The 57,671-nt window shown below is 52.0% G+C and carries 51 protein-coding genes and 7 tRNA genes (2 of these 58 only partly in view); 31 read left to right on the top strand and 27 right to left on the bottom strand.

Annotation, left to right across the window (positions count from 1 at the left end):
* On the bottom strand, positions 1-435 hold the 5' portion of the coding sequence (locus HV311_RS07085) for a bile acid:sodium symporter family protein (protein ID WP_016153920.1). 564 nt of this gene lie to the left of the window's left edge; the window shows 435 of its 999 coding nt (coding positions 1-435); the start codon lies at positions 433-435; the stop codon falls past the left edge of the window.
* 89 nt (positions 436-524) lie between these two features.
* Here HV311_RS07085 and HV311_RS07090 point away from each other — a divergent pair, with 89 nt between their 5' ends.
* Complete coding sequence (locus tag HV311_RS07090; protein ID WP_191220902.1) at positions 525-1,451, top strand: LysR family transcriptional regulator; 927 nt, start codon at positions 525-527, stop codon at positions 1,449-1,451.
* Positions 1,452-1,531: 80 nt separating this feature from the next.
* On the opposite strand, the gene HV311_RS07095 is transcribed toward HV311_RS07090, so the two are convergent.
* From HV311_RS07095 to HV311_RS07110, 4 genes are all read right to left on the bottom strand, one after another.
* Positions 1,532-1,607, bottom strand: a tRNA-Lys gene (locus HV311_RS07095).
* A gap of 4 nt (positions 1,608-1,611) precedes the next feature.
* Positions 1,612-1,687 (bottom strand) — tRNA-Val (locus HV311_RS07100).
* Between the two features lie 46 nt (positions 1,688-1,733).
* Positions 1,734-1,809 (bottom strand) — tRNA-Val (locus HV311_RS07105).
* A gap of 45 nt (positions 1,810-1,854) precedes the next feature.
* Positions 1,855-1,930, bottom strand: a tRNA-Val gene (locus HV311_RS07110).
* Positions 1,931-2,188: 258 nt separating this feature from the next.
* Here HV311_RS07110 and gltX point away from each other — a divergent pair.
* A complete protein-coding gene (gltX, locus tag HV311_RS07115) occupies positions 2,189-3,604 on the top strand; it encodes a glutamate--tRNA ligase (RefSeq protein WP_005130009.1) in 1,416 nt (471 codons plus the stop codon).
* Positions 3,605-3,660: 56 nt separating this feature from the next.
* On the opposite strand, the gene HV311_RS07120 is transcribed toward gltX, so the two are convergent.
* Positions 3,661-4,053, bottom strand: coding sequence for a MerR family transcriptional regulator (locus tag HV311_RS07120; protein ID WP_016153914.1), 393 nt, complete (start codon positions 4,051-4,053; stop codon positions 3,661-3,663).
* A gap of 1 nt (position 4,054) precedes the next feature.
* Entirely contained in the window at positions 4,055-4,417 is a 363-nt protein-coding gene (locus tag HV311_RS07125; protein ID WP_016153913.1) for a YfeC-like transcriptional regulator, read from the bottom strand.
* Between the two features lie 221 nt (positions 4,418-4,638).
* On the opposite strand from HV311_RS07125, the gene HV311_RS07130 reads away from it, so the two are divergent.
* Both HV311_RS07130 and HV311_RS07135 read left to right on the top strand, forming a co-directional pair.
* A tRNA-Ala gene (locus HV311_RS07130) sits at positions 4,639-4,714 on the top strand.
* Between the two features lie 42 nt (positions 4,715-4,756).
* Positions 4,757-4,832: transfer RNA gene (locus HV311_RS07135), tRNA-Ala, on the top strand.
* A gap of 153 nt (positions 4,833-4,985) precedes the next feature.
* Here the strand turns inward: HV311_RS07135 and nupC are convergent.
* Positions 4,986-6,188: a nucleoside permease NupC gene (gene nupC / locus HV311_RS07140; RefSeq protein ID WP_016153912.1), complete on the bottom strand. Its 1,203-nt coding sequence runs from the start codon at positions 6,186-6,188 to the stop codon at positions 4,986-4,988.
* Between the two features lie 273 nt (positions 6,189-6,461).
* Here nupC and HV311_RS28210 point away from each other — a divergent pair, with 273 nt between their 5' ends.
* The 3 genes from HV311_RS28210 (at position 6,462) to HV311_RS07150 (ending at position 9,402) form a co-directional block, all read left to right on the top strand.
* Positions 6,462-6,536 (top strand): hypothetical protein, encoded by a 75-nt coding sequence (locus HV311_RS28210; protein ID WP_418135078.1) that lies wholly within the window; start codon positions 6,462-6,464, stop codon positions 6,534-6,536.
* Positions 6,533-7,771 carry an Nramp family divalent metal transporter gene (locus tag HV311_RS07145; protein WP_016153911.1) on the top strand — a complete coding sequence of 413 codons (1,239 nt, stop codon included), beginning with the start codon at positions 6,533-6,535 and terminating at the stop codon, positions 7,769-7,771. Before HV311_RS28210 ends, HV311_RS07145 begins: the two co-directional genes overlap by 4 nt.
* A gap of 83 nt (positions 7,772-7,854) precedes the next feature.
* Positions 7,855-9,402 carry a hypothetical protein gene (locus tag HV311_RS07150; protein WP_191220903.1) on the top strand — a complete coding sequence of 516 codons (1,548 nt, stop codon included), beginning with the start codon at positions 7,855-7,857 and terminating at the stop codon, positions 9,400-9,402.
* Here HV311_RS07150 and HV311_RS07155 read toward each other — a convergent pair.
* The 5 genes from HV311_RS07155 to mgrA all read right to left on the bottom strand — a co-directional run bounded on the left by HV311_RS07155 (position 9,395) and on the right by mgrA (position 15,386).
* Positions 9,395-10,606, bottom strand: a complete 1,212-nt coding sequence (locus HV311_RS07155) for an N-acetylglucosamine-6-phosphate deacetylase (protein ID WP_191220904.1) — start codon at positions 10,604-10,606, stop codon at positions 9,395-9,397. The genes HV311_RS07150 and HV311_RS07155 overlap by 8 nt on opposite strands.
* A complete protein-coding gene (locus HV311_RS07160; protein WP_049281513.1) occupies positions 10,599-11,951 on the bottom strand; it encodes a class-II fumarase/aspartase family protein in 1,353 nt (450 codons plus the stop codon). The genes HV311_RS07155 and HV311_RS07160 overlap by 8 nt, the downstream gene beginning before the upstream one ends.
* Positions 11,952-11,967: 16 nt before the next feature.
* The gene (locus HV311_RS07165) at positions 11,968-13,527 is read right to left on the bottom strand and encodes a PTS transporter subunit EIIC (protein WP_191220905.1); all 1,560 of its coding nucleotides are present in this window, start codon (positions 13,525-13,527) and stop codon (positions 11,968-11,970) included.
* 402 nt (positions 13,528-13,929) lie between these two features.
* Positions 13,930-14,259 carry a DUF2502 domain-containing protein YpeC gene (gene ypeC, locus HV311_RS07170; protein ID WP_016153906.1) on the bottom strand — a complete coding sequence of 110 codons (330 nt, stop codon included), beginning with the start codon at positions 14,257-14,259 and terminating at the stop codon, positions 13,930-13,932.
* A 128-nt stretch (positions 14,260-14,387) separates the two neighbouring features.
* Positions 14,388-15,386, bottom strand: a complete 999-nt coding sequence (mgrA, locus tag HV311_RS07175) for an L-glyceraldehyde 3-phosphate reductase (RefSeq protein WP_191220906.1) — start codon at positions 15,384-15,386, stop codon at positions 14,388-14,390.
* A 182-nt stretch (positions 15,387-15,568) separates the two neighbouring features.
* Here mgrA and HV311_RS07180 point away from each other — a divergent pair, with 182 nt between their 5' ends.
* On the top strand, positions 15,569-17,221 hold the full coding sequence (locus tag HV311_RS07180) for an alpha-keto acid decarboxylase family protein (RefSeq protein WP_047358784.1): 1,653 nt from the start codon (positions 15,569-15,571) through the stop codon (positions 17,219-17,221).
* Here HV311_RS07180 and HV311_RS07185 read toward each other — a convergent pair whose 3' ends face one another.
* The gene (locus HV311_RS07185) at positions 17,222-18,457 is read right to left on the bottom strand and encodes an ion channel protein (RefSeq protein WP_047416352.1); all 1,236 of its coding nucleotides are present in this window, start codon (positions 18,455-18,457) and stop codon (positions 17,222-17,224) included.
* 204 nt (positions 18,458-18,661) lie between these two features.
* On the opposite strand from HV311_RS07185, the gene glk reads away from it, so the two are divergent.
* The 6 genes from glk (at position 18,662) to ptsP (ending at position 26,104) form a co-directional block, all read left to right on the top strand.
* Positions 18,662-19,627 (top strand): glucokinase, encoded by a 966-nt coding sequence (gene glk / locus HV311_RS07190; protein ID WP_016153902.1) that lies wholly within the window; start codon positions 18,662-18,664, stop codon positions 19,625-19,627.
* A gap of 220 nt (positions 19,628-19,847) precedes the next feature.
* On the top strand, positions 19,848-20,174 hold the full coding sequence (locus HV311_RS07195) for a PTS fructose transporter subunit IIB (RefSeq protein WP_003028254.1): 327 nt from the start codon (positions 19,848-19,850) through the stop codon (positions 20,172-20,174).
* A 20-nt stretch (positions 20,175-20,194) separates the two neighbouring features.
* Positions 20,195-21,442 (top strand): PTS fructose transporter subunit IIC, encoded by a 1,248-nt coding sequence (locus tag HV311_RS07200; protein WP_191220907.1) that lies wholly within the window; start codon positions 20,195-20,197, stop codon positions 21,440-21,442.
* 17 nt (positions 21,443-21,459) lie between these two features.
* Entirely contained in the window at positions 21,460-22,545 is a 1,086-nt protein-coding gene (gene ypdF / locus HV311_RS07205; RefSeq protein WP_191220908.1) for an aminopeptidase, read from the top strand.
* Positions 22,545-23,585: an aminopeptidase gene (ypdE, locus tag HV311_RS07210; protein WP_191220909.1), complete on the top strand. Its 1,041-nt coding sequence runs from the start codon at positions 22,545-22,547 to the stop codon at positions 23,583-23,585. The genes ypdF and ypdE overlap by 1 nt, the downstream gene beginning before the upstream one ends.
* Before the next feature lie 23 nt (positions 23,586-23,608).
* On the top strand, positions 23,609-26,104 hold the full coding sequence (ptsP, locus tag HV311_RS07215; protein ID WP_191220910.1) for a phosphoenolpyruvate--protein phosphotransferase: 2,496 nt from the start codon (positions 23,609-23,611) through the stop codon (positions 26,102-26,104).
* Between the two features lie 77 nt (positions 26,105-26,181).
* Here ptsP and HV311_RS07220 read toward each other — a convergent pair whose 3' ends face one another.
* The 4 genes from HV311_RS07220 to HV311_RS07235 all read right to left on the bottom strand — a co-directional run bounded on the left by HV311_RS07220 (position 26,182) and on the right by HV311_RS07235 (position 29,795).
* The gene (locus HV311_RS07220) at positions 26,182-26,370 is read right to left on the bottom strand and encodes a hypothetical protein (RefSeq protein ID WP_032931709.1); all 189 of its coding nucleotides are present in this window, start codon (positions 26,368-26,370) and stop codon (positions 26,182-26,184) included.
* Between the two features lie 99 nt (positions 26,371-26,469).
* Positions 26,470-27,333: an AraC family transcriptional regulator gene (locus HV311_RS07225; RefSeq protein WP_016157073.1), complete on the bottom strand. Its 864-nt coding sequence runs from the start codon at positions 27,331-27,333 to the stop codon at positions 26,470-26,472.
* Positions 27,334-27,348: 15 nt separating this feature from the next.
* Positions 27,349-28,083 carry a two-component system response regulator YpdB gene (ypdB, locus tag HV311_RS07230; protein ID WP_016153896.1) on the bottom strand — a complete coding sequence of 245 codons (735 nt, stop codon included), beginning with the start codon at positions 28,081-28,083 and terminating at the stop codon, positions 27,349-27,351.
* Positions 28,084-28,097: 14 nt separating this feature from the next.
* Entirely contained in the window at positions 28,098-29,795 is a 1,698-nt protein-coding gene (locus HV311_RS07235) for a sensor histidine kinase (protein ID WP_191220911.1), read from the bottom strand.
* Positions 29,796-30,182: 387 nt separating this feature from the next.
* Here HV311_RS07235 and alaC point away from each other — a divergent pair, with 387 nt between their 5' ends.
* Positions 30,183-31,421, top strand: coding sequence for an alanine transaminase (alaC, locus tag HV311_RS07240; protein ID WP_016153894.1), 1,239 nt, complete (start codon positions 30,183-30,185; stop codon positions 31,419-31,421).
* 65 nt (positions 31,422-31,486) lie between these two features.
* Here alaC and ypdK read toward each other — a convergent pair whose 3' ends face one another.
* Positions 31,487-31,558: a membrane protein YpdK gene (gene ypdK, locus HV311_RS07245; RefSeq protein ID WP_010723117.1), complete on the bottom strand. Its 72-nt coding sequence runs from the start codon at positions 31,556-31,558 to the stop codon at positions 31,487-31,489.
* Between the two features lie 343 nt (positions 31,559-31,901).
* Here ypdK and HV311_RS07250 point away from each other — a divergent pair, with 343 nt between their 5' ends.
* Entirely contained in the window at positions 31,902-32,516 is a 615-nt protein-coding gene (locus tag HV311_RS07250; protein WP_191220912.1) for a lysozyme inhibitor LprI family protein, read from the top strand.
* Positions 32,517-32,557: 41 nt separating this feature from the next.
* Here HV311_RS07250 and lpxP read toward each other — a convergent pair whose 3' ends face one another.
* Positions 32,558-33,478, bottom strand: coding sequence for a kdo(2)-lipid IV(A) palmitoleoyltransferase (lpxP, locus tag HV311_RS07255; protein ID WP_019077327.1), 921 nt, complete (start codon positions 33,476-33,478; stop codon positions 32,558-32,560).
* A 442-nt stretch (positions 33,479-33,920) separates the two neighbouring features.
* Between lpxP and HV311_RS07260 the strand changes: the two genes are divergently transcribed.
* Positions 33,921-34,163, top strand: coding sequence for a DUF2545 family protein (locus HV311_RS07260; RefSeq protein ID WP_016153891.1), 243 nt, complete (start codon positions 33,921-33,923; stop codon positions 34,161-34,163).
* A gap of 83 nt (positions 34,164-34,246) precedes the next feature.
* Here the strand turns inward: HV311_RS07260 and pgtP are convergent, their stop codons facing one another.
* Positions 34,247-35,638, bottom strand: coding sequence for a phosphoglycerate transporter PgtP (gene pgtP, locus HV311_RS07265; protein WP_191220913.1), 1,392 nt, complete (start codon positions 35,636-35,638; stop codon positions 34,247-34,249).
* 421 nt (positions 35,639-36,059) lie between these two features.
* Between pgtP and pgtC the strand changes: the two genes are divergently transcribed.
* From pgtC to pgtA, 3 genes are read left to right on the top strand one after another with little or no spacing between them, the layout of a single operon-like run.
* Complete coding sequence (gene pgtC / locus HV311_RS07270; protein ID WP_369707203.1) at positions 36,060-37,253, top strand: phosphoglycerate transport regulator PgtC; 1,194 nt, start codon at positions 36,060-36,062, stop codon at positions 37,251-37,253.
* Positions 37,254-37,264: 11 nt separating this feature from the next.
* Positions 37,265-39,259: a two-component system sensor histidine kinase PgtB gene (gene pgtB / locus HV311_RS07275; protein ID WP_191221183.1), complete on the top strand. Its 1,995-nt coding sequence runs from the start codon at positions 37,265-37,267 to the stop codon at positions 39,257-39,259.
* Positions 39,249-40,496 (top strand): two-component system response regulator PgtA, encoded by a 1,248-nt coding sequence (gene pgtA, locus HV311_RS07280; protein ID WP_016153887.1) that lies wholly within the window; start codon positions 39,249-39,251, stop codon positions 40,494-40,496. Before pgtB ends, pgtA begins: the two co-directional genes overlap by 11 nt.
* Positions 40,497-40,600: 104 nt before the next feature.
* Here pgtA and HV311_RS07285 read toward each other — a convergent pair whose 3' ends face one another.
* Positions 40,601-41,140 (bottom strand): DUF2058 domain-containing protein, encoded by a 540-nt coding sequence (locus tag HV311_RS07285; RefSeq protein WP_181635302.1) that lies wholly within the window; start codon positions 41,138-41,140, stop codon positions 40,601-40,603.
* A gap of 373 nt (positions 41,141-41,513) precedes the next feature.
* Here HV311_RS07285 and HV311_RS07290 point away from each other — a divergent pair, with 373 nt between their 5' ends.
* Positions 41,514-43,412, top strand: coding sequence for a methyl-accepting chemotaxis protein (locus HV311_RS07290; protein WP_016153885.1), 1,899 nt, complete (start codon positions 41,514-41,516; stop codon positions 43,410-43,412).
* 76 nt (positions 43,413-43,488) lie between these two features.
* On the opposite strand, the gene HV311_RS07295 is transcribed toward HV311_RS07290, so the two are convergent.
* Positions 43,489-44,097, bottom strand: a complete 609-nt coding sequence (locus tag HV311_RS07295) for a DUF1062 domain-containing protein (protein ID WP_191220914.1) — start codon at positions 44,095-44,097, stop codon at positions 43,489-43,491.
* 560 nt (positions 44,098-44,657) lie between these two features.
* Here HV311_RS07295 and HV311_RS07305 point away from each other — a divergent pair.
* Positions 44,658-45,290, top strand: a complete 633-nt coding sequence (locus tag HV311_RS07305; protein WP_047500165.1) for a DNA-binding protein — start codon at positions 44,658-44,660, stop codon at positions 45,288-45,290.
* 47 nt (positions 45,291-45,337) lie between these two features.
* Here the strand turns inward: HV311_RS07305 and HV311_RS07310 are convergent.
* Together HV311_RS07310 and HV311_RS07315 are read right to left on the bottom strand one after the other, a co-directional pair.
* A tRNA-Arg gene (locus tag HV311_RS07310) sits at positions 45,338-45,409 on the bottom strand.
* Positions 45,410-45,484: 75 nt separating this feature from the next.
* On the bottom strand, positions 45,485-46,426 hold the full coding sequence (locus HV311_RS07315; RefSeq protein WP_047416338.1) for a formate/nitrite transporter family protein: 942 nt from the start codon (positions 46,424-46,426) through the stop codon (positions 45,485-45,487).
* A 288-nt stretch (positions 46,427-46,714) separates the two neighbouring features.
* Here HV311_RS07315 and mlaA point away from each other — a divergent pair, with 288 nt between their 5' ends.
* Positions 46,715-47,470, top strand: a complete 756-nt coding sequence (gene mlaA / locus HV311_RS07320) for a phospholipid-binding lipoprotein MlaA (RefSeq protein WP_003028190.1) — start codon at positions 46,715-46,717, stop codon at positions 47,468-47,470.
* A 59-nt stretch (positions 47,471-47,529) separates the two neighbouring features.
* Here the strand turns inward: mlaA and fadL are convergent, their stop codons facing one another.
* Positions 47,530-48,810, bottom strand: a complete 1,281-nt coding sequence (gene fadL / locus HV311_RS07325; protein WP_016157062.1) for a long-chain fatty acid transporter FadL — start codon at positions 48,808-48,810, stop codon at positions 47,530-47,532.
* Positions 48,811-49,181: 371 nt separating this feature from the next.
* On the opposite strand from fadL, the gene HV311_RS07330 reads away from it, so the two are divergent.
* From HV311_RS07330 to sixA, 4 genes are all read left to right on the top strand, one after another.
* Complete coding sequence (locus HV311_RS07330) at positions 49,182-49,466, top strand: YfcZ/YiiS family protein (protein ID WP_003834838.1); 285 nt, start codon at positions 49,182-49,184, stop codon at positions 49,464-49,466.
* 176 nt (positions 49,467-49,642) lie between these two features.
* Positions 49,643-50,953 (top strand): acetyl-CoA C-acyltransferase FadI, encoded by a 1,311-nt coding sequence (gene fadI, locus HV311_RS07335; protein WP_016153879.1) that lies wholly within the window; start codon positions 49,643-49,645, stop codon positions 50,951-50,953.
* Positions 50,953-53,100 carry a fatty acid oxidation complex subunit alpha FadJ gene (gene fadJ, locus HV311_RS07340; protein ID WP_191220915.1) on the top strand — a complete coding sequence of 716 codons (2,148 nt, stop codon included), beginning with the start codon at positions 50,953-50,955 and terminating at the stop codon, positions 53,098-53,100. Before fadI ends, fadJ begins: the two co-directional genes overlap by 1 nt.
* A gap of 208 nt (positions 53,101-53,308) precedes the next feature.
* Positions 53,309-53,794: a phosphohistidine phosphatase SixA gene (sixA, locus tag HV311_RS07345; protein WP_003028179.1), complete on the top strand. Its 486-nt coding sequence runs from the start codon at positions 53,309-53,311 to the stop codon at positions 53,792-53,794.
* Positions 53,795-53,874: 80 nt separating this feature from the next.
* On the opposite strand, the gene smrB is transcribed toward sixA, so the two are convergent.
* A complete protein-coding gene (gene smrB / locus HV311_RS07350) occupies positions 53,875-54,426 on the bottom strand; it encodes an endonuclease SmrB (protein ID WP_016157059.1) in 552 nt (183 codons plus the stop codon).
* Between the two features lie 166 nt (positions 54,427-54,592).
* Between smrB and prmB the strand changes: the two genes are divergently transcribed.
* The 4 genes in view from prmB to HV311_RS07370 are tightly spaced (at most 39 nt apart) and all read left to right on the top strand, a layout consistent with a single transcriptional unit that may run on beyond the window.
* Positions 54,593-55,525, top strand: a complete 933-nt coding sequence (prmB, locus tag HV311_RS07355) for a 50S ribosomal protein L3 N(5)-glutamine methyltransferase (RefSeq protein WP_016157058.1) — start codon at positions 54,593-54,595, stop codon at positions 55,523-55,525.
* A 39-nt stretch (positions 55,526-55,564) separates the two neighbouring features.
* Positions 55,565-56,650 carry a chorismate synthase gene (gene aroC / locus HV311_RS07360; RefSeq protein ID WP_003028170.1) on the top strand — a complete coding sequence of 362 codons (1,086 nt, stop codon included), beginning with the start codon at positions 55,565-55,567 and terminating at the stop codon, positions 56,648-56,650.
* Between the two features lie 3 nt (positions 56,651-56,653).
* On the top strand, positions 56,654-57,478 hold the full coding sequence (gene mepA, locus HV311_RS07365) for a penicillin-insensitive murein endopeptidase (protein WP_137351911.1): 825 nt from the start codon (positions 56,654-56,656) through the stop codon (positions 57,476-57,478).
* Positions 57,478-57,671, top strand: the 5' portion of a protein-coding gene (locus HV311_RS07370) for a sulfite exporter TauE/SafE family protein (protein ID WP_016153874.1). It continues 616 nt past the right edge of the window; the window shows 194 of its 810 coding nt (coding positions 1-194); its start codon is at positions 57,478-57,480; its stop codon lies beyond the right edge, outside the window. Before mepA ends, HV311_RS07370 begins: the two co-directional genes overlap by 1 nt.

The following is a 57,671-nucleotide window of genomic DNA, read 5'->3' on the forward strand; positions in this document are numbered from 1 at the left end:
CGGCGAGAGAAAAATACCCAGCAGGCTGGAGGCCGAAGCAGAACAAACGGCGGCGGCAACGTTACCGCCCGCCAGCGACGTAAAAGCGATGGCCGACTGCACAGTGGCAGGCAAAATACACAGGTACAGAAAACCGGTGTACAGCATCGGGTCAACGTTGACCGGCGCCCACCAGGCGAACAGAACGCCGAGAACCGGGAAGACAACAAACGTGCTGCACATCACCCACAGATGCAAACGCCAGTGGCTACCACCGGCAATAATGGCTTCACGCGAGAGTTTCGCCCCGTGCATAAAAAACAGCAGGGCAATGGCGGCGGTGGTTAAGCCTTCAAAGAAAGGCACAAAACCACCTTCGGCCGGGAAAAAGGACGCCAGCAAAACAACGGTAATCAGCGTTATCGTGAACGGATCAAGAATACGAAAAAGTTTCATAAAGACTCCTGAAATTCGGTAGTAACATTTTGCTTTTTTCCGTTTGAGAAATAAAATTGATTTATTGCATCCATATATGAATCGAATAGATGAATTACTCTCTGCGTCAGTTGCGTATCTTTGTCACCGTCGCTCAGGCCAAAAGCTTTAGCCGGGCGGGGGATATCATCGGCTTAAGCCAGTCGGCGGTCAGCCATAGTGTCAAAGAGCTGGAAGGGCAGACGGGTGTGCGGTTATTGGACAGAACGACGCGGGAAGTGGTACTGACGGAGGCCGGACACCAGTTGGCGGCGCGGCTGGAACGTATTCTGGATGAATTGCACAGCACGCTGCGCGAAGCCGGACAGGTAGGAACGCAGTTAACCGGCACGGTGCGGGTTGGCGCCAGCCAGACGATCTCTGCTCATCTTATTCCGCAGTGTATTGCCCAGAGTAATCAGCTTTATCCGGCTATCGATTTTGTGCTGCACGACCGACCACAGCAGTGGGTGCTGGAGAGTATTCGCCAGGGAGAAGTGGATTTTGGCATTGTGATTGATCCCGGCGCAGTCACCGATTTGCAGTGTGAAGCCGTGCTGTCCGAACCGTTCCTGCTGCTGTGTCGCCAGGATCATCCGTTAGCCCAAGGAGAGTGGGTGAACTGGCAGGATTTGTATCACGAACGCCTGGTGCTACAGGATTATGCTTCCGGTAGTCGACCGCTGATCGACGCTGCGCTGGCCCATTTTTCCATTGATGCCAATATCGTTCAGGAGATAGGCCATCCCGCCACGCTGTTTCCGATGGTTGAGGCGGGGATTGGCATCAGCGTGCTGCCCGCGCTGGCGCTCCCCTTACCGCAGGGCTGTCACTTGCAGGTTAAGCGCCTGACGCCGGTTGTTGAACGGCAACTGATGCTGGCCCGACGTAAAAACCGCTCTTTATCAACCGCTGCTCAGGCGCTGTGGGATGTGGTGCGTATGCAGGCCAGTGAATTAACCGCAGCCCGCGCCCGCGATCCGTTGTATCAGTTATAACGCTCACGCTGATGGTTATCAGAGGGGAAATGGTTCTTCTCTGCATAGCAAAAAGGCGCCTTTAGGGCGCCTTTTTACATTGGTGGGTCGTGCAGGATTCGAACCTGCGACCAATTGATTAAAAGTCAACTGCTCTACCAACTGAGCTAACGACCCGAAGTGGTGGGTGATGACGGGATCGAACCGCCGACCCCCTCCTTGTAAGGGAGGTGCTCTCCCAGCTGAGCTAATCACCCACTTCGGTACTTCACATTTTAACAAGAAATCCAGCTGGCGAGAAAGTGGTGGGTGATGACGGGATCGAACCGCCGACCCCCTCCTTGTAAGGGAGGTGCTCTCCCAGCTGAGCTAATCACCCACTTCTCAATTTCTTGTTTTACACGGCGGAGACTACATAAGTAGTTGGTGGGTGATGACGGGTTCGAACCGCCGACCCCCTCCTTGTAAGGGAGGTGCTCTCCCAGCTGAGCTAATCACCCCCGCTGTGTGGAGTCGCATTATAGGGAGAGTTGAAAATGAGTCAACGCATTTTCTAAAGAAATTGTTCGTTCGTCGTAAATTTAAACAAAACGATCGCAAAACAGTCCGTGCGGCATGATTTGTATACGAAAATGGCAAAGCGTAATGTTCCAACCTGAACAACATTGAGGAATCAGACCACGGTGATAGAATACGAGCCTGATAATCTTCCCTGGATTTGCCGGTTGTCGGCATCTTTATAAACGTAAGGCCATTTCATGAAAATCAAAACTCGCTTCGCGCCAAGCCCGACAGGCTACCTGCACGTCGGCGGTGCGCGTACTGCTCTTTATTCCTGGCTTTTTGCACGCAACCATGGCGGTGAGTTTGTGCTGCGTATTGAAGACACCGATCTCGAACGCTCCACTCCGGAAGCTATTGAAGCCATTATGGATGGCATGAACTGGCTGAATCTGGAATGGGATGAAGGCCCGTACTTCCAGACCAAACGTTTTGATCGCTACAACGCGGTGATTGATGAAATGCTGGAAGCAGGCACCGCATATAAATGCTACTGCTCTAAAGAGCGTCTGGACGCGCTGCGAGAAGAGCAGATGGCGAACGGTGAGAAGCCGCGTTACGACGGCCGATGCCGCCACGGCCACGAGCATCATGCCGCTGATGAACCTTGCGTGGTACGTTTTGCCAACCCGCAGGACGGTTCCGTTATTTTTGACGACCAGATCCGTGGGCCGATCGAATTCAGCAACCAGGAGCTGGATGATTTGATCATTCGCCGTACCGACGGTTCCCCGACCTACAACTTCTGCGTTGTTGTCGACGACTGGGATATGGAAATCACCCACGTTATTCGTGGTGAAGACCATATCAACAACACTCCGCGTCAGATCAATATCCTGAAAGCGCTGAACGCGCCGGTGCCAGTTTACGCACACGTTTCAATGATCAACGGTGACGATGGTAAAAAACTCTCCAAACGTCACGGTGCGGTCAGCGTTATGCAATACCGCGACGACGGTTACCTGCCGGAAGCGCTGCTGAACTATCTGGTGCGTCTGGGTTGGTCCAGTGGCGATCAGGAAATTTTCACCCGTGAAGAGATGATCAAACTGTTCTCCCTCGGTGCGGTGAGCAAGTCTGCGAGTGCGTTTAACACTGAAAAACTGCAGTGGCTGAACCATCACTATATTAATGCGCTGGCGCCGGAATATGTAGCAACCCATCTGCAATGGCACATTGAGCAGGAAAATATCGATACCCGCGTAGGCCCGCAGCTGTCAGAGCTGGTTAAACTGCTCGGTGAGCGCTGCAAAACGCTGAAAGAGATGGCGCAGAGCTGCCGCTATTTCTACGAAGACTTTGCCGAGTTCGACGCTGATGCAGCGAAGAAACACCTGCGCCCGGTTGCGCGTCAGCCGCTGGAAGTGGTTCGCGACAAGCTGGCTGCGATTAGCGAGTGGACGGCAGAAAATGTGCACCATGCGATTCAGGCAACGGCTGATGAGCTGGAAGTTGGTATGGGTAAAGTCGGGATGCCGCTGCGCGTAGCCGTTACCGGCGCGGGTCAGTCCCCGGCGTTAGACGTTACGGTGCATGCGATTGGTAAATCCCGCAGCATTGAGCGTATTAATAAAGCGCTGGCGTTTATTGCTGAGCGTGAAAGCCAGCAATAAAACTGATTGACCGATGAAATAACGGCAGGAGCGTATCCTGCCGTTTTTTTTGCCTGTTATTCAGACTCATCAATACCCAAACGAGTAAGAAAAGTGCGAATACCTTCGCGCGAAATATACATCGCCAGCTTTTCTTGTTCCGTTGGGGACATGTTGTCCAGTGCGCTAATTATCTGGCGACACGCGTGGCTGCGTACTACGTGGGTGTATTCTGCCAGCGGTTCTTCAGCCTGATAAACTTCAGGAACTTTGCGAAAAGCGGGAATATTGAGCAGAAACGCGCGGACGCTGGAGTCAATATGAATCAGTCTTGCACGACCACCTTTAACGCCGGGAAACTTTTCGGTAGTCCAGTTTTGTTCTCTGATCCAACGATTGACGGTTTGTTTGGCAACCCCGAGACATTCCGCCAGCTCTTCGGTCGTCATTTTGCTGCGTAATTTTTTCATATTATTTGTTTTCGCGGATCCCTAAACGCTGTAATAAACCCGTAATGCCTTCACGCAGGATCAGTGAGGTAAACATTTTCTGTTCTGTCGGTGTCATTTCTTTGGCGAGCCTAATCAGCAGCGCTTCAACAGAGGTATCGCCGGATAACGATAAGTTATCTGATAAACCTTCGGCTGAACGCTCAGCGCTGCGAATGTATTCACGAACTTGTTCGGTGACGTGAACCAGCCGGGCTTTACCGCCCTGAACGCCTGGTTTTGGTGATGTCGCCCAACCTTCTTTGCGTACCCATTTATTGATGGTCTGTCGGCTGTATCCGGTCAGATTAGCAAGTTCTTCTGGCGTCATCCGTTCCTTGAACATAACGATTCCCTGAATAGTCGTGGGGTTAATTAGTGGTTCATTTTATAGCACCATTTTAGTAGAAACCGTGACGCGTTTAACTACTGAATGCGAGTTGTTACGCAATGTTCTTCATTTGACTGCTTTTTCAGCGATTGAATTCTATGAGTTAATTTTGCCGTTGACACACGCGAAGGGAATTCATATGATGCCGCCCGTCAACTCGACAAGCTTTACGTAATGGGGCTATAGCTCAGCTGGGAGAGCGCTTGCATGGCATGCAAGAGGTCAGCGGTTCGATCCCGCTTAGCTCCACCAAATTTAATCCCAATGAATTTGGTACGTACGTAAAAGCATCGTGGGGCTATAGCTCAGCTGGGAGAGCGCTTGCATGGCATGCAAGAGGTCAGCGGTTCGATCCCGCTTAGCTCCACCAAAATTTAAACCCTCGCTGAAAAGCGGGGGTTTTTTGTTTCTGCATCCTGCCAGTTCTTATTCTTTATCTCTTCGGTTTGCTGAATCGCAGGCATAAAAAAACCGGGGAGAATATGAATCTCCCCGGTCTTATTACTGCGACGTTGTCTTACGCTTACAGCACCAGTGCGGCGATAGATGCGGACAGTACGCTCACCAGCGTAGAGCCGTACACCAGCTTCAGACCAAAGCGAGAAACCACGTTACCTTGCTCTTCGTTCAGGCCTTTAATCGCACCAGCGATAATACCGATGGAAGAGAAGTTAGCGAAGGAAACCAGGAACACAGACAGGATGCCTTCTGCGCGCGGGGAGAGCGTAGCGGCGATTTTCTGCAGATCCATCATCGCAACGAATTCGTTGGAAACCAGTTTAGTTGCCATGATACTGCCCACCTGCAGCGCTTCGCTGGACGGCACACCCATTACCCATGCAACCGGGTAGAAGATGTAACCCAGGATGCCCTGGAAAGAGATGCTGTAGCCAAACCAACCGGTCACGGTGGCGAACAGGGCGTTCAGGGCAGCGATCAGTGCGATGAAACCAATCAGCATCGCCGCAACGATAATTGCCACTTTGAAACCAGCCAGAATGTATTCACCCAGCATTTCGAAGAAACTCTGGCCTTCGTGCAGGTTAGACATCTGGATATTTTCTTCGCTGGCATCCACGCGGTAAGGGTTGATCAGCGACAGCACGATAAAGGTGCTGAACATGTTCAGAACCAGCGCCGCAACCACGTACTTCGGTTCCAGCATGGTCATGTACGCGCCGACGATAGACATGGAAACGGTCGACATCGCCGTTGCTGCCATGGTGTACATACGGTTGCGAGACATTTTGCCGAGAATATCTTTATAGGCGATAAAGTTCTCAGACTGACCCAGGATCAGAGAGCTGACGGCGTTGAAGGATTCCAGTTTGCCCATACCGTTTACTTTGGATAACAGGAAACCAATCGCGCGGATGATTACCGGCAGTACGCGGATATGCTGCAAAATACCGATCAGGGCGGAGATGAAGACGATCGGGCAAAGCACTTTCAGGAAGAAGAATGCCAGGCCTTTATCGTTCATGCTACCGAAGACAAAGTTAGTCCCTTCATTAGCAAACCCGAGCAGTTTCTCAAACATCTCGGAGAAGCCTCTCACGAAGCCCAGACCGACATCAGAGTTCAGGAAGAACCATGCCAGTAACACTTCGATAACAAGCAATTGAATAACATAACGAATGCGGATTTTTTTACGGTCACTGCTTACCAGCAGTGCGAGTACCGCAACCACGGCAAGGGCCAGGACAAAATGAAGAACGCGGTCCATATTTGCTCCAAATATGAGGCAGGTTTAGTTTTCGTGCACATTCTATGTAACAACCATAAAGAAAACGAGATCAAACACACACTATAATAAGGACCTGTGACGAGATTCAAAATTAGTGATCGGTGATACACTTCCGTTATGTTTAGTATGGAAGTGAAAAGTTATGTCATTGTGCTATTCTCATAACAATAATTAAACATCTCGCCGGTATTTCCAGAATCCTTATCGATCCATAGACAAACGCTATCAGAGAAATCAACGTCACCCATTAAAATGAATTTGATAATCATTCTCAGTAGGCGTAGCTTGAAACATAGCAAAGGCTATGTTTCTGAGGCACTAAAATGACTAACGATCGCGTTGAGAGTAGCAGTGGGCGGGCAGCGCGCAAGTTGAAGCTCGCATTAATGGGACCTGCGTTCATTGCGGCGATCGGCTATATCGATCCGGGTAACTTCGCCACCAATATCCAGGCAGGGGCCAGCTTTGGTTATCAATTGCTGTGGGTGGTGGTCTGGGCAAACCTGATGGCGATGCTGATTCAGGTGCTGTCGGCAAAACTCGGCATTGCTACGGGTAAAAACCTGGCGGAGCAAATTCGCGATCATTATCCTCGCCCGGTGGTGTGGTTCTACTGGGTGCAGGCAGAAATTATCGCTATGGCAACAGACCTTGCTGAGTTTATTGGCGCTGCGATTGGCTTCAAACTGATCCTCGGCGTCTCCTTATTGCAAGGGGCCGTACTCACCGGTATCGCGACGTTCTTAATTCTGATGCTGCAGCGTCGCGGTCAAAAACCGCTGGAAAAGGTGATTGGCGGCCTGCTGCTGTTTGTGGCCGCGGCTTACATTGTGGAGCTGGTTTTTTCCCAACCGAACTTCGCGCAGCTTAGTAAGGGAATGGTGATCCCAAGCCTGCCTAATTCCGAAGCGGTGTTCCTGGCCGCTGGGGTGCTCGGGGCGACTATCATGCCGCACGTCATTTATCTGCACTCTTCCTTAACTCAGCATTTGCACGGCGGAACACGCCAACAGCGCTATGCGGCCACTAAATGGGATGTGGCTATCGCCATGACGATTGCCGGATTTGTCAATCTGGCGATGATGGCGACGGCTGCCGCTGCATTTCATTTTAGCGGGCATACCGGTATTGCCGATCTCGATCAGGCGTATCTGACCCTTGAACCGTTGTTGAGTCACGCTGCAGCGACGGTGTTTGGTTTAAGCCTGGTGGCTGCGGGACTCTCTTCTACCGTGGTCGGTACGCTGGCGGGGCAGGTGGTGATGCAAGGGTTTATCCGTTTTCACATTCCGCTATGGGTACGCCGTACCGTCACCATGATGCCATCATTTATTGTGATTCTGATGGGATTGGATCCGACCCGTATTCTGGTGATGAGTCAGGTGTTGCTCAGTTTTGGTATCGCGCTGGCGCTGGTGCCGCTGCTGATCTTCACCAGCGACAGTAAGCTGATGGGGGATCTGGTCAATCGTCGTTGCGTTAAACAGATTGGCTGGGTCATTGTGATACTGGTCGTGGCGCTCAATCTCTGGCTACTGGCAGGCACGGCGATGGGGCTATAATCAACCGTGACTCGCGACGGGTCACGGTTTTAATTGAGCTTTTCCTCTATGATGTGCCCTGCATAATTAACTGGCAGGCGTTCATGAATCATTTTGATCTCTCTTTCCTGAAATATCTCCAGGACAACAGTCCGCTCCCCGTTGAAGAGGCCGTCGAGCGTTTCGGTAAAACGCTCTCCACGCTAAAACGGACAATGAAAGAGCTCAATGAACTTCTGCCAGAAAATGTCCAGCTACATCAGGATAATCAGTTTATTACCACCCGGATTGGCTACAGCGAATACCGACAGTTTTTAGCGCGCGTCCAGTTTAATCGCTATATCACTACGGCAGAAGAGAGGGTGAAGGATCTCTTTGTGGCGCTCTGTTTGCACGATGTGGTGAATAAAAATGATTATTACAAAAAATTTTATGTCAGCGCGGGAACGGTAAAAAATGATAATCCCGTCATGATGAGCCTGGTGCAGGAACGCGATCTGATTGTGCAAAGTATCCCGCGTAAGGGCTCCCGGCTTGCGGGGGATGAGTTCCAGCTACGGCTGGCGGCGTGCATGACGATACTAAAAACGGTCGAAATTGGTGAGGATCACCGACTTATCGCCCACCAGGCCAATGAGCCGACAGGCCGTTCAATTGCCGAACAGTTTCTTCATCAGTGTGCTGCAGAGATAAACCAGGCGGCAGACTATTACGAAGATAAAATCAGTCCGGTCATCGCCCTGGGATATAACGGCAGAAAATACTTACTGGTCTATCTTAGCCTTGCCCTGCACCGTATCCGCAGGGGACACAGAATTACGGAGAGTTCGGCGGCTGAGTTTTTGACAACCTTTCCTTATGGCGTATTGCCTGATGCGGATGAAAATATCTGTCTGGATCTGCTGATTGCTTCACTGACGTTTACTCATCGCCCCTTCACATTATATGACGCCTGGCTGGTCTCTTACGTTAAGCGCACCTGTCACGCTTTAGCCGGATGTCTGGAGAACACCATTCACAATCAGCACGCCTGGTTTGCGGAGATTTATAATTTTATCTATGCCGCCATCATCCAGAATAAATTTCATCTCTGGTTCGATGATAAAAAGCTCCATGATGTCCAGCGACGCTATCCTGAGCTATGGGAACATGTCCAGTATGCGGTGAAAGAGATTGAACATCACTGGCAAACGACCTTTTCTGCTATTCATCTGGCAACCCTGGTGCTGATTATCAAAAAGTATGCGCTCAAAAATCGGGTTGTTGGCGATAAGAAAAAGCGGGTCATTATTGTGACGAACTCGTCAGAGAGTAAGGTCGGCTATTTTAAAGAGATGCTTTTCTCCCGCTTCCATATTGAAATCCCCGCCTGCATCAACATCAATGAGATTGCGCGGCTTCAGCAGCTCGAATTCGACCTGCTGATTACCTTTACAAACAAGATATCGAGTCATCTCCGCTACGCCGGGCTGGATTATGTCAAAGTGAATTTCTGGCTCACGCAGGACGATCTCCTGTTATTACGCGAAAATGGACTTCCCTCCGCGCGCAAAAAAATACCTGCTGAGGACTTTATTCAGCAGGTTCAGGGAATGAGCCAGGAGGCGTTAAAAATTTTTCTTGATACGCATTACAGTGATATTTTTATTTAGCCAGAGGTTGCGAAACGCCGCGACACCAGACGGCTTCCAGGTTTAACTCTGCACCCAACACGAGAATATCGGCATCTTTTCCTGACGTCAGGCTGCCTTTTCTCGCATCAACACCCGCCAGGATAGCCGGATTAAGGCAGGCAATCTGCGCGGTTGAAACCCAGCCTTTTTCCAGCCTGTCGACCACATTTTTCACGGAGTCCAGAAAGCTCATCTCCAGTTTGCACACTTCGGACCATTCCGTGGGTGAAACCGTTCGGGTCTTTCCGCTGTGGTCGGTGATTTCAAGACAATGATTGTGAATGCGAAACGTCTCCTGGCGCAGGTAATGGTGGAATTCTGATCCTTCGGGAAAATCCACATATCCCAGACAATCGCTGACCATGACCAACCGGCGATCTTTTTTCAACCGATAGAGAATGTCGAACACTTCTGGTCGCAACGTAATCCCGCTCTGCTTTGCCACCTCGGCATACGTATTCTGATGGTACATCAGCGCCCCCACCACGCCAGGCTCCCGGTGATGCAGCCCGCGCATGGCGCTAAATGCATGGGTAAAGTGGGTTAAACCGGCTTCAATAGCGAGAGTGGTTTCATCAAAGGTGGCGTCGGTATGACCGGCTGACACGGTGACGCCTGACTGGCGTAAATAGCGGATTAGCGCCAGGGCGCCCGGCAGTTCAGGTGCGAGCGTCATCAGACGGATATTTCCCCTCGCGGCGTGCTGATAGCGTTTGAATCCTTCGATACCGGGTGGTTGAATCGCGTCCTTGCTCTGCATTCCGCTGTATGCAGGGTTAATAAAGGGGCCTTCCATATGAATACCCACCGCTTCGGCACCATCTTCCGCTTTTGCGTCTGCAATCCAGTCCGCGGCGGTGGAAAGACTCTCCAGCAAGAACGTTTCCGGCTGGGTGGCTGATGTTGCAAGCCACGCGGTAACCCCGGCGTTAACCAGATCCCGGCTCATCGCCTGCAAAGAACGGCGTTCACCTCTCCAGGCAAACGACCCTCTCCCCCAGCCGTGAACGTGAATATCCACAAAACCGGGCATCAGCATGGCATGGCGATAATCGACGATTTTTCCGCGTGGCGTACTGTCGAGGCCAGAAATACGTCCGCTTTCAATATGCAGATAGCCGCTTTCGATTCCATTCGGGGTGACAATGCGTTCACTTGCCAGAGAAAGCAGGGGATCAGCCATTGTCTTTCTCCCATACGCGAGCGGCCGTTTCCTCGGCGATTTCTGCGCAAAGGCCGATGTAGTGAGCAGGATCCAGCAGCGTATTAATTTCTGAGTCGCTAAAGTGCTGGCGAATAAGAGGGTCATCACGCAGCACATCAGCGTAGGGGATGCCTTCATGCGTGCTGCGCATTGCCAGTTGGTAGACGCGTTCATGTGCGGCATCTTTGCCCAGCCTTTCCACCAGCTGCATCATGATTTTTTCGCTATTAATAAGACCATGCGTTAACTGCACATTCTGGCGCATACGACCAGGATTGATGACCAGCGTCCGCGTCAACTCTTCGGCTCGCATCACAATCTCAGCCATTAACTCCATACTCTCCTGAATATTACCGTCAAAGATAAAGTAAGCGGAGCTGTCTGCTTCGAAGGGACGTGGGCTGACATACAGGCAGGAGGTCATTACTGAGTACAATTTCTGCGCGTTGGCGATGATCCCCTTCGCCAGTTTAGGATTCACTTTTTGCGGCATGGTGCTGCTGCCAACGGTGCCTTTAGTAAAGGCTTCTGAAACTTCGGCAAACTCTTCGCTTGAGGTCTGATAAACCTCTTCGGCTATTTTGTGTAACGTCGTCGCCAGCAGGCACAAATTACTGATGTATTCAGTGCGGTAAATGCGCGAGTTGCGGGAGGGAATCGCCATTGAATGCATTCCCAGCTTTTGGGCAACGCTATCCTGAACCCGGCGGCCGGTTTCACCGGTCGCGTGGAAGGCGCCCACGGCTCCCCCCATCATCACGGTAAAGACGCGTTTTTCCGCTTCCCGCATGCGCTGCTGGGCGCTAAGTAACTCATCAATCCACACGGCGGCTTTATAGCCCCAGGTGATGGGCAGCGCGTGCTTACCGTGGGTACGTCCGGCCATAATCGTTGCTTTATGGTCAGATGCCATCTTTGCCAGGTTACGCAGAATATCGTCCACAAAACCCTGCATGATGGTATCGAACTGCTTTGCCAGATAAAGCTGTGCGGTTTGCTGAATATTCTGCGTGGTGACGCCGTAATGCACGTATTTTCCGCTTTCACTGTCACAGGCTTTGACCAGCACTTTGATGACCGGAACGAAGCCGTGACCAATCTCGCGCAGCAGGCGTTCCATTTCCGTCAGGTCAATCTTATCCACGTGGCAGTTAGCGGTAATATTGACTGCGGCGCTGGCGGGGATCATGCCGTGTCCGGCTTGTGCCTGAGCCAGGGCGGCTTCAACATCGAGCCATGACTGTACCCGCGCTGGCTGCGCGAGCAGAGATTTCATTCCTCGATCGTCGATCGTTTTGCTTTTTGAATCATACAGTGCACGCATTACTATCTCCTTGAATTTATTTCGCACCGACGAGGCGGTCGTCTACCGCGTTACGGACAAATTCTACGTGTGGGCCGAATACCACATGAACATGGTTGCTGGAGGGGATAAAGGTTCCCAGCGAGCCAGATTCTTTAAGAATGGCCATGTCCATTTTTTTCTGATCTTTCAAATCAATACGTAACCGTGAAACGCAGTTTTCAACGCGCTTGATATTGTCTGTCCCGCCCAGTCCCTGAATCACCAGTTCGGCGACTTTGTCGTACTCTTTATTGTTCAGTAAGGTGCTGTCAGCGATTTCACTCTCGCGGCCTGGGGTCTTAATATCAAATTTACCGATCGCGAAGCGGAAGACGAAATAGAAGACAACAAAGTTAATCACGCCGAGGATAATTAAATTAATCCATTGGGTGTGTTCATACATCAAACCGAAAATACCAAAATCAAAAATAGTGCCGCGAATATAGCCGATGGAGACTTCCAGTAATTGCAGTGGAATGGTCAATAAGCCACAGAGTACCGCATAGACAATAAAGAGTTTTGGCGCGATAAACAGGAAGGAGAACTCCAGCGGTTCGGTAATATTCCCCAGCATGGCGGTTAGCACCACGGTCAGGATCATCCCTTTGGCAAATTTCTTATTCTTGAAATAGGCCATGTGGTACATCGCCAGACCAATCGCCGGAACGCGGAACAGCGTCGTGAGCATTTGTGATGAGGCAAGATAGCTGGTGAGCGTCGGCATATACTCTTTCCAGGCCGGATGGGTGGGACCAAGCTCAAACAGGATTTTATTGATAGCGGGCAAAATACCGACATAGGTCTGCCCGTCAATCAGGTACGTACCGCCTGCCGCGGTGAAACGCACGGTGGAACTGAGGACGTGGTGCAGGCCAAACGGGATCAGCAGGCGATTGAGCGTCATATAGATACCTGCACCAATGTTGGGTGCCATCATTATTGTTGATATGGCGCGCATACCTGCGGTAAACAGATCCCAGATAAAAGGAATGATCAAGCCGACGGGAATGGAAAAAGCAATGGCTAAGATCGCGACGGATTTTTTACCGCTGAAAAAGGCGAAAGCGAGAGGTAATTGCAGCCGGTAAAAACGGTCGGTTATTTTAGCTGCCAGCAGCCCGGCAATAATACCGCCCAGCGCTTCGATTTTCAGCGTCTGAATACCTAATACCATTCCCTGTCCGACGAAAGCCATATCCTCTTTCGCCAGCGTACCTGCCAGCTTAAGATGCACATGCATGGCGATAAGCAGAGTCAGGTAAGCCACGACGGATGCAAATACAGCAATCCCTTTTTCTTTTTTAGACATACCGTAGGCGACACCCATCGCGAACAGTAAAGGAATATTATTAAAAACGACGCTGCTGATTAATCCCAGAGAAGAGAGAATTGCTCTGAAAATTTCATTGCCCAGAAAGGGGAGTTTATCAATCATATAGCTCTGCCCTAACGCAGCGCTAATTCCCATGGCCATCCCCACTGGCGCCAGTACGGCGATCGGTAATAATAGCGATCGACCGAATGTCTGAATTTCATTCTTAAAATTAGCATTCATAAGTTAATCCTGACGTGAATTCTCTTGAGGATAAGATACGTTCAGGAGATTTTTGCTCAAGGGCAAATAGTGAAAAATAAAAAGCGCAGGATTTGACCATAAAAAAGCAGCCTGCAGGCTAATGCTGGTCACTTAAGGATTGATTAGCTGCAAAGGTATTTTTTATTAAAGCGAAACGGATTGAACTGAAAGTCAGCGTACTGAAGCGATCCGAAGGAAGACGACATAAGGCGAATGGATCACGAAGTGACGATTTTTCCTGCCGGAAGCCTGGGTGGCAAGGGAGACGGTGAGCCTCTCTTGCCCGTTACGGGAATGAGGGTTTCAGAGAAACAATGAACATACGGTGAACGGAACCCTTTGCCATTGTTAAAAATTCTCTGTTACCACAGGTTCCTTTTCTTAATGACGATGCCCGTGACCGCCGCGCCCACGACCGCGATGGTCGTCACGGTCATTCCAGCCTTCTCGGTAGCCGCGTTCATAAGCTTTGCGTTTATCCCAGCCACGATGGTAGCCGTTGTCATGACGCCACCAGCGATTTTTGCGCCACTCATAGTTATGGTGCCAGTAATCCCGGTCGCGCCAGCGGCCGCCATCCCAGTAGTTACCGTAATTATCGCGATCGCCAATTTGCAATTTTATTGATGGCAGCAGGGTGATTTCGCCAGCGTTCGCGGCCAGCGGTGTAAAAGCCATTAAGACTGCCGCCAGAATCAGTGACCTGAACATGTTTTCTCTCCTTCACGATCGAGCCGTAGCCGGCCTGTTAACGTAATATTCCGGGGCAGTAAAGCCCCGTTTCATCGCCACAACTCTTAAATCGCAAGTGAGAGCACTTTTTGTTAATAAATGTGTCTTTATTTCAACCGACTCAGAATGGCATCAATCTCCGCGCACTCTTCAGGCGTAAAGTGACGGTTTGCCAGCATGCCGACGGCATCTTCAATTTGCGCCGGTTTACTGGCACCAATCAGCACAGACGTGACCTTGTCTTCCCGGAGAACCCACGCGAGCGCCATCTGAGACAGCTTTTGTCCCCGTCGCTCTGCCAGTGCGTTCAGCGCTCGAACTTTTTCCAGTTTTTGTGGGGTGATCTGGTCCGGATTCAGAAAACGGCTGGTGCTTGCGGCGCGAGAATCCGCCGGAATACCGTTCAGATAGCGGTCGGTTAACTGCCCGCCAGCCAGCGGTGAGAAGGCGATACTACCGACGCCTTTTTCCTGTAAAAGCGACAGCAGGCTCTCTTCGACCCAACGCTCAAACATAGAATATTTGGGCTGATGAATAAGGCATGGCGTACCTAAATCGTCGAGTATTTCAATCGCTTGTCTGGCAAGTTCAGCCGGATAGTTAGAGAGGCCTACGTACAGCGCTTTGCCCTGACGGACGATATGATCCAGTGCACGCATGGTTTCTCTGAGCGGTGTTTCAGGGTCGGGGCGATGGTGGTAGAAGATATCGACATACTCCAGCCCCAGACGCTTCAGGCTTTGATCGAGGCTGGCAATCAGGTATTTGCGTGAACCCCAGTCCCCGTAAGGGCCTTCCCACATGGTGTAACCTGCTTTGGTGGAGATGATCAGCTCATCTCGCCACGGTAAAAAATCTTCCTGCAGGATGCGACCAAAATTTCGCTCCGCTGAACCCGGCGGTGGACCATAGTTATTCGCCAGATCAAAATGGGTGATCCCCAGATCGAATGCACGCTGTAACAGCGCCCGACTGTTCTCGACCTGCGTGGTATCACCAAAATTGTGCCACAACCCCAGTGATACAATCGGGAGCTTGAAGCCGCTCTGACCGCAGCGGCGGTACTCCATTGTCTGATAACGATTTTCAGCAGCCTGATAAGCCATATAGCCTCCTGTCAGATAAGGTGTGAATTTGAGTGTATACGTTTACACAAGGCCAGCTGCAATTAAATTTAGGGATGAAAACTGTACATCTTGCTTTCCACCCCCTTCACAGCGACTTTCCTGGACAGTCATCACAGTTCTTCGATACTCAACATGAGGTTACCGTCAGAAGGAAAGCTGTCATGCAAACCCCGTATTCCGTTGCTGATTATCTGCTGGACAGGCTGGCAGGCTGTGGTGTTGGCCATCTCTTTGGTGTGCCTGGCGATTATAATTTGCAGTTTCTTGACCACGTGATTGAACATCCCAGCGTACGTTGGGTCGGGTGTGCGAACGAGTTGAATGCGGCTTATGCTGCGGATGGCTATGCCCGGGTATCCGGGGTGGGGGCGCTGCTCACCACGTTTGGCGTGGGTGAGTTAAGCGCGATTAACGGTATCGCGGGAAGTTATGCGGAATATGTTCCTGTTTTGCATATTGTTGGCGCGCCCTGTCGCGGTGCTCAACGTCGCGGGGAGTTGATGCATCACACCCTTGGGGACGGTGATTTTCAGCATTTTTATCGTATGCAGCAGGCGGTGACGACGGCCAGCGCAGTGCTGGATGAACAAAACGCCTGTTATGAAATTGACCGCGTGCTGCGAACAATGCTCATCGAACGCAGACCGGGCTATCTGATGTTACCTGCTGATGTGGCAAAACAGCGCACCACGCCGCCGAATGACATCCTGATTGTTCCTCTGAGCGAGCCAGAAAGCAGCGTGGCAGAAGCGTTTCGCTACCATGCCCGCGAGCGGTTACTGGACAGCCCGCGCGTAGCGCTTCTGGCAGACGTTCTCGCGCAGCGCTTTGGCCTGCAGCCGGTATTGCAACGCTGGATGGCGGAAACGCCGATGGCCCACGCCACGTTGTTGATGGGCAAAGGGCTATTCGATGAGCGTCATCCGGCGTTTGTCGGCACCTACAGCGCTGGAGCCAGCAGCGACTATGTACGTCAGGCGATAGAAGATGCCGACACGATAGTGTGTGTTGGCACACAATTTGTTGACACTCTGACCGCCGGGTTTACGCAACAGCTACCACAGGAGCGCACGATTGAGGTGCAGCCACATGCCTCACGGATTGGAAACCGTTGGTTTAACGTCCCGATGGAGCAGGCGGTAACCACCTTGCGGGAACTGTGTCTGGAGATGTCCTTTTCACTGCCGCCAGAACGCCCGCCAGTTAGGCGTATTCAGGTTGAGAAGGGACCTTTGACGCAGGAAAATTTCTGGCATACGGTGCAGCAATATCTGGCGCCCAATGACATTATCCTCGTCGACCAGGGGACCGCTGCATTTGGCGCGGCTGCACTCACGCTACCCGGTGGAGCGGAGGTGCTGGTTCAGCCGCTGTGGGGGTCTATCGGCTACGCGCTCCCGGCTGCATTTGGCGCGCAAACCGCCTGCCCGGACCGCCGGGTGATCCTGATTATTGGCGATGGTGCGGCGCAGCTCACCATTCAGGAACTGGGCTCTATGCTCAGAGACGGGCAATCTCCCGTTATTTTGCTGCTAAATAATGACGGCTATACCGTGGAGCGGGCCATACATGGGGCAAATCAACGCTATAACGATATCGCTGCCTGGAACTGGACGCAGGTGCCGCAGGCGTTTCGTCGTGAATGTCAGGCGGAGTGCTGGCGTGTGGAGCAGGCGGTACAACTGGAAGAAGTGCTGGCCCGTTTGTCCCATCCGCAACGATTGTCGTTAATTGAGGTGGTACTACCGAAAGCCGATCTTCCTGAGCTATTGCGCACGGTGACCCGTGCGCTGGAAACGCGTAACGGAGGCTAACTACTTATCGGTACGCTCGGCGATCATCATCGGTTTGCCCGCCAGCAGCAGCCAGGCGGGCAGCATGACGATGCACAGCAGCGGCAGCAGGGTGGAATCTGGCACCACCACTGCTGCCATAAACAGGCTCAGCCAGGCGTCACGGGTGACGACCAGCACCAGTCCAAGAATCGCGCAGGAGACGGTAATGGCCGCTGGCACCGCTTCAACGTGGGCGTGCAGCATCAGGCCAAGCGCGACCCCAACGAATACTGCCGGGAAAATTCGCCCGCCGCGAAAACCACTCGCAGCTGCAACCACTAATGCCGCCAATTTGATCACGGCGAGCATGAAATAATCCGATGCTCCCAGCGTCTGGCTAAATGCCATTTGCTGCATTTCGTCCAGTCCTTTAAACAAGGTAAGCGGTCCGCCGATAACGCCTAAAATGCCGAGGATTAAGCCGCCAGCCCCAAGAATCAGGACCGGGTGTTTCAATCGATGTATTAAATGGTGTAAACGCGGCAGACACCAGACAGCCACCATCCCTGCGGCAATGGCGATGGCGGCAACGACCGCACCGCTGAGGATATCGATCACATGCATCTGCGTGTAGTGCGCGATGGGCAGTGAAAAATGGGGGTGAAAAAACAGACTGGTGGTCAGCGAGCCCGCGGCGGCGGCCATTAACGGTGCAAACAGGCGATCCCACAAAGGAACATTGTCCGAGCTATTCAGCGTTTGTGAAAAGACCAGCGCGGCGGCAACGGGGGTGCCAAATAGCGCGCCGATGGTGCCGGCAGAGGCGAGGATGGTCCAGTCCAGCTTAGCAATGCGGGGAAACATACGGCTGCCGAGCGCCACAGCCAGTGCGATATTCACGGTCATGATCGGGTGTTCCGGACCCAAACTGACGCCACCCGCCAGGCCGAGGATGAGCGCTGCCAGCAAGCCCGGAATTGCTGAGGTGGGGACCGGCATTCCAATTAACGGCTCACAGGCAGGATCCGGTCCCGCGTGACCCTGGCTGTAGCGAATAACTAACCCGACCATGATCCCCGTGAGCGTCAGCATGCCGATAATCCACAGCGGAGAGTCCTGGGCAATACCGATGCTAACGGGCAGGCGTTCCCACAAAAATTGCTGTAAAACGGACGCCACTTTCATCACAACGATCAACACCAGGCTGGAGGCAATACCAATAATTAGCGCAGGAGTTGATAGCAAGAGCATCGTTCTGGCTCGTGGATGAAGCATATTCTATTCCTTAAAACAGAGTCATAGACATAGTTTGCACAGCCTGCGCAACCGTATCGCTGCAAATGGTGCTGAAACGATAAAGTAATTATGTGATCTGGATCGATTTTCCACGGGCATCAGCCTTCAGGGCGTTGTTGTTATGCCCCCATGAATTTACAGTGTGGCAAAGATTTATTCTGACTTTAGCGGAGCAGTGGAAGAATGACAAAATATGCTTTAGTAGGTGATGTTGGCGGCACCAACGCGCGTCTTGCTCTGTGCGACATTGCCAGCGGCGAGATTTCGCAGGCAAAAACCTATTCCGGGCTGGATTACCCAAGCCTCGAGGCGGTAGTACGCGTATACCTGGATGAGCATAGCGTCAGCGTTGAGGATGGTTGTATTGCCATTGCCTGTCCGATAACCGGTGACTGGGTGGCAATGACCAACCATACCTGGGCATTCTCTATTGCTGAGATGAAAAAAAATCTGGGCTTCAGCCATCTGGAAATCATCAATGATTTCACCGCCGTGTCGATGGCGATCCCGATGCTGAAGAAAGAGCATTTGATCCAGTTTGGCGGTGCGGAACCTGTTGAAGGCAAACCGATTGCTGTCTATGGCGCAGGTACCGGACTCGGCGTGGCGCATTTGGTGCATGTAGATAAACGCTGGGTGAGCTTGCCTGGTGAAGGCGGTCACGTGGATTTTGCGCCTAACAGCGAAGAAGAAGGGATTATCCTTGAGGTCCTGCGTGCGGAAATTGGTCACGTTTCCGCAGAGCGCGTACTGTCAGGTCCGGGGCTGGTTAATCTGTATCGCGCCATCGTCAAATCAGACGGGCGCCTGCCGGAAAATCTGCAGCCGAAGGATATCACCGGGCGTGCGCTGGCTGATTCCTGTATCGACTGTCGTCGCGCGCTGTCGCTGTTCTGCGTCATCATGGGGCGTTTTGGCGGCGATCTGGCGTTAACGCTGGGCACGTTTGGCGGTGTGTACATCGCTGGCGGCATCGTACCGCGCTTCCTCGACTTCTTTAAAGCTTCGGGTTTCCGTGGTGGTTTTGAAGATAAGGGGCGTTTTAAAGCCTACGTACAGGATATTCCGGTATATCTGATCGTGCATGATAACCCGGGCCTGCTTGGTTCCGGTGCGCATCTGCGCCAGACGCTGGGCCATATTTTGTAAGACCAATGCCGGACGGTGCACAGCGCTTATCCGGCTTACACATATCCCGCAAAACCGCGTTATTACGCGGTTTTTTTATGCCTGCCGCCCGCCTTTCCGACCTTCGTCACATTTCCGAATGGCGGGATTATTTGTCCAGTAAAAGCATTATTTGTCTGATAACGGTCGTTACTTTCCCCGGACCATAATTTCACTCGTTAACTATTACGAGGAAATGATTATGAGCAAAAAACTGATTGCCGTTTGCGCGTGCCCAATGGGGCTGGCCCATACCTTTATGGCGGCTCAGGCGCTGGAAGAAGCCGCGGTTGAAGCGGGTTATGAAGTGAAAATTGAAACCCAGGGTGCGGACGGAATTCAAAATCGCCTGACGGCGCAGGATATCGCAGAGGCAACGTTGATCATCCATTCTGTTGCCGTTACTCCGGAAGATAACGAGCGTTTTGAGTCGCGTGACGTCTACGAAATTACGTTACAGGACGCGATAAAAAATGCAGCCGGCATCATCAAAGAGATCGAAGAGATGGTTGCCGCTGAACAACAATAATCATCGACAGGGAATTACGTATGGCCATTAAAAAACGCAGTGCAACCGTTGTGCCTGGCGCATCTGGTGCGGCAGCGGCAATAAAAAATCCACCGGCCTCCCACAATAGCTTCTGGGGCGAACTTCCGCAGCATGTGATGTCGGGTATTTCGCGCATGGTACCGACGTTAATTATGGGCGGGGTAATTCTCGCCTTCTCGCAACTGATCGCCTATAGCTGGCTCGATATTCCTGCTGACACCGGCATCCTGGATGCGCTGAACAGCGGAAAATTCAGCGGTTTTAATCTCTCATTACTGAAGTTTGCCTGGCTGTCGCAATCTTTTGGCGGCGTGCTGTTTGGTTTTGCTATTCCGATGTTTGCCGCGTTTGTCGCCAACTCTATCGGCGGTAAGCTGGCGTTTCCGGCGGGGTTCATTGGTGGACTGATGTCCACTCAGCCCACGCAGATACTGAATTTTGACCCAGCGACGCTGCAATGGGCAACCAGTGCTCCCGTCCCGTCAACCTTTATTGGCGCGCTGATTATCTCGATTGTCGCCGGGTATCTGGTGAAGTGGATGAACCAAAAAATCCAGTTGCCTGATTTCCTGCTGGCATTCAAAACCACCTTTTTACTGCCCATTCTTTCCGCGATCTTCGTCATGTTGGCGATGTATTACGTGATAACGCCGTTTGGCGGGTGGATCAACGGCGGAATTCGTTCTCTGCTGACGGCGGCTGGAGAGAAAGGCACGCTGATGTACGCGATGGGGATTTCTGCGGCAACGGCGATTGACCTCGGCGGTCCGATTAATAAAGCCGCAGGATTTGTCGCCTTCAGCTTTACTACCGATCACGTTCTGCCGGTAACCGCACGCTCTATTGCCATCGTGATTCCTCCAATTGGCCTCGGGTTGGCTACGCTTCTCGATCGGCGCTTAACCGGCAAACGCCTGTTCAGCGCACAGCTCTACCCGCAAGGGAAAACGGCAATGTTCCTCGCATTTATGGGCATCAGCGAAGGGGCAATCCCGTTTGCGCTGGAAAGCCCCATCACGGCAATTCCATCCTATATGGTTGGCGCTATTGTCGGATCGACGGCTGCCGTCTGGCTGGGGGCGGTGCAGTGGTTCCCGGAATCGGCTATCTGGGCATGGCCGCTGGTCACTAACCTCGGCGTCTATATGGCGGGGATCCTGTTAGGTGCGGTGATTACGGCGCTGATGGTGGTGTTCCTGCGCAACATGATGTACCGCAAAGGTAAATTGCTGATTGAGAGCCTCTGATTAAAAGGATTGTGACCATGAGCTTACTTGCCTCGCTGCGTGACTGGCTAACGGCGCAACATCTCGATGCGATGCTGCTGTCATCGCGACAGAATAAACAGCCGCATATGGGGATCTCCAGCGGTTCAGGGTTTGTGTTTATCAGCCATCAAAGCGCGCATATCCTGGTCGACGCCCGTTACTACACCGATGTCGCTACGCGTACTCAGGGTTATCAGATCCATCTACTTGATGGCGCGCAGACGCTGTATTCACGGGTGAATCACATTATTGCTGACGAAAAGCTGCAGACGGTGGGATTTGAAGGCGAGCAGGTAAGCTGGAATACGGCGAATGGATGGTCGGGCAAACTGCTTGCGCGACTAGTGAGTGCCGTGCCGGATGTGCTCCGGCAGGTAAAAACGGCGCAGGAGATAGCCTGCATTCGCGAAGCCTGCCGGATAGCTGACCTTAGTGCTGAACATATTCGCCGCTTTATTCAACCTGGCCTCAGTGAGCGCGAAATCGCCGCTGAACTGGAGTGGTACATGCGTACGCTCGGTGCAGACAAACCCTCTTTTGACACCATTGTCGCCAGCGGCTGGCGCGGCGCGCTGCCGCACGGTAAAGCCAGCGACAAGCGTGTCGAGGCGGGTGAGTTCATCACGCTGGATTTTGGCGCGCAGTATCAGGGCTATTGTTCGGATATGACGAGAACCTTTCGCATCCCAGACGCAAACCAGCCAGCGCAAGAAAGCCCGCTGTTTTCCGTGTATCAGATTGTCCTGGCGGCGCAGCGTGCGGCGGTGGCGGCAATTCGACCAGGTCGGCGTTGCCATGAGGTTGACGCCGCAGCCAGGCAGGTCATTACGCAGGCGGGCTATGGCGATGAGTTTGGTCACAATACCGGACACGCTATCGGCATTGAGGTGCATGAAAATCCCCGTTTTTCCCCCACCGACGCGACGCCTCTGGCGGTTGGCATGCTGCTCACCGTTGAGCCGGGTATTTATCTGCCGGGGCAGGGAGGCGTGCGTATTGAGGATGTGGTGCTGGTTACGCCAGACGGCGGCGAGGTGCTCTACACCATGGCGAAGACATTGTTACACACGGGAGAAGCGTAATGGACTTATCGCTACTGAAGGCGCTGAGCGAGGCGGACGCGATCGCCTCTTCAGAACAGGAAGTGCGTCAGATCCTGCTTGAAGAGGCGGATCGTCTACATAAAGAGGTGCGCTTTGACGGCCTGGGATCGGTGCTGATCCGTCTGAATGAATCAACCGGTCCGAAGGTAATGATCTGCGCGCATATGGATGAAGTGGGATTTATCGTGCGCAGTATTTCCAGCGAAGGAGCGATCGATGTATTGCCGGTGGGAAATGTGCGTATGGCGGCCAGGCAATTGCAGCCGGTGCGGATCACTACCCGTGAAGAGAGCAAAATTCCCGGTCTGCTCGACGGAGTGCGCAGCGGTAATGACGTCAGTGCGCTGCAGGTGGACATTGGCGCGCGGTCTTATGACGAGGTACTTCAGGCCGGCGTACGCCCTGGCGATCGCGTCACCTTTGACATGACGTTTCAGGTTTTGCCGCACCAGCGAGTCATGGGCAAAGCCTTTGATGATCGACTTGGATGTTATTTGCTGGTGGCGCTGCTGCGCGAATGGCATAACGCCATTCTCCCATGTGAGGTCTGGCTGGTGGCCAGTTCCAGTGAAGAAGTGGGACTGCGCGGAGGACAAACAGCAGCACGTGCGGTCGCCCCGGATGTGGCGATCGTGCTGGATACCGCCTGCTGGGCCAAAAACTTTGATCATGGTGCGGCCAACCATCGGCAGATTGGTAATGGCCCGATGCTGGTGTTAAGCGATAAATCGCTGATTGCCTCGCCAAAGCTGACGGCGTGGGTTGAAAGCGTGGCCACCGATGCGGGCATTACCCTGCAGCTTGACATGTTCAGTAACGGCGGCACTGACGGCGGGGCGGTGCACGTAAGCGGCACGGGGATCCCCACGGTTGTCATGGGGCCAGCTACGCGGCATGGACACTGCGCGGCGTCGATTGCCGACTGCCGTGACATCATCCAGACGCAGCAGTTGTTGTCGGCTCTTCTTTCACATCTTACGTGCGAAACCGTGGTTCATCTGACGGATTTCAGGTGCTGATTTCGCGCTAATCAGGAGTTGTTATGCTAACGATTCAATTTCTTTGCCCGCTACCCAATGGCCTGCATGCGCGTCCGGCGTGGGAGCTGAAAGAGCAGTGCAGCCAGTGGCAAAGTGAGGTGATATTTCTTAACCATCGCCAGAACGCCAGGGCTGATGCGAAAAGCTCGCTGGCGCTGATTGGCACCGGGACGCTGTTTAATGACAGTTGTAGCTTAACCATCACCGGTCGCGATGAAGAACAGGCCCGACGAGCGCTGGAGGAGTACCTCCTGCACCGGTTTATTGACAGCGACAGCGTTCAGCCGACGCCAGCGGAACTGGCGGCACATCCGTTGCCACGTTCGCTGATTCGCCTCAACCCAGACCTTCTTTATGGCACCGTGCTGGCAGGAGGCGTGGGGGCAGGTTCGCTCACGCTTTGGCAGAGCGATAATCTGGAAAGCTATCGCGCGATTGCGCCGAGTGCGGAAGACAATACCCGGCTGGAGCATAGTCTGGCGACGCTTGCCGAACAGCTCAATCAGCAACTGCGCGAGCGTGAGGGTGAGAGTAAAACCATCCTCAGCGCCCATCTGTCTCTGATTCAGGACGACGAGTTTGCCGGGAATATTCGTCGCTTAATGCTGGAGCAGCATCTGGGTTTAGGGGCGGCGATTATCGCCAATATGGAGCAGGTGTGCGACAAGCTGTCGGCCTCCGGTAGCGATTACCTGCGCGAGCGCGTTAGCGATATCCGTGATATCAGCGAACAGCTGCTGCACATCACCTGGCCTGAAAGACGTCCGCGCAATGCGCTGGTGCTGAATAAGCCGACGATTCTGGTCGCTGAGGATTTGACGCCCAGCCAGTTTTTAAGCCTCAATTTGCAGCATCTGTCAGGCATGATCCTGGAGAAAACAGGGCGCACATCGCACACCCTAATCCTTGCTCGCGCGTCGGCTATACCGGTGCTTAGCGGCTTGCCGCTGGAGGCCATTAGCCGCTATGCAGGCCAGCATGCGGTACTGGATGCCCGCTGTGGGGTACTGGCCATCAATCCAGACGATGCGGTTCGCGGTTATTACGCGATTGCGCAGAAGCAGGCCGATGAATGCCAGCGGCGGCAGGCGCTGGATGCCGCCCAGCCCGCGCTGACCAAAGATAATCAGCGTATTGACGTTGCAGCGAATATCGGTACCGCGCTGGAAGCGCCGGGGGCGTTTGCCAATGGCGCGGAAGGGATTGGGCTGTTTCGTACTGAAATGCTGTTTATGGACCGCGACAGCGCTCCCGACGAGCAGGAACAGTTTGAAGCCTACCAGCAGGTCTTATTGGCCGCGGGCGACAAGCCGGTTATCTTTCGCACCATGGATATTGGGGGGGATAAAAATATCCGTTACCTCAATATTCCGCAGGAAGATAATCCGTTCCTGGGCTACCGCGCGGTGCGAATTTATCCAGAGTTTGCCGGACTGTTTCGCACGCAGCTGCGCGCCATCTTACGTGCGGCAACCTTCGGCAATGCGCAACTGATGATCCCAATGGTGCACAGCCTTGACCAGATTTTGTGGGTAAAAAGCGAACTGCAAAAAGCGCTGGTGGCACTGAAAGCCGACGGTTTACGCCATGCTCCGACAATTTCATTGGGGATTATGGTTGAAGTGCCGTCGGTGTGTTACATCATCGACCATTTCTGCGATGAGGTGGATTTCTTCAGTATTGGTTCAAACGACATGACCCAGTACCTGTACGCCGTCGATCGTAATAACCCGCGCGTTTCGCCGTTGTACAACCCGATTACACCGTCGTTCCTGCGAATGTTGCAGCAGATTGTCCGCGTGGCGCACGAACGCGGTAAATGGGTGGGCATTTGCGGCGAACTGGGGGGCGAAGGACGCTATTTACCGCTGCTACTGGGCTTAGGACTCGACGAGCTGAGCATGAGCAGTCCACGTATTCCGGCGGTGAAAAGTCAGCTTCGTCAACTGGAGGGCCAGGCATGCCGTGAACTCGCCATACGGGCCTGTGAGTGCCGTAGCGCTCAAGAGATAGAAGATCTGCTAAACCAGTTTGCACCGCAGAAAGACGTGCGTCCGCTGCTGGCGCGGGAGAACATCTTTGTTGGTGAATCTCTGAGTAACAAAGAGCAGGTGATTCAGTTTCTGTGCGGCAATCTGGGTGTTAATGGGCGAACTGAACATCCGTTTGAGCTGGAGGAAGATATCTGGCAGCGCGAAGAGATAGTCACCACTGCTGTCGGTTTTGGTGTGGCTATTCCGCACACTAAGTCCCAGTGGATCCGCCATTCCAGCATCAGTATTGCCCGGCTTGCTTATCCCGTTGACTGGCAGTCAGAGATGGGCGAAGTGGAACTGGTTATCATGCTGACGCTGGGGGCTGATGAAGGCATTAACCACGTGAAGGTCTTCTCGCAGCTGGCGCGTAAGCTGGTGAACAAGCCGTTCCGCCAGTCGTTGTTTGCCGCTGAAAATGCCGACAGTATTCTCGCGTTGCTGGAGGCGGAACTGACGTTTTAAGCTTCATTGAAAGAGCGCTCTCCAGCCTGCGACGATCTGGTTGCAGGCTGGATGAACGCGACCGGAAAGCGACATCATCAATGTGGCGCGTTTGGCACCGGCAGTTTCCCGGCTCTTAAGAGCGTCATTTCTTGCTTACAGAGCAGAACCACCGCCTGGCGAGCTTTAACACGGCGGGAGGTAAGGGCTCTTTTCACGGTCTGACGATCCGCACCTGATTCCAGCATCTGAAAACACATCAGGGAGAGTGCACGTCTGTTTTTCATCGCATATTCACTTTATTGAGTAAGCCTGCAGGGGGAGCTACATGCCGTTATTTTACAACGATGCAAACGGATATTACTAACCTGTTGGTGTTGTCTCACTTAACGTGCTGACTGAAAACGTACGCTGTACTCTCCCGGCGTCAGGCCAAACTGACGCCGGAACAGGCGGCAGAAATAATTACTGTCCTGATACCCGCACCGCTGTGCGACTTCGCTAATCGACAGATGGTATTTCTGTAAGATGATGCGCGCCTTCGCCATTCTGACCCACCGCAGGTACTCGACGAACCCCATGGTGCCGTGCTGGGCAAACACTTTTGACAGGTGGTTGGGCGTGATATTAAAAAACTGCGCTACGCTTTCCCGGGTCAGCGGTTGGGCATAGTTATCCTGCACCCAGTTACACATACTATGATAGAGAAATTCAGCGCGCGGACGCTCTGTGTCAGGGCGGGTATTCACCACGCTACGACACAGATGCAGCAGGCTAAGCACCAGCGGCTGAATAATATCCTGGGCCTGAGGAGAGCGGCTTAAATGGGTTAATGCGGTGAGCATCGCCTCGCCTTCGCCGCGCTGCGGATGTGGTAACTCAATACGGCGGATCGGACGTAACAGAGATGCCGTTCGATTATCGTAAAAAGAGAGCCCCAGCCAGGCCGGAGAAAACACCAGACTCAGTAGCATCACGGGTTTATCGCTGCCGGGCAAATTCGCTGCCTTCGCCGGGATAAACAGCATGTCGCCTTCTGGCAGGCTATGCTGCTGTTTTTCCAGTTGATTACTGTATTCGCCACGCAGCACGATATCGAGGCGCGGAAGGTCAATACACAAACTGCCGGACGGTAACGTGGTGGGCTGGGACGCGAACCACACGCGGCCAAGACGCTGCGGGTTCAATACCAGGCCGCTGAACAGATCGGCGAAAAACTGTTGGTCTGCGGGGAGGCCTGGCTCTTTCATCGCTCTTTCTCTGCGCTATAAGTGCATTAACTGCCTGAACTCTTTCACTTTACTCCGACTCACCGGGATTTCAAATTCCAGATCTTTTAAGCGCAAAATGTAGGTGTTGTTAAACCAGGGTTCGATCTCGCGGATTTTATTCAGATTCACACAGAACGAGCGGTGGCAGCGGAAGAAATGCGAAGCAGGCAATTTGCTGCAAAATTCAGTGATGTTCATCGGCATCACGTACGATTCGCGCCGGGTGTAGACAAACGTCATCTTTTCATGGGCTTCTGCGTAGTAGATGTCGTTGATCGGGGTCACGATGATCCGCTCATCTTTGATCAGATTGATCGTATCGTTTTCGCGGGTCACCGGACTGGCAGGCGAGGTTCCCGTTTGCTGTTGCTGCCAGGCGGCTTCCAGCTTTTGCAGCATGCCGACGATGCGTGATTCCTGATACGGCTTCAGGATGTAGTCAAAGGCCTCCAGTTCAAAGGCTTCAACAGCGTGCTCTTTCCACGCGGTAATAAAGACAATAAAGGGCTTGTGCGCGAACTGGCTGATGTTTTGCGCCAACAGGACGCCATCCAGCGAGGGAATATTGATATCCAGAAAAATGGCGTCAACGCGGTTGTGCTGGAGGTATTTCAGCACGTCCAGACCGTCGTCAAATGTGCCGACAATCTCCATCTGGCTGTGCTCTTTTATCAGCCAGCTAAGTTCCTGTTGGGCCAGGAATTCATCTTCAACAATGATGACTTTCACGACTTCACTCCTGGTTAAAGCAACAATGTGGCCGGTGCGGCTGCGGGCGAGTGCTGATTAGGCACATAAAAGGCAATCTCAGTGCCTGGCTCCAGACGGCGGATATGGAGGCCCTCGCCGTAGAGCAGCTTAACGCGATGATGCACATTCAACAGACCAATTTTATTGCCCGGCATTTCATTGGATTCGACCCGTTCAATCACTTTTGGATCGATACCGTGGCCCGTATCCCGCACGGCAATCCGTACCCGATTACCGCACTCCGCAACGCTGATGGTGACCACCCCTTTTCCTTTGCAGGGTTGAATCCCATGGACGATAGCGTTCTCTACCAGCGGCTGAATCAGCAGGCTGGGAATATAACAGCTTACCTCTTCATCGATATCATAAATAACCGTCAGCTTGTTGCCAAAACGGGCCTGTTCGATGGCGATGTAATCCTTGATTTGATACAGCTCTTTTTTGATGTCGATCTGCTCATCGTCTTTTAATTCAATATTATAGCGAAGATAGCGCGATAAATTAAAAATCAGCTGGCGCGCAGTGTCTGGATTCAGTCGCACCGACGATGAAATTGCGTTCAGGGCGTTAAACAGGAAATGGGGATTTATTTTACTTTGTAGCGCACGCAGCTCTGCCTTATTTGCCATTTCGCGTAGCTGCTCCGCCCGGGAGACTTCCAGCTGAGTCGAGATAATTTGCGACAGGCCGATGGCCATTTCTTGTAGTGAGGAGGTTATCTGGTGGGCGTGACAGTAGTAGATTTTTAGCGTACCGGTGACAACACCTTTCTCCCAAAGCGGAATCACCAGCATGGAGTGTATTTCCGGCGTACGGTGCGCTTCATCATTGTTTTTAATGATGATTTTTCCGTAATTGATCGCCTGTTGCGTAGTCGGACTGACGAAATCATCATTATCGCGGTAGTTAAGTTCACCCACGCCAACGTAGGCCAGCACGTGCTGGGTGTTGGTAATAGCGACGGCATCAGCATGGATATCATGGCGAATAATTTCGCACACCTGGCGAAGCGATTCGCTATTGACCTGGCGAAAAAGCGGCAGAGTTTTGTTGGCGATATCCAGAGCCAGCTTAGCCTGCTTCGCGGCGCTGGCTTCTTTCTCGCCTTCCACGCTTTGCACCAGCATGACGATAAAACCAATGCAGACACTACCAAGAATCATTGGGATGCCGATCTTCGAGACGATATCCAGCCCCAGTTCGGTGGTGGGCGCCCAGGCGACGACGAGGATCATGGTCAGAGATTCGCACAGCATTCCGCCTAAAATACCCGCACGCCAGTGTTGCGCTTTGGGGATCCTACGGTTGATCCAGCCGGCAATGCAGCCTGCCAGAATGCTGGTGATAAAGCAGGGCAGGGCGGTTACGCCGCCGATGTCGATCAGGTAGCGGTGGGTGCCCGCGATCAGGCCTGTAATAATACCGACCCAGGGACCGAACAGAATTCCCCCTGACATGACGGCGATAATACGTACGTTAACCAGTGAGCCTTCAACCGGTACGCCGGACCAGGTACTGAACAGGGCAAACATTGAGAAAATCGCGGTAACGGCGAGCAGCTCTTTCGGGGAGTGGGCTGACTTGTGCAACAGTTCGCGAAACAGGCGGATACGAATCAGGAAAAACAGACAGAACAGCATCAGCGCTGCCCGGTCGAATACCGCCAGCAGCATATTGAATATTTCGTGCACGGGTGACTCTTGCGCAAGGGTTAAACCTCTATGATAGGTAACCTGAGGCTGGATGACCAGCAAACCCGCAGCCTGTAGCTAATGGGGAAAAACCTTAATATTAAAAGGGGATTGTTGCATGATTGTTGTATTTACAATGCCTGTCCTGTCAACGGAGCGCACAAAGTAATATGTTTAACAATAAAATGTTAAATGGTGGTAATTTTAAGCGGAGTGTGAAAAATTTTATTTCCTCATTTTTTCTGGCTATTCCTCTTTTATCTCAATAAAAAATATTTTGTTTTGCCTCTCGACAGAAGGAAATTATTCAGGCTATTTTCTAAACGTGCCCCCATCGTGGCAGCGTCGCTCGGACGGTCCGGGCGCTAACGTTAATCTGAGGATATTATGGCTGACTCCCGCCCTGAACGTCGCTTTACGCGTATTGATCGCCTTCCCCCTTACGTTTTTAACATTACTGCTGAGCTAAAGATGGCTGCGCGTCGGCGCGGCGAAGATATTATCGATTTCAGCATGGGGAACCCGGATGGGGCCACGCCTCCTCACATCGTCGAAAAACTCTGTACCGTGGCGCAGCGCCCGGATACGCACGGTTACTCCACCTCGCGCGGCATTCCGCGTCTGCGTCGGGCGATTTCCCGTTGGTACCAGGAACGCTATGACGTTGAGATCGATCCGGAATCCGAAGCGATTGTGACGATTGGCTCGAAAGAAGGATTGGCGCACCTGATGCTGGCCACGCTGGATCACGGCGATACGGTCCTCGTACCGAACCCGAGCTATCCGATCCATATTTATGGCGCGGTGATTGCCGGCGCGCAGGTACGCTCAGTGCCGCTGGTCGAAGGCGTCGATTTCTTTAATGAGCTGGAGCGCGCGATTCGCGAAAGCTACCCGAAACCGAAGATGATGATCTTAGGTTTTCCTTCCAACCCGACTGCGCAGTGCGTCGAGCTGGAGTTCTTCGAAAAAGTTGTGGCCCTGGCTAAACGCTATGACGTGCTGGTGGTTCATGACCTGGCCTATGCCGATATCGTCTACGATGGCTGGAAAGCGCCGTCGATTATGGAGGTACCGGGCGCTCGTGATGTCGCGGTGGAGTTTTTCACCCTATCGAAAAGCTACAACATGGCGGGCTGGCGTATCGGTTTTATGGTAGGTAACAAAACGCTGGTGAACGCGCTGGCTCGAATTAAGAGCTATCATGATTACGGAACCTTTACTCCGTTGCAGGTTGCAGCAATCGCCGCGCTGGAAGGCGATCAGCAGTGCGTGCGGGATATTGCTGAGCAATATAAACGTCGTCGAGATGTGCTGGTTAAGGGGCTGCATGAAGCCGGGTGGATGGTCGAGATGCCCAAGGCCTCGATGTACGTTTGGGCGAAAATCCCAGAGCAATACGCCGCGATGGGATCACTTGAATTTGCCAAGAAACTGCTGAACGAGGCGAAGGTATGCGTTTCGCCGGGGATTGGTTTTGGTGATTATGGTGATACGCACGTGCGCTTTGCGTTAATTGAAAACCGCGACCGTACCCGCCAGGCGATCCGTGGCATCAAAGCAATGTTCCGCGCCGATGGCTTACTGCCTGCCAGTGCAAAATCGGCCACCGAAAGTACTGACTAACAACACGTTTCTCCAAAAGCAAACAGGAGCCATCAGGCTCCTGTTTTTTTGCTGCGTCTTTTAATTTAGATCATCAGGGCGAAAGTACCGGCCCAAACGATGACCATAAAAGAAATGCCCATAAAGAAATATTTCACTTTTCATCTCTCCGCGTACCTGAGGTACGTCTAAATGAACATATGCTAACCTGACAGAGAGCTGATGCACGCGTAAACGAAATGGAGAATTCCCTTCGTTTGCTTGTCTGCATCACCTCAGAATTCTGAGCTTTTATGCTCCAGACGGCGCTAATGTACGCCTAAAAATGAGGTGAGACAAGAGGCATTTTTTTATTTAATTTTAATAACTTACAAGTGTCGTGATTCGGCGACAGTTTAATTTCTGTCGGTAATAAATTGCTATTGAGCGACGAAATGTTTACTCGGAGAATTCTCATATCTCCATGATGTTAATGCGGTTAATTTTTCGCGGAATGAGATTATGAAAAGGTTAAAAATGACCAGATTAATGATGTTAGCACTCGTTCTTACGCCAGTGACGTCGATGGCGGCCTCGCCGATGGCATTCAATTTCAGCTGCGCAAGTATTGGTGGTGTGAATAGTGATGGTAAAGGCAATATCTGGATTGATGGCACTAAGGCGACGGTAAAGGCCTTCAATGAAAATTACTGGGAAGCAAAAAGCGGTAACAATACCGTGTCTATCTCCCGTAAAGATGACGGGAATCCGGACGTTTCCTGGACCGGGCCTAATCGTAAGCACGGGATTTGCCTGCCTGAAGACAATATCGACTTTTCAGGGGCAAAGAAATCGACCAGCAACGGGCCTTCTTTTTCCTGTTCTGCGGTAGCAAAGGGCAGTATCGAAGAGATTATCTGTCAAAGTCCTTCGCTCTCAGCCATGGATTTGGCATTGAACGGGGCCTACAAGCAGGCGCTGGTGAAATCGAGTAATAACCCGACGCTCAAAGCAGAGCAACGCGGCTGGGTGAAAGGGCGTAACGAATGCTGGAAAGAGCAGGATAAGCCAGCGTGTATAGCCCGTAACTACAATGAGCGAATGGCTGAATTACAGAACAAGTGGGGCGTGAAGTAATTCAGGCGCAGAAAAAAAGAAAGGCCTTTCGGCCTTTCTTTTTAGATGTACAACGAGGCTTCACCCATCGGACGAGTTTTGAAGCGACGGTGGATCCAGAGATACTGCTCGGGTGCGCGCATGATCTCTTTTTCGATAATTTTGTTCATATACGCCGCTGCCTGGCTTTCATCTGTTGGATAACCTTCCATTTCTGGCGTGATGAACAGGCGGTAACCGGAGTTATCTGCTTTTCTCACCATGGTTACGGTCAGCATCGCTGCGCCCGATAAGCGTGACAGCACGTAAGTACCGTTGGTGGTCGCGACGTTTTTGACTGCGAAGAAGGGGGCGAATGAACTCCCTTTACGACCGTAGTCCTGATCGGGGGCAAACCATACCGCTTCCCCTTTTTTCAGGGCGCCGACAATACCTCGCAGATTATTTCTGCCGATCATGGCCTTGTTGGAGCGCATACGACCGCGGGTTTGGATCCACTCCATCAACTTATTGTTGTGCGGGCGATAGGTTGCCATCATCGGTTGGCAAAGTCCCATTACGCGACCACCCAATTCGAGTGACATAAAGTGTACGCCTACCACCATCACGCCACGGTTTTGCATCTGTGCGCGTTGCAGGTTGTCCAGCCCTTCTACATCAAACCATTTGCGTACCCGGCGATCCGGCCAGAACCAGGCCATACCCGTTTCAAGCAGCGCCATGCCGAGTGAACGGAAGTTCTCATCGACCAGTTTGTCTCTTTCTTCTTGCGACAGATTTGGGAAACAGAGTTCGAGATTTTTATGAGCAATAGATTCACGGCGCTTTAAAAATGGACGAGCCAGCGTTCCTGTACGGGTACCAAGAAAACACAATACGGGATAGGGAAGCTGTACCAGTAACCAGAGCACACCGACGCCAAACCATGTGAGCCAGTAGCGCGGATGCAAAAACGCGCGTGAAAATTTACATTGGGGGAACATAAGCACCTGTTGTTGATACGAAATAGGTGTATCGCGAAGATTCTTTAGTCTGCCGCTTTACAGTCTGTACTGATCGTTAGGCCGCCATGAACGACATTGGTTCCTGTAAAGAGTGTAAAACTGAGTCAGGACAAAACCAGGAAGGGGCATGAATGATCGGACGCTCAATGTACACCCGAATATTAATGTCAGCCAGAAATAATTACTCAAGATGCGTAAATGTTTTTACGGCGATTAAGGTCAAAAATGAGTCGTTATATAATGCGTTGTTTTTATGACGATTAAATAAACGGCTGTCGAATAAATTAGTAGTCAGTGATTGAGTGATTTTTGTAACGAAAAAGTTGCTTAAATTGCGAACCATTGGGAATTGTCTTAGAATATAAACTCAAGGGAGTGTAAGGACTTACGTAAATTTTTACGGCAAACAGGAGGTATCGCTATGTTCTATTTTTGGATCTTTCTCGCGTTGAGCATTCTGAGCGTCAGTTGCTATATCTGGCAGGTTATGGGGGCTGCGGCGTCAATAAGTGCTTTTATCGGCATGGCCATACTCACGGCATTAATTTACGTTTTTACTATGCAGTTGACCAATGGTAACGAGATGGTTACCGGATTATTCCTTTTTCTTGCCCCAGCATGCGGTTTGATCATCCGCTTTATGGTGGGTTACGGTAAGCAATAAATTATCACGTTGAGCTATTTATTCTTTATCTGAATGTATTGAAGTGCCAGCATCGCTGGCACTTTTTGCGAGACTGAAATCGGCTACCGGGCATCAGCCAACTGGAGTGACGCTTCCTCTTGTTGAGCGTTTTTCCGCTGTTGTTCGAGCTCCAGCGCGCCGCGATGGGAGAGGTAGCAGAACAGGATGCAGCATACAATCCCGCCCATCAACAGATAGAAGCCGCCATGCCATCCCATTTTATCGACCATCACGCCAAACAGGCTGGTTCCCAGCGATGCGCCAAAAATGTAGCTCATGAATCCGCGTAACCCTACCGCAGAACCTACTGCGAAGCTGGGGACGATTTCCATGGTCTGAACGGAGGCCAGGAACTGCGGAACATAAATCAGGCAACCCACGATGGCGGCAAAAATAGTGACCATCAGCAGCGATTCACTTTTCCAGTAACCGATCAGGCAGACGAAAATCAGCGCCATACAGATCATGGCCAGCGGCATGCGACGGCCTTTAAACAGTTTATCGGTGAGCCAACCCGCCAGTAATGTGGAAGGAATTGCCGCCCATTCGAAAAACAGAAAAGCTATGCTCATTTGTTCTTTCGAGAAATGTTTTTCGGTTAATAAATAAATTGGCAGCCAGCTAATCATACCAAAACGCACCATATAGACAAAGACGTCTACCAGTGAAACATACCAGGCATTCTTATTACGCAATACATAGGTGCAGAAGATCTGGAAGGCACTCATATTTTCTGGCGCCTGGACAGCGTGTCGGGAATTTAATACGACTTTTTCTTCCGGCATCATTTTTTCCAGAGCCGGCAAACCCTCCTGGCGTGGTGAACCTTTCCCCAGCATCAGCACAATAAAAGCAAACAGTACGGCAACACAGGCCGGAACAATATAGCTGGCGCTTTGCCAGTGTTCGCTCCCCAAAATGGCAAACGCGGCGCCAACAATCGGGGCGACAATACCACCGCCAACGTTGTGTGAGATATTCCAGAATGCGCCAACGCGTCCACGTTCTTTACGTGGAAACCAGTTAGCGATGGTAATAAATGAAGGGCCAACGCCCATCCCCTGAAACAAACCGTTGAAAACGACCAACGCGGCGAATATCCAGAATCCGGTACTGAACCCCAGGCCTACGTTGACGATAGCGCACAGGATCAGGCCGCATGCCATGAAGACTTTCGGGCTGGCCTTGTCTGCCAGACTGCTCATAATGCCTTTACTGATCCCATAGGCAATAAGCATGCAGCTGCTGAGTAAACCAATCTGCGTAGCGCTGAGATCCAGATGCTCCTTCAGATATGGAGTCGAAAGCGTGAAGTTATTGCGCACAATATAGTACGCAAGATAGCCAAGAAATACGCTGAGTAATGCCTGAATGCGGTATCGGCCATAAGTTGCCTGGACTTTCTCCGCCGGGACTTTATTCGCCGCTGGTCCTGCCTTAAATATTGATAACATATCATCACCTAATTTTTTATTGATGTGAATATCAGGATTTTTCGCAGTGAAGAGTGAAATAGACGGCAAAGAAACTCAAGTTGATGAAATGTGTCACTATTGACTCAATTTACGGGCGGCGTGGCAGATTTTGACTCTTTTTTAATAATGGATTTTCAATTCTATTCTTTCACGGGCATTTTTATCATCGGCGTGTGCGGGTATTAACAAATTCAGGCTGCATTTTCGGGTATTCTTTACTGATGTCGTCACTTTCCGTTTGGTTATTCTACGAATAACCTTATTCTTCCCCCCAGCGGTGATAAACGGGTAAGTTTTGTCTCAATATTATTTTTAGTACATGTTGGTATTTATGAACGGGATCACAAACAGACTGTTGGGCCGGGGGCGTTTTTGGGCATTCTTGCTCTGTTTTATGTCGCTGTCGGCGAGCTGCCAGGTCCTGGGTAAAGAGCTGGTGATGGCGACCACCTTTTCCCCAGGGGCCACGGCCTGGATTATCCAGCGCTGGCAGACGGAGCCAGGGTCAGTGATGATTCGCACGTTAAACCGGACCAGCGGTTCGCTTGAACAGTTGCTGGATACTGCGAATGCGGAAAACGTCGATCTGATTTTGACCTCATCACCCATGCTGTTGCAGCATCTTCAGGAGCATCAGAAGCTGGCTCCTTTCGATAATGCGCTGCCTGAAAGCCAGCGGCTGGTGCCAGACTCGATTCGCTCGACCTCCGTGGCTGTGGCGATATCAGGGTTTGGCCTGTTGATTAATCGTTCTGCGCTGGCGGCGCGGCATCTTCCGCCGCCTGCCGACTGGGGGGATTTAACGCAGCCTAAATATCAGAACGCGCTGTTGATGAGTAGCCCGTCGCGTTCCGATACCAACCACCTGATGGTTGAGTCGCTGCTGCAACAGAAAGGGTGGGAAGAGGGCTGGGCGACGCTGTTGGCCAGCGCCGGTAACCTGGTAACGATTTCATCACGCAGTTTTGGCGTGGCCGACAAAATTAAGAGCGGTCTGGGCGTGGCGGGGCCGGTTATTGATAACTATGCCAACCTGTTGCTTAACGATCCGCACCTTACTTTTACCTATTTCCCTCGCTCGGCGGTGTCACCCACCTATGTTGCCGTACTCAAGAATAGCCAGCACCCCAACGAAGCGCGTCGCTTTATCCGCTATCTGTTAAGCCCGGAAGGACAGCGGATCCTTGCGGATGCGAACACGGGGAAATATCCGGTCACGCAGCTCGCGCCTGATAACCCACGCGCCGCTCAGCAGGCTATTTTGATGAGCCAGCCCGCGCTTAATTATCGGCTGATCCTTAAGCGGCAACAGTTGGTGCAGCGGATGTTTGATACCGCCATCAGTTTTCGACTCGCGCAGCTGAAAGATGCCTGGCGGGCGCTATACAGTGCGGAAGCGCGCCTGAAACGCCCGCTACCCGAAATCAGAGCATTACTGACCAGCGTCCCGATAGACGCCAGAAGTAGTGAAGATGAGGCCTGGCTTGCGCAATTTGAGAATAAAAGCGTAGCCGAACAGCAGATGATGGAGTGGCAGCTCTGGTTTCTTAAAAATCAGCGTCAGGCGATATCCAAACTGGAAGAGTTAAAATGAAAGGTGGTTCGATACTGCAACGCCTGCGCCAGCTCAGCATCAGCAGTAGCCTGCGGGGAGCGTTTCTGACGGGCGCATTACTGACGTTGAGCGTAAGCTGCGTCAGTTTGTACTCCTGGCATGAGCAGAGCTCGCAGATACGCTATTCACTTGATGATTACTTCCCGCGCGTACATTCCGCTTTTTTGATAGAAGGAAATCTCAACCTGGTTGTGGATCAGCTTAATGAATTCCTGTTGGCCCCCAACACCACGGTAAGGCTGCAACTACGCAATCAGATTATTTCTCATCTGGACAAAATTGAGGTGCTGAGCCGGGGATTACAATCGGCAGAACAGCAGCAGTTGGCGGTGATTTTGCAAGACAGCCGGGCGCTGATGGCGGAGCTGGACCGGGTGCTCTACAACATGTTCCTCGTGCGCGAAAAGGTGAGTGAACTCTCCGCGCGCATCGACTGGCTACATGATGATTTTACAACCGAGCTGAATTCGCTGGTGCAGGATTTTACCTGGCAGCAGGGGACGTTGCTGGATCAAATTGAGGCCAAAAACGGCGATGCGGCGCAGTATCTCAAACGTGCCAGAGAGGTACAAAACGAGCAGCAGCAGGTCTACACCCTGGCAAGAATTGAAAATCAGATCGTGGATGATTTACGCGACAGGCTCAATGAACTGAAGTCGGGTAGCGACGACGGGATGCTGGTGGAGAATCATATCCGCTATCTGGAGAATCTGAAGAAAACGGCCGATGAAAATATCCGTACCCTCGATGACTGGCCCAGTACTATCACCCTGCGGCAAACCATTGATGAGTTACTGGAAATCGGGATGATGAAAAATAAAATGCCCGATACCATGCGCGATTATGTCGCCGCGCAAAAAGCGCTCGTTGATGCTAACCATGCCAGAGAGGCAACGCTCGGGCGTTTTCGAACACTGCTTGAGGCGCAGTTGGGGAGTAGCCATCAGCAAATGCAGATGTTTAACCAGCGGCTGGAACAAATTGTTCGCGTCAGCGGTGGACTTATTCTGCTGGCGACGCTGCTGGCGCTACTTCTCGCCTGGGGGCTCAACCATTACTTTATTCGTTCGCGTCTGGTGAAGCGTTTTACCGCACTCAACCAGGCCGTGGTGCAAATTGGTCTTGGCAGAACGGATGCCACCATCCCGGTTTATGGGCGCGATGAGCTCGGGCGCATCGCAGGATTGCTGCGCCATACTCTGGGCCAGTTGAGTGCGCAAAAAAATCAGCTGGAGCAGGAAGTGACAGAGCGCAAGGAGATTGAGTCCGATCTCCGGGCAACGCAGGATGAACTGATCCAGACGGCAAAACTGGCAGTGGTGGGACAGACCATGACCACGCTGGCGCACGAGATTAACCAACCGCTGAATGCGCTGTCGATGTACCTGTTTACGGCGGGAAGGGCAATTGAACAAGGGCAATCCGCTCAGGCCAGAAGTACGTTAACCAAAGCGGAGGGGCTGATTACCCGTATTGATGCCATTATCCGTTCGCTGCGTCAGTTTGCACGTCGGGCCGAGCCGGGCGCGCCTTTGCATCCGGTCGATCTGCGACAAACATTCAGCGCCGCCTGGGAACTGTTGGCCATGCGGCATAAGCCACAGCAAGGTACGCTGACGCTTCCAGCCCAGAGTGTATGGGTGACAGGTGATGAAGTGCGTATTCAGCAGGTGCTGGTAAACGTACTGGCAAATGCGCTGGATGCCAATCCGACTGGCGCGCAAATAGAGGTTCACTGGCAGGCTGAGGGCAGCCGATTGTGCGTCTTTGTCTGCGATAACGGCCCCGGCTGGCCGGAGGCGTTATTGCCATCACTATTAAAGCCGTTTACCACCAGTAAGGATGTGGGGCTCGGTATTGGCTTATCGATTTGTGTATCGTTAATGGGGCAAATGAACGGCGAACTGCGCCTGGCATCGACACCGGGGCGTAATGCCTGCGTCGTTCTGCAATTTAATCTGACGGATGTAAACGATGTTGTGTGATGACTATTCTGTTCTGCTGATTGATGATGATGCCGATGTTCTCGACGCTTACACTCTGTTGCTTGAACAAGAGGGGTACCGCGTCTACGCATGCAATAACCCTTTTGATGCCCGAAACTGGCTGCAGGCCGACTGGCCGGGGATTGTTCTGAGCGATGTGTGTATGCCTGGCTGCAATGGAATAGACCTGATGACGTTGTTTCATCAGGATGATAATCAGTTGCCAATCCTGCTTATCACCGGGCATGGCGATGTCCCGATGGCGGTGGAGGCAGTAAAGAAAGGCGCATGGGACTTTCTGCAAAAACCGGTCGACCCCGGCAAACTGCTGTCGCTGGTAGAGGATGCGCTGCGTCAGAGACAATCCGTGATTGCCCGTCGCCATTATTGCCAGCAAAAGCTTCAGGTTGAACTGCTCGGCTACAGTGACTGGGTCAATCAGTATCGTCAACGTCTGCAACACCTGGCGGAAACGGATATTGCCGTCTGGTTTTATGGTGAGCCGGGGACAGGACGTATGACCGGAGCCCGGTATTTGCATCAGCTTGGGCGCAGCGCTGATGGGCCGTTTATCCGCGGTGAACTAACGCCCGGGAACGCGGGACTACTCAATGACCTTATTGCACAGGCGCAAGGAGGAACGCTGGTCCTGAGCCATATTGAATGCCTGACGCGTGAACAGCAGCACCATCTGGTGCATCTACAAAGCCAGGAGCGGCGTCCGTTTCGTCTGATAGGCATTGGTGACACATCGTTAGTGGAACTGGCGGCAACCAACCAGATTGTGGCCGAACTCTACTACTGTTTTGCGATGACGCAAATCGGTTGCCAGCCGTTGTCACAGCGTCCGGATGATATTGAGCCGCTGTTTCGTCATTACCTGCAGAAAGCCTGTCTGCGCCTGAATCATCCCGTGCCCGAGGTTGAAGGGGAGTTACTGAAAGGCATGCGGCGTCGCGTGTGGTTAAGTAATGTTCGGGAACTGGCGAATGCCGCCGAGCTTTTTGCCGTTGGGCTACTCCCGCTGGCTGAAACCGCGAATCCGCAGCTGCATCTGCCTGAACCAACACCGCTCGATCGGCGGGTTGAAGAGTACGAGCGACAGATCATTACTGAAGCGCTAAATATTCATCAGGGGCGCATTAATGAAGTGGCGGAGTATTTACAAATCCCGCGTAAAAAATTGTATTTACGCATGAGAAAATACGGGCTGAGCAAAGAACACTATAAGTTTTAGTCGACAGGATTGGGGGAGAAGGGACGTCGAGAGTATTTCGGTGGCGGCGTTGGCGTTCACCGAAATAGGCAACGGAAGTCCGAGTGATTATCTGGTTGTTTTTCTTACCACATCAAATCATCAGGGATGACAAAATCAGCATACGGATCGTCTTCGTCCTTCGCTTCCTGGCTCAGCTCGCAATTTAAAACAATATAACTTGCATCGCGCTGCGCAATCTTGTCGGCGACGACAGCCGGGATAATGGCGTATTCGCTATCGTTGCCGCTTTCAGCCGTCAGTCGGACAATGGCCAAACGGCCCTTGATCAGCTGAGACTGAGTCACCTTATCAACATAGACTTTTTTGATCAGGTTATTATCAGTAAAGTTGTAACCAATATCGCCACGGGTAATGGTGATTTTATTCATTTCAATCAGTTGCTTGATCTGGGCTTTATATTCTTTAGACAGCGCGGCCTGTTTCTGCTGTTCGCTGAGCTGCTTGTCGCGCTCAATTTGCGCTTTTTTATTCTCTTCAACCGCTTCTCTGGCTTCGCGAGCCTGAACGCGCGATTTCTTCGCCGTTCTTTGCACTTTGGCCACTTTTTTGCTGCTGACCAGACCTGCCTTAAGCATCTGTTCTTGTAGGGTAAGTTTTGTCATCGTCGCTTCTAATCCAATAAAATCGTTGTCAGGATTATAACCTTAACGTTCGGCGGGATGCCAGAAAATGGCCGTGCCACGACGGTTATCTCCAGTAGGTGTCACCGTTCTGTGTCTTACTCCTTTCCGAATCGTGTTGATAGTTAACCCGTTTTTTAATAAGAAATAATATGCTGAATGATTTAACTAACTTGAGAATAGATATCATAAATATAAATATTCCAGTGATTTATCCTGATTGTCATAATCAAATAGAGTTATTTTGGCAGGTATTTAATCTAAAAAACAATCAGTTGTCTCTTGATCAAATTTAAAGTGCAGCCTCATTGCGCCGATAACCATAATGAAAATATGGACAATGGAGGGAAGTGGCATGTGGTGGGTTTATCGAATGCCGATGAAAATGAAGTTAATAATCGCGCTACAACCACTATTATTGGCGTTATGTTGGTTTGCTGGTTCAGGAATATTGACGCGCATTGAGACAGAACGGCAGATGGAAAATATTGCTCAACTGACAGCGCTCGCGCGTAGTGCCGGAAATGTGGTGCATGAGCTGCAAAAAGAACGGGGAATGAGCGTCGGATTTCTGGGGGCAGAAGGGAAGACGTTCAAAGATGAGTTAACCGCGCAGCGGGCTTTAACCGATCGCGAGATCGAGGTCTTTGTGCGTTCACTGTCCGATACTGCATTACCAGAAGGGGATGCCGCCAATTCTGTCACCACGTTTAAGAAAAACATTCTGTCGCTTGCCACCATCCGGGAAAACGTCACGCGATTGGGGCTTCCGGCCTCCGATGTCGTTAAGTTTTATACTAATGTCATTGCTGATGTGCTGAGTTTTGTGGGCAGGTTGGGACAGTTGACGGATTCAGGCGAGATGGCGAACGCATTCGCCGCCTACTACAACTTGCTGAATTTGAAAGAACAAGCAGGTATTGAACGCGCGCTGCTGTCAAATATCTTTTCCTCCGGTCATTTCGCCGAGGGGCAGTTACATCAACTCAGTGATGTCGTCAGTAAACAGAACGTCTGGCTGGCACAATCGTTGCGTCTGAGCCCACCGGAACAGGCGGCCATGCTGGAAAGCCGCTTACAGTCCACAGAAGCGTCAAAAGCCCTCTCATTACGCGAAACCGCGTTTAGTCATGCCGCGAACGGTGGATTTGATGTCGATCCTACTGTCTGGTTCAAGGTTCAAACCCAGCGTATTGAAGTGATGCGGCAGATAGAAGATGTGACGGCGAATCTTCTGTTAGCGAATGCGGAAAAACTCGCGCAGGATGCACGAAAAAACTGGCAAATATATATGATTGTCAGCTTGTTAGCGCTCTTGGCATCATTGGCGTTCGCAGGGGCAATCGCTATCAATATGCATCGTCAATTTAGTGACACGCTCCGCAAGATTGCGGGTATGAACGGCGATCTGACTCAACGACTGGCGACCCCAGGGAAAGATGAGCTTTCCTCACTTAATCGCGCCTATAACACGATGCTGGAAAGTATTCAGCATATCGTCCAGGAGATTAAACAAGGCTCCGTGGTTTTATCCGATGCCAGCAGCAGTATTACGGCGGGTAATCAGGACCTGGCCCAACGCACGGATGAACAGGCAGCATCAATAGTACAAGCGGTGGCCAGTATGGAACAGCTCTCCACGACGATTACGCAAACGGCGGACAATGCCCGCGAAGCGGAGCATCTGACAATCAGGCTGGAAAAAGAGGTCCGCCAGGCCAGTAACGTCGCCAGTGCGGCAAATCAAAGCATGGGGGATATTCGCTCTTCCAGTGAGAAAATCTCGAATATTGTGACCTCGATAGACGATATTTCGTTTCAGACTAACTTGCTGGCGCTGAATGCGGCAGTGGAAGCTGCACGGGCAGGAGAGATGGGCAGGGGGTTTGCGGTTGTGGCCAGTGAAGTGCGGAATCTTTCGCAGCGTTGTGCCAAAGAAGCTAATCAGATCCGCGAGCTGGTCGCGCAGAATATGGTAAAAATTAGTGAGGGTGTTGAGCGGGTTACGGCGTCCGCTACCGCGCTAGAAGCCGCGGCGGACAATACCACCAGCATGAAGCAATATATTGCGGATATCGCTCGTGTAGCGACGGAACAATCGCAAGGGGTAACTCAGATTAACCTGGCACTGCGACCTATGGAGCAGGTCACGCAGCAAAACGCGGCGTTGGTTTCTCAGGCCGCAAGCGACAGCCAGCGCCTGGACAATCTGTCTGTCACCATGAAGGATCTGGTCAATCGTTTTGTTGTCTGACCTGACGCCGTTTAACCGACCCGGACAACATACCGGGTCGGTTAAGCCTCACCATCTTATCGTGAGCTTCATACTGTTAACGTTGGGTCATAACAACTTTTCGCCGAGCATATAATGTGACTGCTGACAGCTGAAAATCCAAATATCCTGTCATTAGTTTTCGGGATTTGAGTTCTTTCATCGTAATACCACTAATATGGCTTTCATCTATCAGTTTCTTTATCTCCGCAGTGCTGAGCAAAAGCTGGCGCTTCAGTATCGATAGCACACTAATCTGAAAAGAATGGGAAAGTCTGATGCTTACGGTGACGTTCTGGCCGGTTTTGATGCTGACCTGCCACTGCTCCTGAATACGAAAATCAGGTTTACCTGCAAGTTCAGCCTTGTTACGGCTCAGGGTCGCTTTATCATTGGCAAAATAGTGAACCGTACTGGCATCGTTGGTGATAAATCGATGATACAGCTCGTGATTAATTTTGCTGATGTGAAGCCGTGAAAACAGCGAGATATTCCATGTATATTCGCAGTGGGTGCATTTATAAATGCTCCAGATATCGAGCACTTTCTTTTGCGAATTGACTCTGAATGCGCCGGAAGGTGCGAATTCGCGTTTTACATTACATGATGGGCAGCGCTTAGCAATGCGCTGGTAACCGACAGGGGTGACAGTCCATGTGACTTTCATACTGTACCTTTTTTAACCCAAATAAATTCGGATCCGTTTTGAACGAACCATCGTTTTTATGTGAGAAAAATATTTGTTAGATATTTTTCAGCGGGTTAAGAAAAGATTTCTAACACAGTGATCCTGTCTGCCAACAAATGAATCTTGCGAGATTATCAGTGTGGAAGCCTTCAAGTATATGAGTTCAATCAATATTCATTATGTTGCCAAGGTTGAAGTAACTGCGGATGCCGGGCCCCCTGGTGACTTCTACCAGCAGGTATTTTTAGAGGGATGCTTGTTGATAAGATAATGTTGTATGCGGTCAGCGTGCGGGTAAACATTTCTCCGGAGCCGGTTGCGTATACCGCCACGGTTTCATTGTTGGCATAATTTCTGCGTTACCCTGGATCACCAGCCCTATCGACGGCCGCGTCTCTCACCATGCAAGAGCAGTCAGTAAGTTACTAAGGGGCAAAGTAGCGATAATTCCACTGCCTATACCTGCGGGCTTCCGGTTGCAGTCTGTCGCTGGTAAAGTGAGCAACCAATACCGAGATGTGGCCAGAAGGGAATTCCGAGTGACCGAACGTATTGATTATCAGACTGAAAAATACAGCTTTACTGAGGCGACTGAAAGTTCCCGTCTGGCTGGCCAGTGGGCTGATGTTATTGCTGAATGTCGGGAAATGAAGGCGGGTCCGGAAGAGCGTCTGCGTATTGCTTTATTGAATGTGGACTATGTGACCAGCTTTGAGCTGCCTTTCCGTTTGTTATTACTCCGTACCCCGCAACTGATTGCCAGCGTTCGTGAAGAGCTGCAACTTAGTCAGAAAAACGTAATCTTTAACGGTAAACGCTTTGGTTGTGTTTACAGCCTGAAAGCGAGTCTCGGCGGGATACCGGATGAATTTCAGTACCGCCTGTCGCATCGTATTCGACGCATTAATCGTGCAGGTTCAAGCGAAGCGCCATATCAGCAAATTGCTAAAACGGTGAAAGCACCGCGTGAGCGTCTGAAGCTGGCACTGGAATCAGGCCTTGATGTCACTGCTTTGGACGGGCTTTTCTGGTTTGGCAGCCAACGTATTGCTGCTGACGTACTGAGGCTGAGAAAATCAGGGATGCGGATAGCTACTGAGCAGACAATGGTGTCCGACAATCTTACTGCAACGGTGAGGAATGTGCCGTTTTATCGCCTGGCTCAGGGATGAACTGACAGGTAAATGAAAGGATTTAGCCGGATGCATTAAATTAAAAGTGTCCCCTGCAGGAATCGAACCTGCAACTAGCCCTTAGGAGGGGCTCGTTATATCCATTTAACTAAGGGGACGAAGCGGCACGAGTATAGCGTTTTTTACTCACAACGGTAAGCCTCAGGCCGCCCAACTGCTCAAACCGTCACCATTCAAGCCTGTTTTTTCTGGTTTTTCTGCTTTTGCTCATCCCGCCTGGCTTGCAACCTGGCTTCTTCTTTGCGTTTATTGCTCATATCATTGCGGATCTGCGCATGGCTCATCAGCGCGAAGATAAACGTCCCGCCACAGATATTCCCGGCGAGCGTAGGGAGAGCAAAGGGCCAGAAGAAATCACTCCAGTGCAGCGTACCATTAAAGACCAGATAGAGAATTTCCACCGAACCGACGACGATGTGCGTGGTATCGCCCAGCGCAATCAGCCAGGTCATCAGAATAATGACCACAATTTTTGCTGCCCCGGCGGCGGGAAACATCCATACCATTGTGGCAATTAACCAGCCAGAAATGATGGCGTTGGAAAACATCTCCGTTGGCGTGTTTTTCATCACATCCATGCCGATTTTGACAAAAGCATCGCGGGTTTCTTCATCAAAAATCGGCATATGCTCAAACGCCCATGCGGCAACCCCGGTGCCAATAATATTACCTAGCAGAACCACACTCCACAGGCGCATCAGCAGGCCAAAATTGCCGAGCGTAGGGTTTTGCATTACCGGCAGGACGGCGGTGACGGTATTTTCGGTAAACAGTTGCTGGCGGGCCATAATGACAATTATAAAGCCGAAAGTATAACCGAGGTTCTCCAGCAAAAATCCTCCAGGCACACCTTCCAGTTGCACATGAAAAATTCCTTTAGCCAGTAGCGAGGCGCCCATCGAGAGTCCCGCAGCGATGGCTGACCACAGTAGCGCCATCGCGTCGCGCTCCATTTCTTTCTCCCCATCCTGGCGGATATGTTCATGGATCGCCATGGCGCGGGAGGGGAGTCTGTCCTCATCGACCTCAATCTTTTTACCCTCTAGCTTTTCGTCACTGTCGACCTGGAGTTCGTCGCTGTGCCGATCAATCTTTTCGTTCTCAATGTCATTCATAGCCGAATCCTGAATTAGCACGTATTGCTAAAGCGTAGCGGCTTTTGCCCGAAAATCAGCGGGAGAAAGTCTGAGATAGCAAAAATGGTAACGTTTGTTTTTATTGGGGTAGCTAGAATAGAGCCGCCACGGAGTACGCATTACCAGGCTATGATCAAATCAGTAACACAGGGTATATAGACATCATTTGACGTGCTGTTACAATCGCTCACATCTAAACAGGCGGATACGTCATCGTTCCGTCATGGATGGCAATCAGCGATAGCCATAATACACAGGGAGACACTTATGAAGCTTCGCCTGTCGGCGCTTGCGCTGGGAACCACACTTTTGGTGGGGTGTGCGAGCTCTGGTACTGAACAGCAGGGGCGTTCGGACCCATTTGAAGGGTTCAACCGCACCATGTACAACTTCAACTTTAATGTTTTAGATCCATACGTTGTTCGACCGGTGGCAGTTGCCTGGCGTGATTATGTCCCGCAGCCGGCGCGTAACGGTTTGAGCAATTTTACCGGCAACCTTGAAGAGCCGGCCGTTATGGTCAACTACTTCCTGCAAGGCGACCCCTATCAGGGTATGGTGCACTTCACCCGTTTCTTCCTGAACACCCTGTTAGGTATGGGCGGATTTATCGACGTGGCGGGTATGGCTAATCCGAAGTTACAGCGTGTTGAACCACACCGTTTTGGTAGTACGTTAGGCCACTATGACGTTGGTTATGGACCGTATATGCAGCTTCCATTCTACGGCAGCTTCACGCTGCGTGATGATGGCGGCGACATGGTGGATACGCTGTATCCGGTACTGTCCTGGCTGACCTGGCCGTTGTCGATAGGTAAATGGACGGTTGAAGGGATTGAAACCCGCGCGCAACTGCTTGATTCCGACGGTCTGCTGCGCCAATCTTCCGACCCTTACATCATGGTGCGAGAAGCTTACTTCCAGCGTCATGACTTTATTGCGAACGGTGGCAAACTCAAACCAGAAGAAAACCCGAACGCGAAAGATATTCAGGACGATTTAAAAGAGATCGATTCCGAGTAAGGAAGGTTGAAAATAAAAAGGTGAGCTAAAAAGCTCACCTTTTTTATATCTGAAGAAAATCAGAATGCGTAGTTGAAGTTGGTACCGAACAGCCAGGCTTTACCTTCAGAATCGAAAGTATATGGGCCTTCTTTGACGGTCACTTTCTGGCCGTGCATATAAGAAACGCCTACGTCAATAGACGCGTCATCATTGAAGGCGTAAGTGGTACCCGCACTCAGCCACAGACGGTCCTGGTCCGGAATGGAGATGGAACGCTTGCTCGCAGGAACCGGGCTATCGTCATAGGCGATACCGGTACGGAAGGTCCAGCTTTTATCCATGTAATAAGTCGTACCCAGCGCGATGCGGTAAGAATCTTTGAACCCTTCTTCTTTATAGAACAGCGTCTGCCCGTTGGTGCCGGTTGCTTTCAGCTCCTGGAACTGACTCCAACTGGTGTAAGCCATGCTGTAGTGAATAGCCCACTGTGGTGCTACGCGGTTGTAACCCGACAGTTCCCACATTTCCGGTAGGTTAAGCGTCAGAGAACCTGGGACAGTCGCGTTGGTGGTTCCCCAAGGGAACGCCGTGCCTGCGCCAGGTAACGCGTTGGCCTGGGTGCGGATGCCGCTCTTGTAATCGCCATCGAAGTCGATTTTGACTTCAGAACGATACGTTAAACCGTAGCGGTTATTTTTATCCAGCTCGTACAAAATTCCGGCGTTCCAGCCGTAACCCCATTCGTCACCTTTCAGGCTGGCAATTTTCTGGCTGACTTTTGGCAATGCAGCAGTTTGTTCACCGGAATAACGCTCAATTTTTGCATCGGCATAGACGGCATTAAAACCAACGCCAAAGCTCCAGCTATCATTCAGACGGTAGGCACCGCTCAGGTTCAGGTTGACCGTTTTAAGATCGGTCTTCCCGCCGTATTCGCCGACGATGTAGTTGTCGTTAAATTCGGTTGCCAGGCCATAGTTTGACGTGACAGAAGCCCCCCAACCAAACTGTTCGTTGATCGGCATTACGAAGTGAGCATTGGGAACCCACGCCGTAGGCGCGATGTTGTCCGCATCGGTGCTGCGTCCGGTGTATGGCGATTTACCGGAAATATTCACGTCTGGATCGATATACACCGCACCCGCTGAAAAAGTAGGGCGGTCAAACATCATAATCAGCGCCGGGTTACGACTGGCGTTACCTGCATCATCTGCAATAGCGCCTTCACCCGAATATGCCCGGCCAAGGCCAGAGGAAGAAAATTCGTTTAACTGAAAGCCTGCAGACCAGGCCTGTGTGGAGATAATTGCCACTGCGACTGCGAGAGCAGACTTTGTAAACAGGGTTTTCTGGCTCATGACCATAACCTCATTGATTTATTTTTATACAAACAATGTTACATACCGTAACAGGAGCGCGAAGTGTAGGGTCTGAGGTACAACTTAGAAATCAGACCAGTGCCGAGAGTATAGGTCTGACCAGCTGAAATGTTGCAAGTATGTTTATAAATATTTTCAATTCTGATCTCGGAAACGCGATCCAGCTGGCAAAATTGCGGGTATGCACACTCACCTGTTTGGGTGATTTTTGTTTTAGATCATTTTTAAGTGTGATTTCGGTCACTTATCCCATTTCATACAATTAACGACTGGAGAGGCGAATAATGGGAGCGTAAAATATCCCCATCGTTTATCTGGCACCACAGGTGCGAATACAGAGGAAATCTACAATGAGTAAATGCAGTGCTGATGAAACCCCGGTTTGCTGCTGTATGGATGTTGGCACCATCATGGACAACTCCGATTGCACCGCGTCATACAGCCGTGTGTTCGCGAATCGTGCAGAGGCAGAAGAAACGCTGGCCGCTCTGACTGAGAAGGCGCGTGGCGTGGAATCTGAGCCTTGCCAAATCACCTCGACCTTTACTGAAGAGTCTGAAGGTGTGCGTCTGGATATCGACTTTGTTTTTGCCTGTGAAGCTGAAACGCTGATCTTCCAACTGGGTCTGCGTTAACCCCTTCTTTAAAAGCCCTTGTTACCCGGTAGCAAGGGCTTTTTCGTCACTGTCAGTGATTATTCACTGTGTCTTAGCTCCCACTTTCTTTTCTCCCTGCTTGGCTAAATGTAAAAAATTGGTTAAGACTGTGATCAGGTCAGACCACTTATTTTTATTTTTTACAGGGGAGTGTTATGAGTCAGGCTTTACCGCTGGTTACCCGCCAGGGCGATCGCATCGCCATCGTAAGCGGATTGCGTACGCCATTTGCCCGCCAGGCAACCGCGTTTCATGGCATTCCCGCCGTAGATTTGGGGAAAATGGTCGTTGGCGAGCTGCTGGCGCGCAGCGAAATTTCTGCTGATGTGATTGAGCAACTGGTCTTTGGCCAGGTGGTGCAAATGCCCGAAGCCCCAAATATTGCTCGTGAAATCGTGCTGGGAACCGGGATGAATGTGCACACCGATGCCTACAGCGTAAGCCGAGCCTGCGCCACCAGCTTCCAGGCGGTGGCGAATGTTGCGGAAAGCCTGATGGCGGGGACTATCCGCGCAGGAATTGCCGGCGGTGCGGACTCCTCGTCAGTTCTGCCTATTGGCGTTAGCAAAAAGCTGGCGCGGGTGCTGGTGGATGTCAATAAGGCCCGGACCACCGGTCAGCGTCTTAAGCTTTTCTCCCGACTGCGCTTACGTGACCTGATGCCCGTACCGCCAGCCGTCGCCGAGTACTCCACCGGTTTACGCATGGGGGATACGGCCGAGCAAATGGCCAAAACTTATGGGATTACGCGAGAGCAACAGGATGCCCTGGCGCACCGTTCTCATCAGCGCGCCGCTCAGGCGTGGTCTGAAGGCAAACTGGCAGATGAGGTGATGACCACCTACGCGCCACCTTTCAAAGATCCTTTTTCAGAAGATAACAATATTCGCGGTAACTCTACGCTGGCCGATTACGCCAAACTGCGTCCGGCCTTTGACCGAAAGCACGGCACCGTTACCGCGGCGAACAGTACCCCGCTAACGGACGGCGCAGCCGCCGTGATTATGATGACGGAATCGCGTGCGAAAGAGTTGGGGCTGGTGCCGCTGGGATACCTGCGTAGTTTTGCCTTTACCGCCATCGATGTCTGGCAGGACATGCTGTTGGGGCCGGCGTGGTCAACGCCGCTTGCCCTGGAGAGAGCGGGTCTGACCATGGCTGATCTAACCCTGATCGATATGCATGAAGCATTTGCCGCACAAACGCTGGCGAATCTTCAACTGCTGGGTAGCGAACGTTTTGCCCGCGAAGTGCTGGGCAGGGCGCATGCCACGGGCGAGGTCGATGACAGTAAATTTAATGTGCTGGGCGGATCGATTGCCTATGGACACCCCTTCGCCGCCACCGGTGCTCGCATGATCACCCAAACCCTCCATGAGTTACGACGCCGTGGCGGTGGTTTTGGTTTAGTGACAGCCTGTGCTGCAGGTGGTCTGGGTGCGGCAATGGTTCTGGAGGCGGAATAATGGAAATGACATCGGCTTTTACGCTAAACGTACGTCTGGATAACGTCGCTGTTGTCAACATTGATGTGCCCGGAGAGAAAATGAATACCCTGAAGGCGGAATTTGCCTCCCAGGTTCGGGTTATTCTGAAACAAATTCGCGATAACAAAGCATTACGCGGCGTGGTGTTCATTTCGGCGAAACCCGATAATTTCATTGCCGGGGCGGATATCAACATGATTGGTCGCTGTGGCAGCGCGCAGGAAGCTGAAACGCTGGCACGCCAGGGGCAGCAGATTATGGCGGAAATTAATGCCTTGCCGATCCCCGTTATCGCCGCAATTCATGGCGCCTGTCTCGGCGGTGGCCTGGAGATGGCGCTGGCGTGCCACAATCGTATTTGTACCGATGACGCTAAAACCGTACTGGGTTTACCGGAAGTGCAGCTTGGTCTGCTGCCCGGCTCTGGCGGTACCCAGCGGTTGCCCCGGCTGATTGGCGTCAGTACCGCGCTGGATATGATCCTCACCGGAAAACAACTACGTGCAAAACAGGCGCTGAAAGTGGGTTTAGTGGATGAAGTTGTACCGCATACCATTTTGCTGGAAGCGGCCGTAGAACTGGCCAAAAAGGACAGTCCCGCACACCGTACTCTGCCGGTGCGAGAGCGTGTGCTAGCGGGGCCGCTGGGGCGGGCGCTGTTGTTCCGCATGGCCAGTAAAAAGACGGCGCAAAAAACGCAGGGCAACTACCCTGCAACAGAACGTATCCTTGAGGTCATCGAAACCGGCCTGGCGCAAGGCAGCAGCAGCGGTTACGACGCCGAAGCCCGCGCGTTTGGCGAACTGGCGATGACATCTCAGTCTCAGGCGCTGCGGCACATCTTTTTTGCCAACACCGATGTGAAAAAGGATCCCGGAAGTGATGTGAAGCCCGGCCCGCTAAACAGTGTAGGCATTTTGGGCGGCGGTCTGATGGGGGGCGGTATTGCCTATGTGACGGCCTGTAAAGGCGGCTTGCCAGTGCGTATCAAAGATATAAATGCCAAGGGAATCAACCACGCGCTGAAGTACAGTTGGGATCAGCTTGAAACGAAGGTTCGCCGCCGTCATATCAAAGCCAGCGAGCGTGATAAACAGCTGGCGCTGATTTCGGGATCAACCGATTACCGTGGCTTCGCTCATCGCGACCTGGTTATTGAAGCCGTATTTGAAGATCTGGCGTTAAAACAACAGATGGTGGCAGAAGTTGAGCAAAATTGCGCATCTCATACCATTTTTGCCTCTAACACCTCATCTTTGCCAATTGGCGATATTGCGGCGAACGCTGCCAGGCCTCAACAAGTAATTGGTTTGCACTTCTTTAGCCCGGTGGAAAAAATGCCGCTGGTCGAGGTTATCCCGCATGCCACGACCTCTGAGCAGACAATTGCCACAACCGTTAAACTGGCGAAAAAGCAGGGCAAAACGCCGATAGTGGTCAGAGATAAGGCCGGATTTTATGTTAACCGCATTTTAGCGCCATACATTAACGAAGCTATTCGTATGCTGACCGAAGGCGAGCGGGTTGAAGCCATTGACGCCGCGCTGGTTAAGTTTGGTTTTCCGGTCGGGCCAATCCAACTTTTGGATGAGGTCGGAATTGATACGGGCACTAAAATTATACCAGTGCTTGAAGCTGCATATGGAGAACGTTTTAGCGCGCCTGCAAATGTTGTTGCTTCAATTTTGAATGACGATCGCAAAGGTAGAAAAAATGGTCGGGGTTTCTATCTTTATGGAGCGAAAGGGCGTAAAAGCAAAAAACAGGTCGACCCTGCAATTTATACGCTTATTGGCGTCCAGGGGCTGGGCCGACTCACCGCCGCGCAGATCGCTGAGCGGTGCGTCATGTTAATGCTCAATGAAGCCGCACGCTGTTTTGATGAGAAGATTATCCGCAGCGCGCGTGATGGCGATATCGGCGCTGTATTTGGTATTGGTTTTCCGCCCTTCCTCGGCGGCCCGTTCCGGTATATGGATTCGCTCGGCGCGGGTGAAGTGGTTGCTGCTCTGCAACGACTGACCACGCAATACGGCTCGCGGTTTACGCCGTGTGAGCAGTTATTGCAGATGGCGGAACGCGGTGAAAGATTCTGGAGTAATGGGGAAACTGACCTGAATTCATGAGGTCAAAGGTAGGATGAATCCGCACTGAATGTATGGGTCGCGCTCAAAATGTAAACAGAGATTGACTATACTTACGCCGTTGAGGTAAAAAACAGCGTTTCATTCGGTGAATGGATAAGGCACAATGCCGGCCACCACATCGTTACCACGGTCAATAGGGGCTGTGGATAAAGGTGTCGGTGATTCTGGTTAACAAAAGCGGTGCAATATGCAAGTTTTTATCATGCGTCACGGCGACGCAGCCCTCGATGCCGCCAGTGATTCGGTTCGTCCCTTAACCTCCTGTGGTTGTGACGAATCTCGCCTGATGGCGAACTGGCTGAAAGGTCAAAAAGTGGATATCGAACGTGTTCTGGTGAGCCCGTTCCTACGAGCCGAACAAACGCTGGATGTGGTGGGGGAATGTATGAACCTGCCAACCGGTGTGGATGTTTTGCCGGAGTTGACTCCCTGCGGCGATGTCGGTCTGGTCAGCGCCTATTTACAGGCTCTGGCCAATGAAGGTATCGCCACGGCGCTGGTCATCTCTCACTTACCTTTAGTGGGGTATCTGGTGTCTGAACTTTGCCCTGGCGAAACACCGCCGATGTTTACCACATCAGCGATTGCCAGCGTAACGCTTGATGAGAGCGGGAAGGGTACTTTTAACTGGCAGATGAGCCCGTGTAACCTAAAAATGGCAAAAGCGATTTAAAAAGCCTGGAATCGGATAAGGCACAGCCGTCATCCGGAAAATCAAAGAGCCGCAAATGCGGCTCTTTCTGTTTTTCTGCATCAGGGAAGTTCGGGTGGTTGCCACTCTTCCACTTCAATCAGCAGCAGCAGCGCGGCGTCGCCACCGTACTCTTTTGGCGCTTGATGAAAGGCCATCACGTGCGGATGCTGCGCCAACCAGAGCGGTGTTTGCTGCTTAAGAATATGTTTTCCGTGGCCATGCATCACGCAGGCGCAAAACACATGCTCACGACGACAGGCGGCAATCAGCGCGCCTAACTCCTGTTTGGCCTGCTGCTGGGTCAGCCCGTGCAGATCGAGAAACAGCTCCGGGGAGTAATCGCCACGGCGCATTTTCTTCAGTTCGAAATGGCTGACGTCGGCACGCAGATATCTTACCGGGCCGTCCGTATTCAGCAGCGGCTGAAACTCGTCCGAGAAATAGTGACTGGCATCAGCTTGTTCCTGCAGCAGCCTTTTAACCGGAACCTCGGTAATTTTTTTACGTAGCGGTCGGTGAACAATGGTGTCCTGTTTAATTTTACGCGTGCCGGTCATCAGCTGGCGAAACAGCGTCTGATCCTCCTCGCTGAGCGATGTTTTCTTTTTCATTCGAGAGTCTCATCTTTTATTTTTCGTTAGTTTAACCCGACTTGGCGGGCATCCGATCGCTTAAAACGCAATTTTCGCGCTCAGGCCCTGTGTGAATGCTGATTTATCGCCGTCTTCGTGGCAAACTAGCCGCCGAAATTAATACGAGCATGCCCTGGAGGAATACGTGGATAAAATTTTCGTCGATGAAGCAGTGAGTGAACTGCATACCATTCAGGACATGTTGCGTTGGGCGGTCAGCCGTTTTAGCGCGGCGAACATCTGGTATGGCCATGGCACGGATAACCCATGGGACGAGGCCGTACAACTGGTGCTGCCGTCACTTTATCTGCCGCTGGATATTCCAGAAGATATGCGTACCGCGCGTCTGACTTCCAGCGAGCGCCATCGCATTGTTGAACGCGTGATTCGCCGCGTCAACGAGCGCATTCCGGTCGCTTATTTGACCAACAAAGCCTGGTTCTGCGGGCATGAGTTTTATGTTGATGAACGCGTGCTGGTGCCACGTTCGCCGATTGGCGAGCTTATTAATAACCGCTTTGCGGGCCTTATCAATGAGCAGCCGCAGCATATCCTTGATATGTGTACCGGCAGCGGCTGTATTGCCATTGCCTGCGCCTATGCTTTCCCGGAGGCCGAAGTGGATGCGGTGGATATTTCCACCGACGCGCTGGCGGTGACCGAACACAATATTGAAGAGCACGGCCTGATCCATCATGTTACGCCGATCCGTTCCGATCTGTTCCGCGATCTGCTGAAAGTCCAGTATGACCTGATTGTGACCAATCCGCCGTATGTCGATGCGGAAGATATGTCCGATCTGCCAAACGAATATCGTCATGAACCTGAGCTGGGTCTGGCGTCCGGCAGCGATGGACTAAAACTTACCCGCCGCATTCTGGGTAACGCTCCGGACTACCTGTCGGATAACGGTATTCTGATTTGTGAAGTCGGAAACAGCATGGTACACCTGATAGAGCAATACCCGGATGTACCGTTCACCTGGCTGGAGTTCGACAACGGCGGTGAAGGTGTATTCATGCTGACCAAAGAGCAGTTAGTTGCTGCTCGCGAGCACTTCAGCATTTATAAAGACTAAATACACGCGCACATACACAACACTCATAACGGAGCCGTGATGGCAGGAAACACAATTGGGCAACTCTTTCGCGTAACCACTTTCGGTGAATCACACGGGCTGGCGCTCGGTTGTATTGTCGATGGTGTTCCGCCGGGCATTTCTCTGACAGAAGCTGACCTGCAGCACGATCTCGACAGACGCCGTCCGGGCACATCGCGCTACACTACGCAGCGTCGTGAGCCGGATCAGGTGAAAATCCTCTCCGGTGTGTTCGAGGGCGTTACCACCGGCACCAGCATTGGCCTGTTGATCGAAAATACCGATCAGCGTTCACAGGATTACGGCGCGATTAAGGACGTTTTTCGTCCAGGACACGCCGACTATACCTATGAGCAGAAGTATGGCCTGCGTGACTACCGTGGCGGCGGACGCTCATCCGCACGTGAAACGGCGATGCGCGTTGCGGCCGGAGCGATTGCCAAAAAATATCTGGCGGAAAAATTCGGTGTTGAAATTCGCGGCTGTCTGACGCAGATGGGTGATATTCCGCTGGAGATCAAAGACTGGTCCCAGGTGGAACTTAACCCGTTCTTTTGTCCAGACCCGGATAAACTCGAAGCGCTGGACGAACTGATGCGTGGGCTGAAGAAAGAGGGCGACTCCATCGGGGCGAAGGTGACCGTGGTTGCAAGCGGCGTACCAGCGGGTCTAGGCGAACCTGTATTTGACCGCCTGGATGCTGATATCGCTCACGCGCTGATGAGCATTAACGCCGTTAAAGGTGTTGAGATTGGCGACGGTTTTGACGTTGTTGCACTGCGCGGCAGCCAGAACCGTGATGAAATCACCAAAGAAGGTTTCCAGAGTAATCATGCGGGCGGCATTCTTGGTGGGATCAGCAGTGGGCAACAAATCATTGCTCATATGGCGCTGAAACCGACCTCCAGTATTACCGTTCCAGGGCGCACTATTAATCGCTTTGGTGAAGAAGTCGAAATGATCACCAAAGGTCGTCACGATCCGTGTGTTGGGATCCGCGCCGTGCCAATCGCCGAAGCGATGCTGGCGATCGTGTTGATGGATCACCTGCTGCGTCAGCGGGCGCAAAATGCGGACGTGAAGACCGATATTCCACGCTGGTAAGAGATGAAAAAAACGGCACTTGCGGCGCTGACTCTGTTTGCCAGCACCGCCTGTCTGGCGGCGACGCCCTGGCAGAAAATTACCCATCCGGTTGCAGGCAGCGCGCAGTCTATCGGCGCGTTCTCCAATGGCTGTATTGTTGGCGCAGATACGCTGCCTGTACAGTCAGAACACTATCAGGTGATGCGCACCGATCAGCGCCGTTACTTTGGCCATCCGGATCTGGTGATGTTTATCCAGCGTCTGAGTAATCAGGCCAACAATCTGGGGCTGGGTACGGTGTTAATCGGCGATATGGGCATGCCGGCCGGTGGGCGATTCAATGGCGGTCACGCCAGCCACCAGACGGGACTGGATGTAGATATTTTCCTGCAACTGCCGAAAACCCGCTGGACCCAGTCGCAACTGCTGCGGCCGCAGGCGTTAGATCTGGTCTCACAGGATGGCAAACGTGTCGTGCCGTCACTCTGGAAGCCGGAGATTTTCAGCCTGATCAGGCTGGCGGCAAAAGATAATGAAGTCACGCGTATTTTCGTGAATCCGGCGATTAAGCAGCAACTTTGTCTGGATGCAGGGACCGACAGGGACTGGTTGCGTAAAGTGCGGCCATGGTTCCAGCATCGTGCGCATATGCACGTACGGTTACGTTGTCCTGCCGACAGTCTTGAGTGCGAAGATCAACCGTTACCACCACCGGGTGACGGCTGCGGCGCGGAGCTGCAAAGCTGGTTCGAACCTCCGAAACCTGGAACCACCAAGCCTGAGAAGAAGACACCGCCGCCGTTGCCGCCTTCCTGCCAGGCGCTACTGGACGAGCATGTACTCTAATGGATCATTTTGCCTCTCTGTTTATGGTGTCGCCACTGCTGTTAGGTGTGCTTTTTTTCGTGGCGATGCTGGCAGGTTTTATTGATTCTCTGGCCGGAGGCGGTGGTTTACTCACTATCCCGGCATTGATGGCGGCCGGGATGCCACCCGCGCAAGCGCTGGCCACCAATAAGCTACAGGCCTGTGGAGGATC

This window comes from Citrobacter sp. RHBSTW-00881 (genome assembly GCF_013728515.1).
Taxonomy (GTDB): Bacteria; Pseudomonadota; Gammaproteobacteria; order Enterobacterales; family Enterobacteriaceae; genus Citrobacter; species Citrobacter braakii.

Coding starts and splice junctions, on each gene's coding strand:
- HV311_RS07090 (WP_191220902.1), top strand. CDS start 525: ATGAATTACTCTCTGCGTCAGTTGCGTATCTTTGTCACCGTCGCTCAG.
- gltX (WP_005130009.1), top strand. CDS start 2,189: ATGAAAATCAAAACTCGCTTCGCGCCAAGCCCGACAGGCTACCTGCAC.
- HV311_RS07120 (WP_016153914.1), bottom strand. CDS start 4,053: ATGAAAAAATTACGCAGCAAAATGACGACCGAAGAGCTGGCGGAATGT.
- HV311_RS07125 (WP_016153913.1), bottom strand. CDS start 4,417: ATGTTCAAGGAACGGATGACGCCAGAAGAACTTGCTAATCTGACCGGA.
- nupC (WP_016153912.1), bottom strand. CDS start 6,188: ATGGACCGCGTTCTTCATTTTGTCCTGGCCCTTGCCGTGGTTGCGGTA.
- HV311_RS07145 (WP_016153911.1), top strand. CDS start 6,533: ATGACTAACGATCGCGTTGAGAGTAGCAGTGGGCGGGCAGCGCGCAAG.
- HV311_RS07150 (WP_191220903.1), top strand. CDS start 7,855: ATGAATCATTTTGATCTCTCTTTCCTGAAATATCTCCAGGACAACAGT.
- HV311_RS07155 (WP_191220904.1), bottom strand. CDS start 10,606: ATGGCTGATCCCCTGCTTTCTCTGGCAAGTGAACGCATTGTCACCCCG.
- HV311_RS07160 (WP_049281513.1), bottom strand. CDS start 11,951: ATGCGTGCACTGTATGATTCAAAAAGCAAAACGATCGACGATCGAGGA.
- HV311_RS07165 (WP_191220905.1), bottom strand. CDS start 13,527: ATGAATGCTAATTTTAAGAATGAAATTCAGACATTCGGTCGATCGCTA.
- ypeC (WP_016153906.1), bottom strand. CDS start 14,259: ATGTTCAGGTCACTGATTCTGGCGGCAGTCTTAATGGCTTTTACACCG.
- mgrA (WP_191220906.1), bottom strand. CDS start 15,386: ATGGCTTATCAGGCTGCTGAAAATCGTTATCAGACAATGGAGTACCGC.
- HV311_RS07180 (WP_047358784.1), top strand. CDS start 15,569: ATGCAAACCCCGTATTCCGTTGCTGATTATCTGCTGGACAGGCTGGCA.
- HV311_RS07185 (WP_047416352.1), bottom strand. CDS start 18,457: ATGCTTCATCCACGAGCCAGAACGATGCTCTTGCTATCAACTCCTGCG.
- glk (WP_016153902.1), top strand. CDS start 18,662: ATGACAAAATATGCTTTAGTAGGTGATGTTGGCGGCACCAACGCGCGT.
- HV311_RS07195 (WP_003028254.1), top strand. CDS start 19,848: ATGAGCAAAAAACTGATTGCCGTTTGCGCGTGCCCAATGGGGCTGGCC.
- HV311_RS07200 (WP_191220907.1), top strand. CDS start 20,195: ATGGCCATTAAAAAACGCAGTGCAACCGTTGTGCCTGGCGCATCTGGT.
- ypdF (WP_191220908.1), top strand. CDS start 21,460: ATGAGCTTACTTGCCTCGCTGCGTGACTGGCTAACGGCGCAACATCTC.
- ypdE (WP_191220909.1), top strand. CDS start 22,545: ATGGACTTATCGCTACTGAAGGCGCTGAGCGAGGCGGACGCGATCGCC.
- ptsP (WP_191220910.1), top strand. CDS start 23,609: ATGCTAACGATTCAATTTCTTTGCCCGCTACCCAATGGCCTGCATGCG.
- HV311_RS07220 (WP_032931709.1), bottom strand. CDS start 26,370: ATGAAAAACAGACGTGCACTCTCCCTGATGTGTTTTCAGATGCTGGAA.
- HV311_RS07225 (WP_016157073.1), bottom strand. CDS start 27,333: ATGAAAGAGCCAGGCCTCCCCGCAGACCAACAGTTTTTCGCCGATCTG.
- alaC (WP_016153894.1), top strand. CDS start 30,183: ATGGCTGACTCCCGCCCTGAACGTCGCTTTACGCGTATTGATCGCCTT.
- HV311_RS07250 (WP_191220912.1), top strand. CDS start 31,902: ATGAAAAGGTTAAAAATGACCAGATTAATGATGTTAGCACTCGTTCTT.
- lpxP (WP_019077327.1), bottom strand. CDS start 33,478: ATGTTCCCCCAATGTAAATTTTCACGCGCGTTTTTGCATCCGCGCTAC.
- HV311_RS07260 (WP_016153891.1), top strand. CDS start 33,921: ATGTTCTATTTTTGGATCTTTCTCGCGTTGAGCATTCTGAGCGTCAGT.
- pgtP (WP_191220913.1), bottom strand. CDS start 35,638: ATGTTATCAATATTTAAGGCAGGACCAGCGGCGAATAAAGTCCCGGCG.
- pgtA (WP_016153887.1), top strand. CDS start 39,249: ATGTTGTGTGATGACTATTCTGTTCTGCTGATTGATGATGATGCCGAT.
- HV311_RS07285 (WP_181635302.1), bottom strand. CDS start 41,140: ATGACAAAACTTACCCTACAAGAACAGATGCTTAAGGCAGGTCTGGTC.
- HV311_RS07290 (WP_016153885.1), top strand. CDS start 41,514: ATGTGGTGGGTTTATCGAATGCCGATGAAAATGAAGTTAATAATCGCG.
- HV311_RS07295 (WP_191220914.1), bottom strand. CDS start 44,097: ATGAAAGTCACATGGACTGTCACCCCTGTCGGTTACCAGCGCATTGCT.
- HV311_RS07315 (WP_047416338.1), bottom strand. CDS start 46,426: ATGAATGACATTGAGAACGAAAAGATTGATCGGCACAGCGACGAACTC.
- mlaA (WP_003028190.1), top strand. CDS start 46,715: ATGAAGCTTCGCCTGTCGGCGCTTGCGCTGGGAACCACACTTTTGGTG.
- fadL (WP_016157062.1), bottom strand. CDS start 48,810: ATGAGCCAGAAAACCCTGTTTACAAAGTCTGCTCTCGCAGTCGCAGTG.
- HV311_RS07330 (WP_003834838.1), top strand. CDS start 49,182: ATGAGTAAATGCAGTGCTGATGAAACCCCGGTTTGCTGCTGTATGGAT.
- fadI (WP_016153879.1), top strand. CDS start 49,643: ATGAGTCAGGCTTTACCGCTGGTTACCCGCCAGGGCGATCGCATCGCC.
- fadJ (WP_191220915.1), top strand. CDS start 50,953: ATGGAAATGACATCGGCTTTTACGCTAAACGTACGTCTGGATAACGTC.
- sixA (WP_003028179.1), top strand. CDS start 53,309: ATGCAAGTTTTTATCATGCGTCACGGCGACGCAGCCCTCGATGCCGCC.
- smrB (WP_016157059.1), bottom strand. CDS start 54,426: ATGAAAAAGAAAACATCGCTCAGCGAGGAGGATCAGACGCTGTTTCGC.
- aroC (WP_003028170.1), top strand. CDS start 55,565: ATGGCAGGAAACACAATTGGGCAACTCTTTCGCGTAACCACTTTCGGT.
- mepA (WP_137351911.1), top strand. CDS start 56,654: ATGAAAAAAACGGCACTTGCGGCGCTGACTCTGTTTGCCAGCACCGCC.